This is a genomic window from Stenotrophomonas sp. 116085_Sma (genome assembly GCF_056479585.1).
Genome location: NZ_CM151057.1, coordinates 2,186,776 through 2,243,129 on the forward strand (window position 1 = coordinate 2,186,776; position 56,354 = coordinate 2,243,129).

53 protein-coding genes and 1 pseudogene (2 of these 54 only partly in view) are annotated in these 56,354 nt (G+C 66.7%); 36 read left to right on the top strand and 18 right to left on the bottom strand.

Annotation, left to right across the window (positions count from 1 at the left end):
- Nucleotides 1-243, bottom strand: partial view of a hypothetical protein gene (locus tag ACZK0Z_RS10265; protein WP_238378697.1) — the 5' portion only. It extends 351 nt beyond the left edge of the window; the window shows 243 of its 594 coding nt (coding positions 1-243); it begins with the start codon at nt 241-243; its stop codon lies beyond the left edge, outside the window.
- 156 nt (nt 244-399) lie between these two features.
- Here ACZK0Z_RS10265 and ACZK0Z_RS10270 point away from each other — a divergent pair, with 156 nt between their 5' ends.
- Together ACZK0Z_RS10270 and ACZK0Z_RS10275 are read left to right on the top strand one after the other, a co-directional pair.
- Nucleotides 400-723, top strand: a complete 324-nt coding sequence (locus ACZK0Z_RS10270; RefSeq protein ID WP_197633115.1) for a hypothetical protein — start codon at nt 400-402, stop codon at nt 721-723.
- A gap of 17 nt (nt 724-740) precedes the next feature.
- Nucleotides 741-1,058, top strand: coding sequence for a hypothetical protein (locus ACZK0Z_RS10275; RefSeq protein ID WP_100443830.1), 318 nt, complete (start codon nt 741-743; stop codon nt 1,056-1,058).
- Between the two features lie 49 nt (nt 1,059-1,107).
- Here ACZK0Z_RS10275 and ACZK0Z_RS10280 read toward each other — a convergent pair whose 3' ends face one another.
- The 5 genes from ACZK0Z_RS10280 to ACZK0Z_RS10300 all read right to left on the bottom strand — a co-directional run bounded on the left by ACZK0Z_RS10280 (nt 1,108) and on the right by ACZK0Z_RS10300 (nt 6,084).
- Nucleotides 1,108-1,455 carry an RcnB family protein gene (locus tag ACZK0Z_RS10280; protein ID WP_197633116.1) on the bottom strand — a complete coding sequence of 116 codons (348 nt, stop codon included), beginning with the start codon at nt 1,453-1,455 and terminating at the stop codon, nt 1,108-1,110.
- Between the two features lie 134 nt (nt 1,456-1,589).
- Nucleotides 1,590-3,026: an efflux transporter outer membrane subunit gene (locus ACZK0Z_RS10285; protein ID WP_197633117.1), complete on the bottom strand. Its 1,437-nt coding sequence runs from the start codon at nt 3,024-3,026 to the stop codon at nt 1,590-1,592.
- Nucleotides 3,023-3,907 carry an HlyD family secretion protein gene (locus tag ACZK0Z_RS10290; protein ID WP_197633118.1) on the bottom strand — a complete coding sequence of 295 codons (885 nt, stop codon included), beginning with the start codon at nt 3,905-3,907 and terminating at the stop codon, nt 3,023-3,025. The genes ACZK0Z_RS10285 and ACZK0Z_RS10290 overlap by 4 nt, the downstream gene beginning before the upstream one ends.
- Before the next feature lies 1 nt (nt 3,908).
- Nucleotides 3,909-4,118 carry a DUF1656 domain-containing protein gene (locus tag ACZK0Z_RS10295; RefSeq protein WP_197633119.1) on the bottom strand — a complete coding sequence of 70 codons (210 nt, stop codon included), beginning with the start codon at nt 4,116-4,118 and terminating at the stop codon, nt 3,909-3,911.
- A gap of 4 nt (nt 4,119-4,122) precedes the next feature.
- Complete coding sequence (locus tag ACZK0Z_RS10300) at nt 4,123-6,084, bottom strand: FUSC family protein (RefSeq protein WP_459018118.1); 1,962 nt, start codon at nt 6,082-6,084, stop codon at nt 4,123-4,125.
- Nucleotides 6,085-6,154: 70 nt separating this feature from the next.
- On the opposite strand from ACZK0Z_RS10300, the gene ACZK0Z_RS10305 reads away from it, so the two are divergent.
- The 3 genes and pseudogenes from ACZK0Z_RS10305 (at nt 6,155) to ACZK0Z_RS10315 (ending at nt 8,573) form a co-directional block, all read left to right on the top strand.
- Entirely contained in the window at nt 6,155-6,949 is a 795-nt protein-coding gene (locus ACZK0Z_RS10305) for a helix-turn-helix domain-containing protein (protein WP_197633120.1), read from the top strand.
- Nucleotides 6,950-6,967: 18 nt separating this feature from the next.
- A pseudogene (locus tag ACZK0Z_RS10310) lies at nt 6,968-7,957 on the top strand (RHS repeat-associated core domain-containing protein); the annotation flags it as partial.
- A 232-nt stretch (nt 7,958-8,189) separates the two neighbouring features.
- Nucleotides 8,190-8,573, top strand: coding sequence for a YbbD-related protein (locus ACZK0Z_RS10315; RefSeq protein ID WP_478449661.1), 384 nt, complete (start codon nt 8,190-8,192; stop codon nt 8,571-8,573).
- Between the two features lie 384 nt (nt 8,574-8,957).
- On the opposite strand, the gene ACZK0Z_RS10320 is transcribed toward ACZK0Z_RS10315, so the two are convergent.
- A complete protein-coding gene (locus ACZK0Z_RS10320) occupies nt 8,958-9,137 on the bottom strand; it encodes a hypothetical protein (RefSeq protein ID WP_152906546.1) in 180 nt (59 codons plus the stop codon).
- A gap of 112 nt (nt 9,138-9,249) precedes the next feature.
- On the opposite strand from ACZK0Z_RS10320, the gene ACZK0Z_RS10325 reads away from it, so the two are divergent.
- Nucleotides 9,250-10,467, top strand: a complete 1,218-nt coding sequence (locus ACZK0Z_RS10325) for a S1 family peptidase (protein ID WP_065428059.1) — start codon at nt 9,250-9,252, stop codon at nt 10,465-10,467.
- A gap of 697 nt (nt 10,468-11,164) precedes the next feature.
- A complete protein-coding gene (locus tag ACZK0Z_RS10330; protein WP_049426758.1) occupies nt 11,165-11,500 on the top strand; it encodes a DUF6984 family protein in 336 nt (111 codons plus the stop codon).
- Between the two features lie 45 nt (nt 11,501-11,545).
- Here the strand turns inward: ACZK0Z_RS10330 and ACZK0Z_RS10335 are convergent, their stop codons facing one another.
- Complete coding sequence (locus ACZK0Z_RS10335) at nt 11,546-11,920, bottom strand: hypothetical protein (RefSeq protein WP_197633121.1); 375 nt, start codon at nt 11,918-11,920, stop codon at nt 11,546-11,548.
- 564 nt (nt 11,921-12,484) lie between these two features.
- Here ACZK0Z_RS10335 and moaA point away from each other — a divergent pair.
- From moaA to ACZK0Z_RS10390, 11 genes are all read left to right on the top strand, one after another.
- Nucleotides 12,485-13,465 (top strand): GTP 3',8-cyclase MoaA, encoded by a 981-nt coding sequence (moaA, locus tag ACZK0Z_RS10340; protein ID WP_197633122.1) that lies wholly within the window; start codon nt 12,485-12,487, stop codon nt 13,463-13,465.
- 8 nt (nt 13,466-13,473) lie between these two features.
- On the top strand, nt 13,474-14,469 hold the full coding sequence (moaCB, locus tag ACZK0Z_RS10345; RefSeq protein WP_100443832.1) for a bifunctional molybdenum cofactor biosynthesis protein MoaC/MoaB: 996 nt from the start codon (nt 13,474-13,476) through the stop codon (nt 14,467-14,469).
- Nucleotides 14,469-15,722 carry a molybdopterin molybdotransferase MoeA gene (locus ACZK0Z_RS10350; RefSeq protein ID WP_197633123.1) on the top strand — a complete coding sequence of 418 codons (1,254 nt, stop codon included), beginning with the start codon at nt 14,469-14,471 and terminating at the stop codon, nt 15,720-15,722. Before moaCB ends, ACZK0Z_RS10350 begins: the two co-directional genes overlap by 1 nt.
- Nucleotides 15,722-15,982 (top strand): MoaD/ThiS family protein, encoded by a 261-nt coding sequence (locus ACZK0Z_RS10355; RefSeq protein WP_005413671.1) that lies wholly within the window; start codon nt 15,722-15,724, stop codon nt 15,980-15,982. Before ACZK0Z_RS10350 ends, ACZK0Z_RS10355 begins: the two co-directional genes overlap by 1 nt.
- Nucleotides 15,983-15,985: 3 nt before the next feature.
- Entirely contained in the window at nt 15,986-16,474 is a 489-nt protein-coding gene (locus ACZK0Z_RS10360) for a molybdenum cofactor biosynthesis protein MoaE (protein WP_478449596.1), read from the top strand.
- Between the two features lie 81 nt (nt 16,475-16,555).
- Nucleotides 16,556-17,104, top strand: a complete 549-nt coding sequence (gene mobA / locus ACZK0Z_RS10365; protein ID WP_049432823.1) for a molybdenum cofactor guanylyltransferase — start codon at nt 16,556-16,558, stop codon at nt 17,102-17,104.
- Entirely contained in the window at nt 17,101-17,466 is a 366-nt protein-coding gene (locus ACZK0Z_RS10370; RefSeq protein WP_049432820.1) for a hypothetical protein, read from the top strand. The genes mobA and ACZK0Z_RS10370 overlap by 4 nt, the downstream gene beginning before the upstream one ends.
- A gap of 66 nt (nt 17,467-17,532) precedes the next feature.
- A complete protein-coding gene (locus tag ACZK0Z_RS10375) occupies nt 17,533-18,309 on the top strand; it encodes a helix-turn-helix domain-containing protein (protein WP_197633125.1) in 777 nt (258 codons plus the stop codon).
- Between the two features lie 22 nt (nt 18,310-18,331).
- Nucleotides 18,332-19,075 (top strand): molybdate ABC transporter substrate-binding protein, encoded by a 744-nt coding sequence (gene modA, locus ACZK0Z_RS10380; protein WP_197633126.1) that lies wholly within the window; start codon nt 18,332-18,334, stop codon nt 19,073-19,075.
- A 3-nt stretch (nt 19,076-19,078) separates the two neighbouring features.
- A complete protein-coding gene (gene modB / locus ACZK0Z_RS10385) occupies nt 19,079-19,762 on the top strand; it encodes a molybdate ABC transporter permease subunit (RefSeq protein ID WP_197633127.1) in 684 nt (227 codons plus the stop codon).
- The gene (locus tag ACZK0Z_RS10390) at nt 19,752-20,420 is read left to right on the top strand and encodes a sulfate/molybdate ABC transporter ATP-binding protein (protein WP_197633128.1); all 669 of its coding nucleotides are present in this window, start codon (nt 19,752-19,754) and stop codon (nt 20,418-20,420) included. Before modB ends, ACZK0Z_RS10390 begins: the two co-directional genes overlap by 11 nt.
- A gap of 87 nt (nt 20,421-20,507) precedes the next feature.
- On the opposite strand, the gene ACZK0Z_RS10395 is transcribed toward ACZK0Z_RS10390, so the two are convergent.
- The 4 genes from ACZK0Z_RS10395 to ACZK0Z_RS10410 all read right to left on the bottom strand — a co-directional run bounded on the left by ACZK0Z_RS10395 (nt 20,508) and on the right by ACZK0Z_RS10410 (nt 23,722).
- Nucleotides 20,508-22,037, bottom strand: coding sequence for a diflavin oxidoreductase (locus ACZK0Z_RS10395; protein ID WP_197633799.1), 1,530 nt, complete (start codon nt 22,035-22,037; stop codon nt 20,508-20,510).
- Nucleotides 22,034-22,462 carry a PAS domain-containing protein gene (locus ACZK0Z_RS10400; RefSeq protein WP_005409905.1) on the bottom strand — a complete coding sequence of 143 codons (429 nt, stop codon included), beginning with the start codon at nt 22,460-22,462 and terminating at the stop codon, nt 22,034-22,036. The genes ACZK0Z_RS10395 and ACZK0Z_RS10400 overlap by 4 nt, the downstream gene beginning before the upstream one ends.
- A 217-nt stretch (nt 22,463-22,679) precedes the next feature.
- Nucleotides 22,680-22,994, bottom strand: a complete 315-nt coding sequence (locus ACZK0Z_RS10405) for an AzlD family protein (protein ID WP_197633800.1) — start codon at nt 22,992-22,994, stop codon at nt 22,680-22,682.
- Nucleotides 22,991-23,722 (bottom strand): AzlC family ABC transporter permease, encoded by a 732-nt coding sequence (locus ACZK0Z_RS10410; protein ID WP_197633801.1) that lies wholly within the window; start codon nt 23,720-23,722, stop codon nt 22,991-22,993. The genes ACZK0Z_RS10405 and ACZK0Z_RS10410 overlap by 4 nt, the downstream gene beginning before the upstream one ends.
- A 127-nt stretch (nt 23,723-23,849) precedes the next feature.
- On the opposite strand from ACZK0Z_RS10410, the gene ACZK0Z_RS10415 reads away from it, so the two are divergent.
- A complete protein-coding gene (locus tag ACZK0Z_RS10415) occupies nt 23,850-24,314 on the top strand; it encodes an Lrp/AsnC family transcriptional regulator (RefSeq protein ID WP_005409896.1) in 465 nt (154 codons plus the stop codon).
- Between the two features lie 176 nt (nt 24,315-24,490).
- On the opposite strand, the gene ACZK0Z_RS10420 is transcribed toward ACZK0Z_RS10415, so the two are convergent.
- Nucleotides 24,491-25,324 carry an IS3 family transposase gene (locus ACZK0Z_RS10420; RefSeq protein ID WP_404830271.1) on the bottom strand — a complete coding sequence of 278 codons (834 nt, stop codon included), beginning with the start codon at nt 25,322-25,324 and terminating at the stop codon, nt 24,491-24,493.
- A complete protein-coding gene (locus ACZK0Z_RS10425) occupies nt 25,321-25,614 on the bottom strand; it encodes a transposase (protein WP_019338990.1) in 294 nt (97 codons plus the stop codon). Before ACZK0Z_RS10425 ends, ACZK0Z_RS10420 begins: the two co-directional genes overlap by 4 nt.
- A 387-nt stretch (nt 25,615-26,001) precedes the next feature.
- Here ACZK0Z_RS10425 and ACZK0Z_RS10430 point away from each other — a divergent pair, with 387 nt between their 5' ends.
- The 15 genes from ACZK0Z_RS10430 (at nt 26,002) to ACZK0Z_RS10500 (ending at nt 53,117) form a co-directional block, all read left to right on the top strand.
- Nucleotides 26,002-26,682, top strand: coding sequence for a TonB C-terminal domain-containing protein (locus tag ACZK0Z_RS10430; protein ID WP_197633740.1), 681 nt, complete (start codon nt 26,002-26,004; stop codon nt 26,680-26,682).
- 16 nt (nt 26,683-26,698) lie between these two features.
- Nucleotides 26,699-27,229: an RNA polymerase sigma factor gene (locus ACZK0Z_RS10435; RefSeq protein ID WP_197633741.1), complete on the top strand. Its 531-nt coding sequence runs from the start codon at nt 26,699-26,701 to the stop codon at nt 27,227-27,229.
- 69 nt (nt 27,230-27,298) lie between these two features.
- Entirely contained in the window at nt 27,299-28,279 is a 981-nt protein-coding gene (locus tag ACZK0Z_RS10440) for a FecR family protein (protein ID WP_197633742.1), read from the top strand.
- 58 nt (nt 28,280-28,337) lie between these two features.
- Nucleotides 28,338-28,889 carry a hypothetical protein gene (locus ACZK0Z_RS10445; protein ID WP_197633743.1) on the top strand — a complete coding sequence of 184 codons (552 nt, stop codon included), beginning with the start codon at nt 28,338-28,340 and terminating at the stop codon, nt 28,887-28,889.
- 144 nt (nt 28,890-29,033) lie between these two features.
- Nucleotides 29,034-29,591 carry a hypothetical protein gene (locus tag ACZK0Z_RS10450; protein ID WP_238378699.1) on the top strand — a complete coding sequence of 186 codons (558 nt, stop codon included), beginning with the start codon at nt 29,034-29,036 and terminating at the stop codon, nt 29,589-29,591.
- Between the two features lie 57 nt (nt 29,592-29,648).
- Nucleotides 29,649-30,086, top strand: coding sequence for a type II secretion system major pseudopilin GspG (gene gspG / locus ACZK0Z_RS10455; protein WP_049431540.1), 438 nt, complete (start codon nt 29,649-29,651; stop codon nt 30,084-30,086).
- Between the two features lie 9 nt (nt 30,087-30,095).
- Complete coding sequence (gene gspK / locus ACZK0Z_RS10460) at nt 30,096-31,001, top strand: type II secretion system minor pseudopilin GspK (protein WP_197633744.1); 906 nt, start codon at nt 30,096-30,098, stop codon at nt 30,999-31,001.
- Nucleotides 30,998-32,161 (top strand): type II secretion system protein GspL, encoded by a 1,164-nt coding sequence (gene gspL, locus ACZK0Z_RS10465; RefSeq protein ID WP_197619311.1) that lies wholly within the window; start codon nt 30,998-31,000, stop codon nt 32,159-32,161. Before gspK ends, gspL begins: the two co-directional genes overlap by 4 nt.
- Complete coding sequence (gene gspM, locus ACZK0Z_RS10470; RefSeq protein WP_197619309.1) at nt 32,158-32,685, top strand: type II secretion system protein GspM; 528 nt, start codon at nt 32,158-32,160, stop codon at nt 32,683-32,685. Before gspL ends, gspM begins: the two co-directional genes overlap by 4 nt.
- A complete protein-coding gene (gspD, locus tag ACZK0Z_RS10475; protein ID WP_049431553.1) occupies nt 32,682-35,063 on the top strand; it encodes a type II secretion system secretin GspD in 2,382 nt (793 codons plus the stop codon). The genes gspM and gspD overlap by 4 nt, the downstream gene beginning before the upstream one ends.
- Nucleotides 35,060-36,493 carry a type II secretion system ATPase GspE gene (gene gspE, locus ACZK0Z_RS10480; protein WP_197619305.1) on the top strand — a complete coding sequence of 478 codons (1,434 nt, stop codon included), beginning with the start codon at nt 35,060-35,062 and terminating at the stop codon, nt 36,491-36,493. Before gspD ends, gspE begins: the two co-directional genes overlap by 4 nt.
- A gap of 7 nt (nt 36,494-36,500) precedes the next feature.
- A complete protein-coding gene (gene gspF / locus ACZK0Z_RS10485; RefSeq protein WP_414489304.1) occupies nt 36,501-37,700 on the top strand; it encodes a type II secretion system inner membrane protein GspF in 1,200 nt (399 codons plus the stop codon).
- A 446-nt stretch (nt 37,701-38,146) separates the two neighbouring features.
- On the top strand, nt 38,147-39,331 hold the full coding sequence (locus ACZK0Z_RS10490; RefSeq protein ID WP_049431563.1) for a substrate-binding domain-containing protein: 1,185 nt from the start codon (nt 38,147-38,149) through the stop codon (nt 39,329-39,331).
- 48 nt (nt 39,332-39,379) lie between these two features.
- Nucleotides 39,380-40,561: a substrate-binding domain-containing protein gene (locus ACZK0Z_RS10495; RefSeq protein ID WP_414489303.1), complete on the top strand. Its 1,182-nt coding sequence runs from the start codon at nt 39,380-39,382 to the stop codon at nt 40,559-40,561.
- Between the two features lie 247 nt (nt 40,562-40,808).
- Nucleotides 40,809-53,117: a filamentous haemagglutinin family protein gene (locus ACZK0Z_RS10500; protein ID WP_459004435.1), complete on the top strand. Its 12,309-nt coding sequence runs from the start codon at nt 40,809-40,811 to the stop codon at nt 53,115-53,117.
- A gap of 262 nt (nt 53,118-53,379) precedes the next feature.
- Here ACZK0Z_RS10500 and ACZK0Z_RS10505 read toward each other — a convergent pair whose 3' ends face one another.
- The 3 genes from ACZK0Z_RS10505 to gspH are packed head-to-tail and all read right to left on the bottom strand — an operon-like array spanning nt 53,380 to nt 54,796.
- Nucleotides 53,380-53,994, bottom strand: a complete 615-nt coding sequence (locus ACZK0Z_RS10505; RefSeq protein ID WP_049431585.1) for a PulJ/GspJ family protein — start codon at nt 53,992-53,994, stop codon at nt 53,380-53,382.
- Nucleotides 53,991-54,326, bottom strand: a complete 336-nt coding sequence (gspI, locus tag ACZK0Z_RS10510) for a type II secretion system minor pseudopilin GspI (protein WP_219632006.1) — start codon at nt 54,324-54,326, stop codon at nt 53,991-53,993. The genes ACZK0Z_RS10505 and gspI overlap by 4 nt, the downstream gene beginning before the upstream one ends.
- Before the next feature lie 23 nt (nt 54,327-54,349).
- On the bottom strand, nt 54,350-54,796 hold the full coding sequence (gene gspH, locus ACZK0Z_RS10515) for a type II secretion system minor pseudopilin GspH (RefSeq protein ID WP_049431571.1): 447 nt from the start codon (nt 54,794-54,796) through the stop codon (nt 54,350-54,352).
- Between the two features lie 116 nt (nt 54,797-54,912).
- Between gspH and ACZK0Z_RS10520 the strand changes: the two genes are divergently transcribed.
- The gene (locus ACZK0Z_RS10520) at nt 54,913-55,362 is read left to right on the top strand and encodes a general secretion pathway protein (RefSeq protein WP_197631886.1); all 450 of its coding nucleotides are present in this window, start codon (nt 54,913-54,915) and stop codon (nt 55,360-55,362) included.
- A gap of 90 nt (nt 55,363-55,452) precedes the next feature.
- Here the strand turns inward: ACZK0Z_RS10520 and ACZK0Z_RS10525 are convergent, their stop codons facing one another.
- The gene (locus ACZK0Z_RS10525; RefSeq protein WP_049431573.1) at nt 55,453-55,788 is read right to left on the bottom strand and encodes a hypothetical protein; all 336 of its coding nucleotides are present in this window, start codon (nt 55,786-55,788) and stop codon (nt 55,453-55,455) included.
- A gap of 201 nt (nt 55,789-55,989) precedes the next feature.
- On the opposite strand from ACZK0Z_RS10525, the gene ACZK0Z_RS10530 reads away from it, so the two are divergent.
- Nucleotides 55,990-56,354: the start of a ShlB/FhaC/HecB family hemolysin secretion/activation protein gene (locus ACZK0Z_RS10530; RefSeq protein WP_197631887.1), read on the top strand. The gene runs 1,258 nt beyond the window's last position; the window shows 365 of its 1,623 coding nt (coding positions 1-365); the start codon lies at nt 55,990-55,992; its stop codon lies beyond the right edge, outside the window.

Sequence of the window (56,354 nt, forward strand, 5' to 3'; positions counted from 1 at the left end):
CTTTCCCAGAGTCTTGCCTTCCTTGCTGCTGGCATAGACCTCGGCGGCCTGCAGTTGCGCGGCGTCGAGTGTCGATAGCCAGTGCTGACGGCCCTCCTGCAACTGCAGTTTCAGGCCGGGTAGAGTCTTCTGGCAGCGCACTGCGATCGCCTGCGTCTGCACGAAATCCTGCCCACGATCGCCCGGCGTTGCGGTCGCTGTTGCCGCCGCTGGGGCAACAGCGAGGGCCATGCAGGCGATCACCAGATTCCGTCCCATTCCATTGCGCATCCTGCACCTCATGGCGAGTTTGACGGCGCACGCTAGCACGGATGACGGGCGCCGCAACAGGCCGGTTTGACGTTGAGGAAGGTCTGCGAGGATGATGCGCGGGCGCGCGGCGCAGGAGGGGATCTGTCAATGAGGACACTGATGTGGGGGCTTGCCGGCCTGTTCTTGGCGTACGTGGCCGGTTGCTCGGCGATCTCGGCGTGGCATTCCCACGCGCTTGCCTCGGTCCCGGTCGGGGCGAGCAGGGCCGAGGTACTGCGGGCGCTGGGGCAACCTGACGTGGTGGAGCAGGCCGGTGTTCCCTTTGCGCGCTATGCGAGCAGTGGATGCAGTGGTCGCTGTGCGCAGCGATGGTGGTATGAGAACCGGCTGGGCCTGGATACCGAAGCCTGGTCGGTAGAGCTGGATGCTTCCGATCGCGTGCTCGCAGCGTCGCGCTGGACATCACCGTAGAAGACCGCGACGAGCGCATGCGCATCCACCGTCCTTTCATATTTATCGCAAGCCTGGCCCTGATGGCGTGGTGCACGTTGATGGGCATACTGGTGCTCATCTATGGCTTCGACGGGCAGGGCCTGCGCTGCGGCAGGCTGTGCTCACTGGAGGTCTCCATCCGCCTGCTCTTTGGTGATCGGGGATTCGAAATACTGGTGGCGATGGGGTTATTTGCCACAGCGCTGATGTGCGGGCGTACCGCACTGCGGGAGGGCATGCATGCCGGGCGGCCACGGAGGCAGGCGGGGCGCCGTGGGCGCAAACACCGCCGACCGGGGCGACCCCTGTCGTAAGGTGTCTGCACCGAGGTAAATAGCTCAGTGTGGGACGCTGCAGGTCGCTTCAGCGATGCAGCGCGTCAATGATCAACCCGGTGGCGATCTCCACCAGCAGGTACTCGCTATCGGACTGGCGCACCCAGCGCCGGTCGCGGCCCGGCTCGCGCAGGTCATAGCGCGCGTAGTCGTCCACCCAGTAGCGGCGGTCCACTTCGGCCCAAGGCAGGCGGTCCCCACGACGCCAGGCCTTCTTCTGCCAGCCCGGCGGCGGCGCATCGCGGTTGTGCGGGCCGCCTGCATGCGGCGGCGGGCCGTTGCCGCGGGCGTGGTGCGGCGGATCGGCGAAGGCGGGGGCCGCAGCCAACGCGGTAGCGGTGGTCAAGGCGATGGCAAGCAAACGTGTGGTCTTCATGGATGTGCCTCCGTCATGGCCGCAGCATGCGGCGCTGTGGTGGGAATATAGGGCGGAGAGCGTGAATGAATACGGGTGTGCGCGGCACTTTCCTGAACACACGGCGTGACGTGCAGTCGCCGCCCTTGAACGGATCAACGGGCTCCGCCCGCGGCCGAATCCGTTGCGGCCCAGCCTCCGCCCAACGACAGGAAAAGATCCATCTGCCGGTCAATGCGCTCCGCGCGGGAGGCGGCCAATGCGGACTCCGCATCTGCCAGCGCGGCCTGGGCCGAAAGCACGTCGAGAAAATCAATCCTGCCGAAACGGTAGAGTTGCTGTGCCTGCCCGGCGGCCCGCGCTGCATCCCAACGTGCCTGCGCCAGGCTGTGCTCGCGTTCAAGCTCCTGCGTGCAGGCAGAAAGCGCAGTCTCGGTCTGGCGAAGTGCCTGCAGCACTGCGCCGTCAAAGGAAGCAAGAGCCGTATCTGCATTGGCACCGGCCGCTGCGATGCGGGCCTTGACCACGCGGCGGTTGGGCCAGTGCCATGACAGCAGCGGCCCGACGCTCGCCCCGAAACTGTCGGCGGAAAGCAGCTGCCCTCGCGTGCCTGCTGTGCCCAGGGATGCGCCCAAGGTGACCCGCGGATAAAGGTCTGCGGTCTCCACGCCGATCATCGCCGTGGCCGCCGCAAGGCTACGTTCCGCAGCACGTATGTCGGGGCGCCGCTGGAGCAGCTGCCAGCCGTCACCGATCGGCAGCGCCTGCTGCAGCTCAGGGGGCTGGGGGCAGGTTTCCGCCTCCCTGGGATAGTCTGCCGGGACCCTGCCCATCAGGGCGGCCAGTTCGAACAGTGCGGCCTGGCGTTCCGCCAGCAGGTGCGGTATCCCCGCCGCGCTCCGGTTGACTGCGGCTCCGGCACGGCTGACATCGAAGTCCGTTCCGCGCCCGCCCGCAGCCAAGCGACGGGTTGCCTCCAGCGTGGCGCGCTGTATCGCCAGCACCTGCCGGGTCGCAGCGAGCGTGTGATTGCTTGTGCAGATCTGGAGATAGGCACGGGTGACGGCAGCAGCGACGACCACGCGGACCTGGTCCCGTGCCGCAGCGACGGCCTCCGCGTCCGCATTGGCGGCTTCGATGCCGCGGCGGATGCCGCCTGCTAGATCCAGCGGATAGGAGAGGTGAAGGCCCAGCGCATAGGATTGCGGTGCGGCCGACGCCTGGGTGTAACCACCGGCATGGGTGAGCGCGCCCGATGCATCCACGTCGGCCTGCACGGAACTGCGCGCGCGGTACTCGGCCACGGTTGCACTGGCGCGCCGAAGGTTGGCATCGGCGGCGCGCAGGTCGGTATTGGCCGCCAGTGCTTCGCGTACGTAGGCGTCAAGCTGGGGGTCGCCATACAGTTGCCACCATCGATCCGGTGGCGCGTCGCGGCTGAACGGTGCTTCCTGGCCCGAGACGAACGCCCGCGCCGCCTGGGGGGAGGCCGCGAACGCATTCGCAGGCAGGTGATAGTCGGGGCCGGATACGCAGGCCGTCATGGGGAGCAGCAGGGCAAGCAGCCCACCGCGTAGTGTTCGCACGCTCACTTGCAGGCTCCCGGCGCCGAGGGCGTGATGGTCACACTCGCAGTGCGACCCACGATCAGGCGGGTATCCGACGGCGCATCATCGATGCGGATGCGTACCGGGATGCGCTGTGCCAGCCTCACCCAAGTATAGGTTGGCGCCACGGCCGGCAGCAGATTGTGCGTGCTTGAGCGCTGATCGTCGGCAATGCCGGCGGCGATGGTGTCCACGTGTCCGCGGACGTCGCGGGTGTCGCCCATCAGCTGGGCCACGGCGGCATCGCCCTCGGTGATGCAGCCCAGTTTGGTTTCCTCGAAGTAGCCCTCGATGCGCAGGCTGCGGGTGTCGATCAACGCCAGCGCCTGCGCGCCCGGTTGCAGGTAGTCGCCCGCATGCAGGTCCAGGTTGGTGACGATGCCATCGGTGGTCGCGCGCACCTCGGTGCGTTGCACGTTGAGCTGGGCGACGCGCTGTTCGGCCCGTGCCTGCGCCAGGGTGGCCAGCTCGGTATCGACCTTGGCGGCATTGCGTTCGCGCGTTTCCGACGCGACCAGGTTGCCCAGTGCGTTGTCCCGCGTCGATTCGCGACGGGCCAGCGCCAGCGTGGCATGTGCGCTGCTGACCGCTGCGTCGGCCTTCTCAAGCGCGGCAGCGAAGCGTGGCTGATCCAGCACCAGCAGCAACTCTCCGGCGCTGACCCGCTGGTTGTCGTGCACCAGCACCCGGGTCACCAGTCCCCCCATGTCCGACGCAACGCGAACCACATCGGCGCGCACCCGCCCATCCCGCGTCCAAGGGCGCATTTCGTAACGATTCCAGAGGGAGAGCGCGGCAGTCGCGGCAAGCGCACACACGGCCAGTGTTGCGCTCCAGCGGCCGATGACAGCAAGCAGGTGTTTCATTTCATTTCTCGAGCAGGGGCGAGAGCCGGACCATCAGCTCCGCCAGGATCACGAACAGGGACAGGCCCACCAAGGGCCGCGCGGCGAACAACCGGTACAGGCCGAGGCTGGCGAGCAGACGTGAGGTCAGCATCGACAGCGCCAAGGCGGCAGCGGCCACGGCGAGCAGGCCGGGAATGAGCACGCCATCAATGGAAAGATCAGAAGGCATGAGGTCAGTGCCGATGGGTATGCGGGGAAACGAGCAGATCGCGGCGCAACCCACAGAGCAGGTGCGACAGATGCTCCTGCTCAACCCCGCTGCTGGCCGCCGCTGTCTCGCGCATGCGGTCCAGCAGTTCCAGAAGATGGGTGTCGACACTGCGTGCCGCGTGGGCGCGGATCCTGAAATGTGCGGCGACGTGTTCGATCAGCGCCGCATGAAACGCTTGCGTGCGTGGATCGTGCAGACGCGTGTCCAGTGCGCGGAGCTGGTTGGATGCATGTGCCGCGCGAACGTCCGCAAACAACGCCCGCAGGTCGTGTGCTGCGCTGGCACGGCCCTGCAACCTGGGAGCGAGCAGCCCGATTCGATCCAGCATCCGGCTGAGCCAGGCGCGGGTCACATCACCTTGTCCGGCGGCGTGTCGTGCGATGTCCCGGCGGATCGAGCGCTCCAGCCGTGCGCGGTTGCGGCCCGCATCGGCGGTCTGGAAAAGCTGCATGCTGCACAGTGCTACCGTCGTACCCACGAACAACGCAACGCTGTTGTTGAGCGCGCCGACGATGTTAACCGTGCTGGTCGCACCGAGGCCCGCGATGAGCGGGAAGGTCAGTACCACGCCCAGGGCGGCCATGATGAACGGTGGCCGGGCAAGGAACGATCCGCACAGCAGCAGCACCGGCGCGAGCGCGGCAATCAGGCCGGTGATATCGGACAACGCGGGGAAGATCAGCAGACCGTAGAGCAGGCCGACGGCCACGCCGATGCACGATCCCACCAGGTAGCGCATGACATGCGGTGCCGGCGCTTCGATCGTGCCGAATAGCACGCACGCCGTGCCGATGATGGACACCGCCGTGGCGCCCTCCGACCAGCCGGTAGCGATCCATAGAACGCAGCTCAGCAGGATGCCGACGAACGCGCCCAGCGCGCTACGCAGGGCAAGCCGATGATCCCGGTGAAGTACCGCACCCTGCGCATGTCGCACAAGGCGAGCAGGTACATGCCGGCGCCAGTCGGAGCGGGCAGTGCGCAGTTGTGCCTGCAGCACGCGGCAGTCGGCGTGGGCGAGGTCGAGCTCGGTCTGTTGCGCGGCGAGGCCGGCCTGCAGGAGATTGCGCCACCCGGTTGAATCCATCTGCGGTGAACGCAGCCGGTCGATGGAATCTTCCACCGCGCTGGACAGCATCAGGACGTCCAGCATCCGGTCATGCAGGGCACGCAGGATCTGCACCTGCGCCACGCCGTGGGCGCTGTCGAAGGGCAGGTGGATCGACAGCACATGCAGCTCGAGCAGGTCGGCGGCCACTTTCGAGCGGTCCGTCGCCAGCACCGTGTCCGATGCACCGGCCCGCATGTCGCGTGTCCATCGTTCCGCATCATCCAGCACAGCGGCAACCCGCGCGTGCACGCGCATCGAGACCCGGCGCGGCAGCACCAACCCGTGGACCAGCGTTGCGGCCAGGATGCCGATGGCGATTTCCTGCACCCGCGTGATGGCGATGGTGAACACGTCTCCCGGCACCATCACCGCAGGAAACCCAATCAGGCTGGTGGTATAGCCGGCCAGCAGGAACGCATACGCACGCGGCGTGCGGTCGAGCATCGCCAGGTACAGGCACAGCGCCATCCACGCCGCGAGCGCGGCGCTCAGCACCAGGGGGGCATTGGCAAATCGTGGCACCAGTGCGACGGTGGCGAAGGCCCCGCCCACGGTGCCGAGCAGACGGAACAGGCCGCGGCTGAGTGTCGCCCCGGAAAGGGGCTGCGACACCAGATAGACCGTGCCGATCACCCAGAACGGGCGATTCAGGCCGATCCTTAGAGAGACATACAGCCCCAGCGACGCGGCGAGCAGGCATTTGAACGAGAACAGCACTGCTTCCTGGTCGGTCCTGAGGGCAGGGCTTTTCAATCGGGCAAATGCCTGGAGCACGTGGGGGCGGAACGGGGTGGGGTAGGGCATGCGGCTCATGCTAGTGATCGGCCGCCATGGCGAATTTCGCTACAATGACAATCAATCGCTGAAACCGGTCAATGTGAGAATGGCTCGCATTTTGCTCCCCGGCTTTGACCTCGACCCGGACGAGACCGATCGCCCGGCGGTCGCCAGCCGCCTGCAGGTGGCCGAGCACGACGCGGAAATTCCCGTGCATGAGCACCGCAAGGGTCAACTGATTCTTGCGCTGCATGGGGCGGTGACCTGCGAAGTGGCCAATGCGTTGTGGATCGTGCCGCCCCAGTGTGGCGTCTGGATTCCGGGTGGCATGCCGCACAGCAACCGCGCCACCGCCAACGCGCGCCTGTGCTACCTGTTCGTCGAGCCCGGCATCGTCGATCTGCCCATGCAATGCGTGACGCTGGCGATCTCCCCGATGCTGCGCGAGATGATCCTGCACCTGGCCGACGCGCCGCTGGACTACCCGCATGGCAGCCACACCGACCGGCTGGCGCGCGTGTTGCTGGACGAGCTGGTACAGATGCCGGCCGAGCACCTGTCGTTGCCGGTCAGCCATCACCCGAAGGTGCGTGCATTGGCTGCGGCATTGTCGGCTGATCCGGCAGACCGCAGCACCATCAGCCAGTGGGCCGTGCGCCTGGCCCTGGGCGAGCGCACGTTGACCCGGCTCATCGAACGGGAAACGGGATTGTCCTTCGGGCGCTGGCGGCAGCAGCTGCACCTGCTCATCGCCATTCGTGAACTTGCCGCGGGTGCACCGGTACAACGCGTTTCCGAGACGCTGGGCTATGAGTCGGTGACGGCCTTCATCACGATGTTCAAGAAAGCGCTTGGCCTTTCCCCGGCGCGGTACTTTGCCGTGCGGCTGCGCGGGCAGTAGCGGGGAACAACGGGGGAAGCCGTTGCCTGGAACGTGCGCGATATCCAGGGCCGCATCAGCCAGATCGGCCTGACCCGGCCCGGCCAAGCCCGCCAGATCGTCGTGAACAACGTGACCTATGCGGCCTTCGGACCGGCGACCGGTTGGACTTATGGCAACGGCCGCCAGTTGCAGCGCCCGCTGGACCTCGACTATTGCCCGCAGGCGGTGCACGACCCGGCGGCAGGCGGCCTGTCGCTGGGCTACGGCTATGACCCGGTCGGCTCGGTCACCGAGCTGAAGAACGGCACGGGCTCGACGGTGCTGGCCAAGTACGCCTACGACACGCTGGGTCGCCTGACCCAGACTCAGGACGGCGCGACCGGCACGCCGATCGAAACCTATGCCTACGACGCCACGGGCAATCGGACCGCGCTGACCACCTCGGCAGGCACCGCCAGCTACACCTATCCCGCAACCAGCCACCGGCTGACCGCCGTGGATGGCGAAGCGCGCACCCAGGACGCGGTGGGCAACACCACCAGCATCGGCAGCAAGACGTTCATCTACAACGATGCGAACCGCATGAACGCGGTGAGGCAGGGTGATGCCGTGCTGGAAAGCTACGGTTACAACCATCGCGGCGAGCGCGTGCTGCGTACTCCAGCCGGTGGCGCAGCTCAGATCACGCTGTACGATGAGGCCGGACAGTGGCTGGGCAGTTATTCCGCCACGGGCGAGGCCCAGCAGCAGGCCATCTGGCTGGACAACTACCCGGTGGCACTGATCAATGTGCCAAGCACTGGTGTGCCGGAGCTGGCCTACGTCCAGTCGGATCACCTAGGTACGCCGCGCGTGGCGTTCGATCGGGTACGGAATGTCTCGATCTGGGAGTGGAGCAACAAGAGCGAGGTATTCGGCACCCAGATTCCGAGTGCCGATCCGGATGGCGATGGTGTGGCGTTCGAACTGGCGTTGCGCTTCCCGGGCCAGCAGGCCACGGATGCGAGCGGGTTGTTCTACAACCATAGTGGTTCGATCAAAACATCAAGGGCGACTCCAGCGCTGACTCCGCTGCGGATCAGCTGGCAAACCGCCTCGGACGATCATCTGGACAAATGAGCCGTACGCGAAGTTGCTCGCAGATGTGCGGGAGCTATCGACCCGGTGGAAACTTCCCTTACTGATGACTCGGATGCCTCAGATGTACGCTCCCCAGCTGCTCCCAATCGTGACGCTGTCAATCGCACTTTCTGGTTGCATGGAAGTTGCCAGCACCGAGTATGCAGACCGCAATCAAGCCGTCTCAAGGCAAGCAATCGGTGAATCCAAATGGTTGCCTTCATGGTTGCCAGAGGATGCAGTCAATATACGCGAGTCGCACGACATTGACACAAATGAATCGTGGCTGGTTTTCCGCCTGACCAGCGGGGCTCTTACTTTGCCCGAAGAATGTAGGCTGGTGAGCAGGCCGGAGGTGTCCGGCGCGCGAGTCATGCGGAGATTTCCACAGTTTGCTCGCAGCGCGTGGTCACGAGAATCAAGCTACTCCGGGATGTTCTATCTGTGCCCGGAGGGTGATGCTGGTCGCTGGGTCATGCGCGATGAAGAACAGGGCCTTGTTTACAGCCGAATAGCGCTATAAGTGGCCGGGCGGTCTCGCCTGGGAAGCGAAATGCGTGGCTGGCACTTGGCGATCTCCTTTCCCGGTGCCTGGTTCGCTACTTTCCGGCCGAGCGTCGAGGTCCGGCATGGGTCACATCGACCTCGTCACTGGCCATGTTCGCGAATGGGAAGGCGCTGTCTGAGCATTGCAGGTTCCGGCAGGTCCTGGGGCGCGTGGCCGTGGTGACGACTGTATGGGAGGGGTTCTGTGATATCGGCTCCATGGCCTATTGTGGCTGCAGCGCAGGCGGCGGGTGGAGGCGAATGGAAATGAAAGACAAAATGAGAGAAAGAGAGGCGCTGTCGCCAACTGGCTTCTATGACCAATACTATGCGGACAGTGGCCTGGATCAGGAAGTACAGCTCATACAACCGGAACGAAGTGGAACGGATGATTGAGCTGTTTTGCACGCAGCAGGAGCGGCTGGGTGTGTACGAAATCCTCAGGCAAGGAACCAATCGCCTGATCCATGAAGTGCTTAAACTCATCTAAAGATGCGCGAACGAACACCACCACAATACAGACACCAGGGTGCACAATCATTCCACTGAGACTTGTGAGCTAGGTCGCGGTGTCGGAGGGTAGACAGTGCTAGGCTCGCGCATCGAGGCATGTGAAAGCCTCGATGATTTGTTACAAGCTCTGGAGATGTCGCATGAAATGGAAGGTTCTAGGATGCTCCGCAGCACTTCTTGTATCCACCTGTGCTTTGGCGCAGGTGCCTGACGCTGACACGCAAGAAGGCAAGGAGATGCAGATTCAGATTCACAGCTATATGAGTGAACACCCCACGGTCTCGATAGACGAAGCAATCACGCGCCTAGCGGTACAAGGTGAGGTGATGTCGGATATTGAAGCGTTGCGTATCGAGTTCGCAGATCGTCTAACGGAGCTGTCGATAAAAGACGCGCCAGATCAACACATCTTGGTTCAACTCAAGGGGCCAGATCCAGTCGCGGATCGAACGATTACCACCGAGAGCGGGACGACCCGTGTGGTGTTCGAGGTTGGTCACAAGTACACCCAGGACGAATTTTACGCGCTCCTTGCTCAGCACAGACCTCTTCTTCACAGCGCCATACCAGGCATCACGGGGACGACTGGGTTCCCAGGCGAAGAACGGGTGCTGATTGACATAAACGGCGACAGCCGCCAAGCAGAAGAGTTGAAGGATACAATCAAGAAGCTTGAAAGAGTCACCGGTCTCAAGATTGAAGTCCGCCCCAACATGCCGAAGTCGGTCAACGCGGAGTATGTTGTTGGCGGCGCCCCCCTCCAATCCAACAATAGCTACTGCACCTCAGGATTTCCGGTTATTCATAAGGCCACTGGACGAAGGGGTATCACCACTGCGGCGCATTGCCCCGACAATCTAATCTATGGCAACTACGCAACCGGCGCAGGGAAGTACACCGTGCCGCTGACGTTCGTGGACCAGATCAATGATGCGAGCCACGACGTTCAGTGGCATACGGTGGGGTCACACACACCGCTACGGGAGGTGTATGCCACCTCCACTTCGGATTACAGTAGGCGCCGCATCATGTACATGTGGACCAACGCTACTCAAGGCCAGAGCATGTGCTTCAGAGGCGTCACCAGCCAATACACCTGCGGAACAGTCGTGAGCATCAAGCACAGGCCCGAGCTCGCATGCGGTCCAACCGGAAACCTTCCCTGCGCGGACGCGTGGATACGCATCGAAGGATCGTCGTTGGCGTGCGGATTTGGAGATAGCGGTGCCGCTATCTTCTTCGGAGACAATGGATACGGCATTGTCGCTAAAGCAAGCCTGAAAGACGGAAGTTGCAAGGGAGTCTCCGCAATGCCTTGGGGCGCAGTCAGCGCATTAGGGCTGGAGGCAGGCGGTTAGTCGCTACAACGAAACGTCCGGCTGAGGATGCTGGCTTTGCATCCTCAACCGGATATCCGCGATCGACTCTTTTTAATTGATTAAGTGAGCACGCCCGGTCCCTCTGGAGTTGAGGCGGTCAAATCGATGCTGGACGTGGTGAAGGAGAAGAATGTTAAGAAGCTGGGCGGGGTCTGATTCAAAGGTTAATCGTCCAGTGCTTCCTGGGTAGCCATCAGCCGCCAAGTGCATGCCGCGTGTCGAACTTTATTGGGGCGGCTCGTCGCTGGCGCGGTGGCGCTGTCTTGGGTTCTAGAATATCTCGATGTGCAGGGCGACGTTTGCGCGTGTCTCGTCGTGATTGCTTTAGATCCTCGGCTTTGTATGTTTCCCGCTACTGTCGCTGGAAGACGTTCTCCATCGATGCGTTGTCATGGCTGTTTCCTATCCGGCTCATGCTGCACAGGATGTCTGCTCGCGCAGAACGCTCTGCCAGTTTTACTGGGGGGAGAGCGAATTGAGTTCGCCAAGGTTGACGATAACGAGCCGAGACTCGCTGATCTTCTTGATCGTTGGAAGGCGGTCGGCTATCCGCTGTCCGGTCTGAAGTGTTTTCGTATCGAGACCAGCTCGACCGGAAGCGTCATTCTGATCTACGCCAGGACATGGCGGATCGAGCATCTGTCGATGGCGGATGCGGTGCCCTGAAGGACATTCCGTGCCCAGATTGCTCACCCCCGACGAGGTCTCCCTCATCCATAGGCTGCTGCCGGAGACGACCGAGCTGTCCGAACGGTTGTTGAAGGATCTGGCGCTCGCCCAGGTGGAGGACGTGGAGGTCGTCGGATTCGGGGGCGTGGTGTTCCTGTCCAGCACGACCCAACGCTTCGGAAGTGACATTGCCACGGCCATGCTCGCCGATGCCGACGGTGTGCCGGTGAGAGTCACCCTGTGCCTGGACAATCACGATCAGCTCTTCGAGCTGGAGCTGTGCAAAGTGGACTTCTCACCGATCATCGGGGTCGATCTGAGGAGCGCTTTCAGCGAGCACTGACACCTGCTGAAAGCGGTCCTCGCCGAAGGGCGCGGCGCATCGCGTTCACCCTTCGGGCTGCAACCGCCCCACCGCCTGCGCGCACAACGACTGGCAGGCCATGACCAACCCCTCCATCACCCGGTCGCCCACGTACTCTTCCGGTTCGCCATTCTGCCGGGTGCGTTCGGCCGCCATCAGCATTTCCAGCACTACCCGCAACCCGTTCAACTCACAATCGGCATCGGCCAGGGCCAGGCAGCGCCCGGGCAGCTGATGCCGCTCCGGCCAGGGTTGTCCGTCGGCCGCCGCACCGGAGCCGATGCGGTGGAGGTTGGCGATGAAGGTGTTCCTGTCCATGGCAGGCGCAGCCTGTGGCGAACCGTCGTCGCCGGCGGCGCTGCGGTAGGCGTGCAGATGCGGGAAGTCCGATTCGTTCATGGCGAGGCTCCGTGCAGGGCAATCGGTAGCCGCCACCCGAAAGGTGGCGGGCGGTACGTGGTTCGAATCCGGGTTGGCCTCAAGCCGGCGGGCGCGAACGCCCCCAACGCACCGCCCGCCATAGCCGGCAGACGGATTGCCAGCCGGCGCCACGCATGGTGACGCCGGCTGGCAAGCGCACTTACTCAAGGCCAACACGGGATTCGAAACCCGGCCACCCTTTTCCGGTGGCACGCCATCTGAGCCCCTGGCGCTGTGCAATGCCAATCAGAAGAGTTGCAAACATCACTCGATTGGAGACGCTTTTGACATTGTCCTACGCTGTTAAGCCCCGCCAGTGCTGGCTGGCGTAGCGATCCACCCGCAACGTGCAATCTGCGACAGGTGTCGAGGTTGTCACGGCGAACGGGACGGGCGGGGAGGGCCTATCACGACAGGCGGTGCCAATTCAGGCTGCGTGCCTCGCGGGTTGACGCTTTCAGCGCCCCAGCGCACTCTGCGGGCTGGGGTCGACAACCCGTTCAGGGGCAGGGCTGCAGGGTGGTACCAAGAGGCGGAACAGCGATGAGCCAACTCACCGACAGCTTCGGACGCAGCTTTCCGTACCTGCGCTTGTCGCTCACCGAAGCCTGCAACTTCCGGTGCAGCTACTGCCTGCCCGACGGGTACCAGGCCGATGGCCACCCGCGTTTCCTGCAGGTGGAGGAGATCGGCCGCCTGGTGCGGGCCTTTGCCGCGCTGGGCATGAGCAAGATCCGCCTGACCGGTGGCGAGCCCAGCCTGCGCAAGGATCTGGACGAGATCATCGCCACCGTGGCGGCGGTGCCGGGCATCCGCAAGGTGGCCATCACCACCAATGGCACGCTGCTGCCGCGGCGCCTGCCGGGTTGGCACCGGGCCGGCCTGACCGCGCTGAACGTGAGTATGGACAGCCTGCAACGCGAGCGTTTCCACACCATCACCGGCCACGACCGTCTGCCAGAGATCCAGCAGGGTCTTGCGCTGGCGCAGGCGCTGGGCCTTTCGGCAATCAAGCTCAACGCAGTGCTGCTGCGCGGCCTGAACGACGACGAGCTCCCGCAGTGGATGGAGTACCTGCGCGATCGCCCCTTCAGCGTGCGCTTCATCGAACTGATGCGTACCGGCGACAACGAAGCCTATTTCCAGCGCCACCACCTGCGCGCCGAAGTGGTGATCGAGCAGCTGCTGGCCGCCGGATGGCGCGAACGCCCGCGCGTGGCCGATGCGGGCCCGGCGCGCGAGTTCAGCCACCCTGACCATCGCGGCAGCATTGGCATCATCGCCCCGTACTCGCGTGACTTCTGCAAGGGCTGCAACCGTTTGCGGGTGACCGCCAAGGGTGATCTGCGGCTGTGCCTGTTCGGCGAGTTCGGCGTGCCGCTGCGCCCGCTTCTGCAACGCGACGATGACCATGACGCGCTGCTGGCACGCATCACCACCCAGCTTGGCCTGAAAGCGGCCGGGCATGGACTGCACCAGGGCCAGACCGGGCTGACCCCGCACCTGGCCTCGATCGGAGGATGAGCAACACGATGAGTGGGGAATTGAATGCGGCCTTCCACATGGCCGATGTCCGTAACAAGCGCATCAGCCGCCGCCGTGCGGTGGCGGTGGGCGAGCTGCATGCCGGTCCAGTGGCCTATCCGCTGATCGTCGAGCGCCGCCTGCCCAAGGGCGATGCGCTGGTGATGGCCGAGATTGCCGGCCTGCAGGGCGCCAAGATGGCGTCGATGCTGATGCCGCTGTGCCATCCGTTGCCGCTGGAGCTGGTGCAGGTGTTCTGTGCGCCGGTGCCGGAACGGCAGGCGATCCGCGTGTGGTGCGAGTGCGCGAGCGAGGCGCGCACCGGCGTGGAGATGGAGGCACTGGCCGGCGTCAACGCGGCGCTGCTGACCCTGTACGACCTGAGCAAGCCGGTGGAGCCGGCCCTGCGCATCGAAGGCATCCGCCTGCTGTTCAAGGAAGGCGGCAAGCGCGGGGTCTGGCTGCACCCGGACGGCATGGACGAGGCCGAGCGTGCGCGTTTCAAGCCGCGTGCACCGAAGGGGTTGGAGGGTGCGGCCTGCGCGGTGATCACACTGAGTGATCGCGCCAGCGAGGGCAGTTATGAGGATGTGTCCGGCCCGACCCTGGTGACCGGCCTGAAAAAGCTGGGGGGCGAGGTGGTGGCCGCCGAGGTACTGCCCGATGGCATCGAGCCATTGGCGGGCCGCCTGCAGGCCTTGGCCGCCGAGGGCGTGCGCCTGTGCCTGTGTACCGGAGGTACCGGGCTGGGCCCGCGTGACCTGACCCCGGAGGCGCTGCGTTCCTTGAACGCGCGGCCGGTGCATGGCCTGGCGCAGATGGTGCGGGCACTCAGTGCACAGCACACGCCGATGGCCTGGCTGAGCCGCGCCGAGGTGGTGCAGCTGGGCAACATGCTGGTGTTCGCATTGCCCGGCAGCCCGAAGGCGGCGGCGCAGTGCCTGGACATCCTGGCGCCGGTACTGGGCCACGCCCTGGCGATGGTCGAGGGTGGTGGCCACTGATGATTGCCTACAGCGAAGCCTTGCAGCACCTGCTGGACGCGGCCACGCCGCTGCCGGCCGAGCGCCTGCCGCTGCATGAGGCCGGCGGCCGTACCCTGGCCAGTGACATCCACAGCGGGCAGTCGTTGCCGCCGTTCGACAATTCGGCGATGGACGGCTTCGCGCTGCGCGCCAACGGCGCGACGTTCGAAGCTGGTACCGAGTTCGCTGTGCAGGGCTGGCAGGCAGCCGGTGATGCCGGCGCCGAAGGCGGCGAGGGTGCCTGGGAAATCATGACCGGTGCGCGCATGCCGGCCGGGCTGGATACGGTGGTACCGGTCGAGAACGTGGAGATCCTCGCCAGCGAGGATGGCCGCCCGACCCGCATTGCCCTGAAGGCATTGGTGAAGCCGGGCCAGAACGTGCGCCTGCGTGGCGAGGATGTAAGCGACGGCGAGCGCGTGCTGCAGGCCGGGCAGGTGCTGGACATCAACGCGCGCACCCTGCTGCATGCCATCGGCGTGGGCGAGGTGGCGGTGATGGCGCGGCCAAAGGCGGCGGTGATTGCTACCGGCAAGGAGCTGGTGACCGAGGCGGCGCAGACGCTGGCATCCGGGCAGATTCGTGACAGCAACCGGCCGTATCTGGTCGGCCGCCTGCAGGCCGCCGGTGCCGAGGTGGTCTGGCAGGGCACGGTGGGCGATGAGGTGGCGGCGTTCAACGCGGTGCTGGATGAAGCGCTGGACGCGGGTGCTCAGCTGTTGATCAGCACCGGCGCGGTGTCGGCCGGCCGCTACGATTTCATTCCCGACGCGCTTCGCGGCCGGGGTGCGCGCATCGTGTTCCACAAGGTGGCAATCCGCCCGGGCAAGCCGTTGCTGTTTGCGGTGCTGCCCAATGGCGCGCTGTATTTCGGCCTGCCCGGCAACCCGGTGTCGGCTGCGGTGGGCCAGCGCTTCTTCGTCGAGCCGGTGCTGCGCCGCCTGCTGGGGCTGGCACCGGAGCCGGTGCTGACGTTGCCGCTGCAGGCCGACGTGCGCACGCCGCCGGGCCTGCGCTTCCACGCGCGGGCGCGGGTGGAAGTGGACGCGCAGGGCCGCCTGAGTGCGCGCGTGCTGGCCGGGCAGGAGTCGTTCCGTTTGATGTCCATGCTGCAGGCCAACGCCTGGGTGGTGCTGGAAGGCGAGGGCGGTCTGGCCCCTGCCGGCACGCCGGTGCGTGTGCAGGGCTGGGGTCATCAGGACCCGGTGCAGCTGGCGAGCCAGGAGCCGTAATGAGACAGGTAAATCTGCAGTTGTTCGGCGCGTTCTCCGATCTGGATGCCAGCCGCGAGATTGCCGTGGAGGTGGCCGGCGGCACCGTGGCCGATCTGCGCCAGGCGCTGCGCGAGCTGCTGCCGCTGCGTTGGCCGGGTTTCCGTGCCGGGCTGCTGGATTACTCGGCGTTCGCCGACCAGCAACGCGTGCTGCGCGACCACGAGGCGTTGCCCGACGATGGCCGGGTCGCGATCCTGCCGCCGGTGAGCGGGGGCTGAGCGATGAGCGAGACGATCATCGCGAAGGTGGTGGACCGCGCGCAGGCGGCGATTGATCCGGCCGAAGGCATCGCGGCGGTCTCCGATCCGGGCTTCGGCGGCATCGATGTGTTCATCGGCAAGGTGCGCGACGTCAATGTGGGCCGGCAGGTGACCGGGATCACCTACGACCTGTTCGAGCCGTTGATGCTGAACGAGTTCAAGCGCCTGGCCGCCGAGGTCGAGGCCACGTTTGGTCCGAAGCTGAAGCTGTATGTGGCACACGCCAAGGGCCGGTTGGGCATCGGCGATGTGGCGGTGGTGGTGGCCGCCGGCAGCCCGCACCGTGACGAGGCGTTCCGCGCCTGCCGGCAGTTGATCGAGGTGGTGAAACACCAGTGCCCGATCTGGAAGCAGGAGCATTACGAGGACGGCGACAGCCAGTGGAGCGAAGGTTGCAGCCTGTGCCATGCGGACGATGAGCCTGCGCATGCGCACAGCCACAGCCCGTGACGCCAGTAGATCCACGCCATGCGTGGATAGCGCTCTCCCGGCGCACCCGGCCGACGCAGCCACGCATGGCGTGGCTCTACCATGAATGGAACCATCAACGGCATCGTGTTGGCCGGTGGCCTGTCGAGCAGGATGGGCCGCGACAAGGCAACGCTGCCGTGGCAGGGCCGCACCCTGCTGGAGCACATGCGGGGCCTGTTGACGCAGGCCGGCGCGCGCGAGGTCTGGATCAGCGGCAACTACCCGGCCTTCGGCGGCATCCCCGATCGTGTGCCCCGATGCGGGCCACTGGGCGGGCTCTACAGCGTGGCAATGCAGATGCCTGACGAGCCGGCATGGGTGGTGCCGGTGGACACGCCGCGGTTGAGCGCGGTACTGCTGCAGCGACTGTGCCTGGCAGGAGACACTCCCTGCGTGGTGTTTGCCGACGAACCATTGCCGATGCGGTTGCAGATCGATGATCATTGCCGCCGCGTGCTGCAGGAATTGATTGAAGATCCGAGGGCACGCCGTTCGCTGCGTGCCCTGCAGGAACGCCTGGGCGTGACCCGGTTGCCACTGGCGCCAGGGGATCAGGCGTTGCTGCTCAACTGCAATACCCCATCGGAATGGGAGTCCACCGCACCATGAAAGTCCAGCTGCAACAGCAATCGATGCGCCTGCGCGTGGATGAAGAGGAACTGGCGCGCCTGCTGGTCGGTGAGTCGGTGGAGAACCTGACCCGCTTTGGCGGCAGCGGTGGCTGGGGTGTGGCACTGTCGTTGCATGCCGGCGATCAGGCGGTGCTGCTCGATGGCGGTACGTTCTGCCGGCTGGTGCTGCCGCGCGAAGCCGTGGAGGCACTGGCGGCGCGCCTGCCGTGCCGTGAGGGTCTTGGCTTCGGCATCGCATTGGATGACGACAGCATGCTGCAACTCCAGTTCGACGTGGATGTGCGCGACAGCGTGCGGCAGCGCGGTGCGCAACGGCGTTCGAAGCCTGCGTCGGAGTAGGTGCATTGCGCAGGGGCGGGCGGCATGCTGTCGTATGATGGGGGCCTTCGTTCCTGCGTCGCTGCAATGCCCCTGAACCCCTCTGCTCCTTCTCTGCTGCGACCGGCCACGCCCAATCCTGCGGCGGCCGATGACGGTGATGCGCTGCATTTCTGCAGCACCTGCGCGTTCTCCGATGCCTGCACGTCGCAGGGCTATGACAAGACCGCGCTGGGCGAGCTGCATGTGCTGGTTGACCACGTGGGGCCGTTCCAGGCCGGTGACTACCTGTTCCGTGCCGGTGATCCGTTCGATTCGATCGCCGCCGTGCGTGCCGGCATGGTCAAGACCTTTGTCGATGACAGCCAGGGCAACGAGCAGGTGCTGGGCTTCAACCTGCCCGGTGAAGTGATCGGGCTCAATGCCATCCACGGTGCGCGCTTTCCCTGCAATGCCGTGGCGCTGGACACGGTCTATCTGTGTCGCATCTCCTTCCCGCGATTGAGCCTGCTGGCCACCCGCATGCCGGGGTTGCAGGCACGGCTGTTCAGCCTGCTCAGTGCCGAGATCGGCAAGGTCGCTACGTTGGCCGCCAACCATCGCACCGAGGAGCGCATGGCGGCGTTTCTGCTGGATCTTTCCGAGCGCTATGCCCGGCGCGGATTCTCGGCTACCCGCTTCAACCTGAGCATGGCCCGTACCGAGATTGCCAACTACCTGCGGATGGCGCCGGAGACGGTGAGCCGGGTGCTGCGCCGGTTGAGCGACGAGGGTGTGATTGCGGTGAACCAACGTGAGATGCTGTTGCTGCAACCCGAGCGGCTGGCGGAACTGGCCGTGACCCGGGAACCCGGACTGGACTGATCAGACAACCAAGGGGCCGACCATGAAGCGAGTGGGGCTGTTGTTGCTCGGAATGCTGGCTGCAGTTCCGGCCTGGGCGGCCGACCTGACGGTGTCGGCGGCGTCGAGCCTGACCGAGAGCTTCCGTGAACTGGGCGCGGCCTACGAGAAGGCGCACCCGGGCACCAAGGTCGACTTCAACTTTGCCGCGTCTGGCGTACTGCTGCAGCAGATCAGCCGCGGTGCACCGGTGGATGTATTCGCCTCGGCCGACGAAACCACGATGGACCAGGCGCAGCAGCAGGATCTGCTGGCCGCCGGTAGCCGCGAGGTGTTCGCGGTGAATGCGCTGTGGGTGGTGGTGCCACCGCAGGCCAAGGTGGCGCCGCGTACCTTGAAGGACCTGGCCGGTGCTGGTGTGCAGCGCATCGCGCTGGGCAACCCGGACAGCGTGCCGGTAGGCCGCTATGCCAAGGGAGCACTGGAAGCGGCGGGCCTGTGGCCGTCGGTGCAGGGCAAGGCCATCACCACGCAGAACGTGCGCCAGTCGTTGGACTACGTGGCACGCGGTGAAGTGGATGCCGGCTTTGTCTATGCCACCGATGCGCAGGCGATGCCCGACCGGGTGCGCCGCGCCTTTGCGGTGCCGGTGGCCGGTCGCATCGCGTATCCGCTGGCAGTGATCAAGGCCAGTGCACAGCCGGCGGAGGCCAAGCGCTTCACCGCCTTCGTGCGCTCGGCTCAGGGCCAGGCGATCCTGGCTAAACACGGGTTCGGCAAGCCCTGAGGCATGGATCTGGACTGGAGCGCGCTGGGGTTGTCGCTGAAGGTGGCCGGTTGGGCCACCGCGATCAACCTGGTGCTGGGCGTAGCACTGGGCGCCCTGCTGGCGCGTCGGCGCTTTCCCGGCCGCGAGCTGCTGGATTCGCTGCTGACCCTGCCGATGGTGCTGCCACCGACGGTGCTGGGTTACTACCTGTTGGTACTGATCGGTCGCAACGGCCCTATCGGGGCGTGGCTGCAATCGTGGTTCGGCATCAACCTGGTGTTCACCTGGCAGGCGGCGGTGATCGCTGCGGCGGTGGCCTCGCTGCCGTTGGTGTTCAAGCCGGCACGCGCGGCGTTCGAGGAAGTGGACGGGCAGCTGGAGCAGGCCGCACGCACGCTGGGTGTGTCCGAAGTGGCGGTGTTTTTCCGCATCACGCTGCCACTGGCGTGGCGCGGCATCCTCGCCGGCCTGCTGCTGGCGTTTGCGCGCGCGATGGGCGAGTTCGGTGCGACGCTGATGGTGGCCGGCAGCATTCCGGGCCGGACGCAGACGTTGTCGATCGCCATCTACGAGGCGGTACAGGCCGGCCAGGACGGCAAGGCCAATGCGCTTGTGATCCTGACCTCGGTGGTCTGCATCGTGATCCTGTTGCTGGCCGCGCGGCTGGTGGGCGGGCGTCGCCGGGAGCCGCGCGATGTGGCTTGAACTGCAGGTACAGCGCCGCCTGCAGGCGGCCGCCCAGGATTTCGTGTTGGACGTATCGCTGCAGTGCACGCAGCAGCAGGTGGTGTTGTCTGGTCCGTCCGGTTCCGGAAAGAGCCTGACCCTGAAAGCGGTGGCCGGGTTGCTGCGGCCACGCCAGGGCCATGTGCGCCTGCAGGGACAGACCCTGTTCGATGCGGCCACCGGCGTGGATCTACCGCCGCAGCGCCGCCGGATAGGCTATGTGTTCCAGGACTACGCATTGTTCCCGCACCTGAGCGTGCGCCAGAACGTGGCATTCGGTCTGGAGAAGGGGTGGTTGAATCCGCGGATCGGCCGGCGCATCGATGCGGTGGAGCAATGGCTGCAGGCGTTCCGTATCGACACGGTGGGTGATCTGCTGCCCTCGCAGGTGTCCGGTGGCCAGCGCCAGCGCACGGCGTTGGCACGTGCGCTGGTGACGCAGCCGCAGGCGCTGTTGCTGGATGAGCCGTTCTCCGCGTTGGATCATGACCTGCGCCAGCATCTGCGCCAGGAGCTGGAGACCGTGCTGGACCGGACCGGAATCCCGTTGCTGTTGATCAGCCACGACCCGCAGGATGTGGCGATGTTCGGCCAGCAGGTGGCGCGCGTGGTGGACGGCCGTATCGTCGGGGGGTGACCCGGCACCTGTAGAGCCGAGCCCATGCTCGGCTGCTCTACCGCCAACAGCAGCCGAGCATGGGCTCGGCTCTACAGGATCAACGGATCAATACAGTTCACAGTGCGTGCGGCCTTCGCTCCGCAGCGCGTCCCAATGCCCTTCGCCACCGATGGCATCGATGGCCTCGCGCACCGCGCTTTCCAGGTGGCTCTTGTTGCCGCACAGGTACAGATGCCCACCGCGGGCCAGGACGCCGCGCACTTCGCTGGCACGCTGCTGCAGCACATGCTGCACATAGACCTTGTCGGCACCATCGCGCGAGAACGCGGTATGCAGGCCGGCCAGCACGCCACGCGCGTGCCAGTCCTGCAACTGGTCGCGATACAGGTAATCGTGCTGGCGGTGCTTCTCGCCGAACACCAGGTGCACTTCACGTTCGCAGGCGTTGGCCTGCAGTTCCTGCATCAGGCCCATCAAGGGCGCGATGCCGGTGCCGGTGCCGACCAGCAGCAGCGGTACCTGGCCGGTGTCGGGCAGGTGGAAGCCAGGGTTGGAGCGGCAGTACACATGGGCATGGTCGCCGCCATGCAGCAGGCTGCCGGTGGCAGTGCCGAAGCGCGCGCGGCCGCGCAGGGTGTAGCGCACTTCGCGCACGCACAGGCTCAGCTGGTCCTCGCGCGGGTGCGAGGCAATGGAATAGGCGCGCGGCAGCCGCGGCGACAGCAGTTCACGCAGTCGGGCCAGCGGCACGCTGTCCGGAGTAGCGTGGTCCTGCAGCACGTCCAGCAGGTCCAGGCCGTGCAGGTAGGCGTCCAGCTCGCGCTTCTGGCTGACCCTCAACAGGCCCTTCAGTACATCGCTGCCACCCAGCTTGGCCAGTTCGCGCAGCACACCCTTGCTCAGCAGGCGCAGCTCGCGGTCATGCAGCAGGACCATGGTTTCATCGTCGCCGTACCAGCAGGCCAGCGCCTGCAGCAGCATCGGATCGTTCTCCGGCACCACGTGCAGGGTGTCGCCCGCGCGGTAGGCCATGCCACTGCCGGCAATGTCCAGCTGCAGGTGCCACGCCGCCGGGTCGCTGCTGTTCAAACGGCGACGTTCGAGAATGGGGGCGGCAAACGCATTGTCCTCGCCATAGGCGGTGACCTGCAGGCGCAAGTCCTGGCCGGCGCTGAGGTCGCCGTCCAGCACCTGGCCGAGCACCGGCTGCCATTGCTGGAAGAACTGCTCGTAGCCCAGGTCAGCGTCCACGCGGTGCAGCAGCGGCTGCGCCTGGCGCTCACTCAGCGCAGCATCCAGCGCCTTGGTGAAGCCACAGAAGCTGGGGTAGCCGGTGTCACCAAGGCCAAACACCGCATAGCGCAGGCCGCTCAGCGTCGGGGTCTGGCGCAGTGTTTCGAAGAACTGCTCGCCGTTGGCCGGCGGCTCGCCATCGCCGAACGAGCTGGAGATCGCCAGCAGCACATCGCCGTGGCCGAGACTGGCCACGTCGATGTCGTTGAACGGGAGCACCTGCGGCGCGTGCGGCTGCAGGTCCGCGCCCAGGCGCTGGGCCAGAGCGCGGGCATTGCCCGACTCGGACGCGAAACCCACCAGCAGGCGGCTGAAGGGCGCACTGGTCGGGAGGGCGTTCACGCGGCCTCGTAGAAGTCGTCGAACTTTTCCTTGCTGAACTCGACCAGGTCGTAGTTCTGCATCAGGTCGTTCACCACGCGGCGGATGCTGATATAGGAGGTGATGTTGCCGTCGGCGTCGAACAGCGGCTGCACCGTGGTGTCGACCACGTAGAGCACGCCGCCCTTGCCGAGGTTGGGCACGATGCCGGTCCAGGTCTTGCCGGCCTTGATGGTGTCCCACATGTCCTTGTAGACCGCCTTGGGCACATCCGGGTGGCGCACGATGCTGTGCGGCTGGCCGATCAGCTCCTCGCGGGCGAAGCCGGTGAGCGTGCAGAACAGGTCGTTGGCGTAGGTGATGTTGCCCTGCAGGTCGGTGGTGGAGATCACCATGACGTTCTGCATGGCGTTCAGCAGCTGGGCGTTGTCGGGGGTGTAGCTCATCGCAGGGTCCTTATGGATGCCGGTAGCGCCGGCGTGTTCGGGTCCTGCATAGAGATACGCCCGCACGGCGGCGGGCGGTTTGACATTGGTCAAGCGGGGGGCGCGAAGGGCTGCGACGGGGTGTCGCAGGGAGGTTCTCTGTAGAGCCGAGCCCATGCTCGGCTGCGGTGACCGTTACAGCCGAGCGTGGGCTCGGCTCTACAGAAAGGGCAAGGTGTCAGCCCATCAGATAGCGCAGCACACCCGCCGAGACCACGCCGATCAGCACCGTCGGCAGCATCGACAGCCGCGTGGCGGCCAGCAGGGTGATCGCCAGTGCGGCCAGGTCGGCGGGCTTGTCAGCGACGAAGTCCGGGGCGATCACCGAGATCAGCACGCAGCCCGGCGCGGCTTCCATCACCGTCACGGCGCGTTTGCTCAATGTGCGGTTGCGCAGCGCGAGGAAACCGACAATGCGGGTCAGGTAGGTGGCGGTGGCCATCAGCACGATGGTCAGCACCGAGGTCCAGTGGATCAGTCCGTTGAAGATCATGCCGCGTCCTCCGCCAGCAGCCAGGCGGCCGCCAGGCCGGCCAATGCGCCGCTGGCTACGTACCAGGCGCCCGGAATCAGCAGATAGGTGGCAGCGGCCACCACCAGGCTCACCAGCCACGGCCGCGCGGCCTTCACGCCCTGCCACATGCCGCGCAGTAGCACCAGGAACACGGCGGGGAAGGCCATGTCGAAGCCATAGGCGTGGATGTCGCCCAGCATCGGTCCGACGATCGCGCCCAGCGCGGTACAGGCTACCCACACCGTATACAGGCCTGCCGATACGCCCAGGTAGTAGGCCAGGCTGAAGCCAAGTGCGCGGCGTCGCGCATCGGCCACGCCCATCGCCCAGCTTTCATCGCACATGAAGAACAGGGCCGGCAGCACGCGGCGTCGTGGCAGGTGCTGCAGCAGCGGGGCCAGGCTGGCGCCCATCAGCAGGTGGCGGCTGTTGACCAGTGCGGTGATGGCCACGATCAGTGCAATGTGCGGTGGCGAGGTCCACAGTTCGACGGCGGCGAACTCTGAGCCGCCAGCGAAGTTGAGGCCGGTCATCAGCGGCACTTCCAGTGCGCTCAGGCCTTTCTGGGCGGCCTGGGCGCCAAGTACCAGGGCGAAGGGAATGAAGCCGATCATCACCGGCACGGCGGCGCGCAGGCCGCGCAGGAATTCGGCACGCGGCGGGGTATCGCAGGTGTCGGGCAGGGGGAGGGTGGTACGGGCGTCCATGGAACGGCACAACGAGGTGGGGGTGGCCCATGCTAGCGGTCCAATCGCGAAATCGGGTTGCGTTGATGCCACTTGATTCTTGATGATTGATATTTCGTGCGGCCATATGTCAAAGGGGTGAAATCCCATGCAGTACCAGCTCGACAATCTGGATCGTCGCATCCTCGACGCCCTGCAGCGCGACGGCCGCCTGCAGAACCTGGAACTGGCCCGCCAGGTCGGGCTGTCGCCGTCGGCCTGCCTGCGCCGGGTGCGGTTGCTGGAGGAGGGCGGCTACATCGACCGCTATGTGGCTTTGTTGAACGAGGCCAAGGTGGGCCGCGGCTTCACCGTGTTCGTGCGGGTGTGGCTGCGCGGGCAGGACGAGGACACCACCAATCACTTCATCAACAGCATCAAGTCTTTCCCGGAAGTGCTTGAATGCCATCTGATGGCTGGTGACTGCGATTTCCTGCTGCGGGTGGCGGTGGCCGACCTTGATGCCTACCGGCAGTTCCAGATGCAGCACCTGAACCGGATTGCCGGGGTGCAGAACACCAAGACCGAGATTCCGATGCAGCGGATCAAGCAGACGACCCAGCTGCCGCTTTGAGAGGTACGGCCGGGTTGCACCCGGCACCCGCGGTAGTGCCGGCCGCTGGCCGGCAACCTCAGGAGCAACAGCCGAAGCAACAGCCGGCTTGGCGCGGGATGGCGTGGTGGGTCCGGCTGCAGGGGACGCCGTAAACCTGTGGTGGTCCAGTATTTTTGGACACTCCCAAAGGGAGTTCAGGCCACCTGCTCTTCACAAAGCGCAGGTGGCACAAGGCCGTTGGCACTGTGTAGCCGACGGTGGTTGTACCAGTCCACGAACTGCTCGATGTCTGCTGCCGCCTCCTGTCGAGTGGGGTATTTGGAGTAAAGCCATTCCCCTTTGAGGGTGGCGAAAACCCGTTCCACCACCGCGTTGTCCCAGCAGTTGCCCTTCCGGCTCATGCTCTGGGTGATGCCGTTGTCACGCAGGATTTCGGCCATGGCATGGCTGGTGTACTGCCGACCTTGATCCGAGTGGAAAAGTAGTCGCCCGTTGGGACGACGCTGTTTCAGCGCCCCGCGCAGGGCTCTGACGGCCAGCCAGGCATCCCCTTCGTGAGAGTGAGCCCAGCCCACGATCCGGCGGGCAAACAGATCCACCACGATGGCCAGATAGAGCCAGCCTTGCTGGGTCGGGATGTAGGTGATATCCCCTGCCCAGACCTGGTTGGGGGCCGCCGGGTTGAATTGGCGTTCCAACACGTTGGGCGCCGTCAGTGCCTGCGGCCCAAGGCTGTGGTACTTGTGCCGCCGGTGCTGTCGCGCCCTGACACCGGCTCGGCGCATCAGCGTCCGGGCGCGGTAGCGCCCCATGGGTAGGCCGCAGTTGGTCAGCTCCCTGGCCATCTTGCGAGAGCCACAGCTCCCCCGATGGGACTGATGAATGCGACGAACCAGATCAACCTGGGCCAGCAGCGCCCGGTCAATCCGGGGCTCCCGGTGCAGCCAGGCGTAGTAGCTGCTACGGGGATAGTCCATCAACTGACACACCAACCGGATCGGAGCGACCTTCCCCAATTCCTGGATCACCTGTTCCGGTGATCGCTGTCCCGAATGAAGAAGGCGATGGATTTTTTTAGCAGGTCGCGCTCCTCCTTGAGCCTGCGATTCTGGGCCTCCAGCTCGGCGATTCTGACCTGGGCATCCACCGGCGGTGCCTCGGCCTGAGGGTCATGCTTTCGCCGCCATTGCTCGATCCAGCGCCTCAGCGCCGTCGGGCCGACATCCATCAGCTGGCAGACGTCCCTGACTGTCTGCCCCTCCACAACGACAAGGCGAACCGCCTCATCCCTCATGCCCTGAGTGATCTGTTTTGCCATGGGTCTACCTCGATGCTCGAAATTGATCCTATCGAGTGTCCAAGTTGATTAGACCACCACAACCCGTCCATGGGGGCTTGGCCGCGGCATCCATGCCGCGGACACCCCTGCAACCGGCCCCACCCCGCCTTCGACAGATTTCCGCGATCTGCCGGAACGGCATGGGGCGACACGCTCTGATCGGCACGGGGTCGGATCCCGTTGCTGCGCAACGGGCTCTGACCCCACGCCCGAATGACGTGGTCTGTTCGATCCATTGATTCCTGATTCGTGACCGGCTCCAGCGAACCTGACCCGTCCGTTGGCAGTGCGCGGCAGTCATCGCAATGACATGTGCTCCCGGTACGGTTTGATCCGCTTGCAGCTGCTGTCGCTGCCGAGGGTCATGTGTTCGACGTCAGGGGGCTGAATGGACACCATGCGATCAGAACGTGGAGGCTGGCCATCGCCGGATGGCTGCTGCTGGCCTTTGCCGCGGCAGCCCAGGACGGTGTCCATGCCTACGACATCCCCGCGCAGCCGCTGGAACAGGCGGTCGAGCGCTTCAGCGTCATCAGCGGCTGGTCGGTGATGTACCCGGGCGAGCTTGCCGCGGGCCGCAACAGTCACGCGCTTCGCGAAAGCCTTGCGCCGCTGCCGGCCTTGCAGGTTCTGTTGCAAGATTCCGGCATCAAGGCCGAGGTGATCGGCGAACAGCGGGTGGTGCTGCGTCGGAGCACGTCCTCGACGGCCGAACCCGGCGTTGGCGCGGAACTTCCCGATACCGAGCGGCGCCGTCGCTACGCTGGCCTGCAGCAACGCCTGCGCGCTGCGTTCTGTGACGATCCCGACCTGGCTCCAGGTCGCTATGCCGCGACCCTGCGTTTCAGCGTTGCCAGTGACGGCCAGGTGCATTCCCCTGAACTGCTTTCCGGCAGTGGCAATGCCGGTCGCGATGCGCGCCTGCTGCAGGCGCTGCAGGCACTGACGGTGGCAGCCGATGCCGCCGCGCTGCCGCAGCCGGTGACGCTGCAGATCCGCCCTTCCGGCACCGAGCACGACTGTGGCCGGCGCTCGCCCCTTCCATGATTTCAAGGATTCGAACATGAGCAACGGTACGGCTGGGGCAGTTGACCTGATGGACCACCTTCTGGGCGCCTATGACGAGCTGAAGCGCAGGCTGGTGCGCAAGCTGGGTTCGGAGGAGCTGGCCGGCGATGCGCTGCAGGACACCTGGATGCGCCTGAGTGCGCGCCGTGACCGCCTGGATGCGGTGCAGAATCCGGCGGCCTACCTGCTGCGCATGGCGATGAACACCGTGATTGATCGCCAACGTGCTGACCACCGGTTGCTCAGCCTGGAAGAAGTGGACACGCTGATAGACATGGCCGATCCGTCACCGGGCCCAGCACAGGCGGCCGAGCTGGACTTCGCGCTGGAAGACATGGTCGGGCTGCTGCAGCGCATGCCCGAGCGCCGTCGCCGCATCCTGCTGGCAATCCGCGTCGACGGCCTGCAACAGCGCGACGTGGCCGATCACCTCGGTGTATCGCTGCGGCTGGTGCAGCGCGAGCTGAAGGCGGCCCAGGACTACCTTGCCGAGCGCAGTGGGCAGGGGCGCCAGGTGCGGTTCTGAGCGGCGGCATCCGTCTACACTTTGACGCCGAGCAGAACCCCGCAGCGTGCGGGTCCGGCATGAGTCCCCATGGATCCTGACGATCGCCCGCAACGCCCGCTGGATGCCGTCGAGCGGCAGGCCCACGCGTGGGTGGTGCGGTTGACCTCGGGCGAGGCCACCGCCGCCGATGGGGACAGGTTCCGCGCGTGGTGTGAGGCCGACCCGCGCCATCGTGAGGCGTTCGGCCGTGCGCGCCGACAATGGGAGCAGGTACGCCTGGCGGGCGAGCAGTTGCCTGCAGAGGCACGGCAGCCTGTCGCGCCGACGCCGACCCAGCGCTGGAGCCGCCGTGCCTTCCTCGGTGCTGCCATCGCGGCGCCGGCCAGCCTGGTGGTGGTGGCGGCGATCCGCCCGCCGCTGGGGTTGTGGCCATCGGTGACGGCGATGGCGGCCGATTTCCATACCGGAACCGGTGAACGGCTGCAGATCGCGCCTTCGCCGCAGCTGAAGATCGAACTGGATACGCAGAGCAGCCTGCGCCGGCGGGCGGATGCAAAGGGCGCAGGCTTCGAGCTGGTGCAGGGCCAGGCCGCGATCGAAACCGGGTCTGGCCTGCGCCTGGCGCTGTTCGCCGGGGCGGGCTGCGTGATTGCCGATGAAGGTGCGGTGCGCCTGGACGTACGCAACACCCTGGGCCAGGTGCGGGTGACCTGCCTGCACGGTAGTGCGCGCATCGAGCACCCGCAGGGCCGGCTGCAGCTGCAGGCTGGCCAGCAGACCCGGTACGACGAGCGCCTCAGTGGCGTGGTGGCCGAGGCCGTGGCCTCGGACGTGAGTGCCTGGACCGAAGGCATGCTGGTGTTCCGCCGCGCACCGCTGCGCGAGGTGGTCGACGAGATCAATCGTTACCGCCGCGGAAAAGTGTTGCTGGGCGAATCGGCGCTGGCACGTGCCCCGGTGAGCGGCCGCTTCCGCATCGATGATCCGGATGCGGCGCTGGAGCAGCTGCGACTGACGATGTCGCTGGATCTGCGTCGCTTTCCGGGTGGCATCGCCGTCCTTGGGTAGATGAAGACGCTGGCCGTGCGCACCGCGCAGGGCTGTTGCAAGCAAGGAGAGGCCAAGGATGCGCAACGAGACCATCGGCGTGCTGGATCTGCGCCGCAATCTGTCGGCGCTGCTGGAAACCACGCAGCGACGCCCCTTGATGGTGCATCGCTATGGCTCGCCGTGGGTGTGCGTGGTGTCCGACGCGCAGTGGCAGCAACAGGCTGTGCTGCTGGACTTCGATCCGCAATCGCATCCGTTGGCGATGCTGCTGCGGCTGCAGCAGCAGCTGTTGCCGTTGTCTGAAAGCGGGGCACTGCCACGTGCGGCGCTTGCGCGCGCGTTGCTGCTGATGGACATGCATGGCGTTGACGATCTCGTGCAGCTGCACGAGCAGGTGCTGCACCACCGGCTGTGGCACTGGTTCGTGGCAGGCAGCCACGGTGTGATGGAGGGCTGGCAGCTGCCGGCGCTGCGCGTCGCGGTGGCGTCATGGTGCGATGACGTGGACATGACCGATGCATGGGTTGCATTCGCCGCGCGCAGCGACGTGGCGATGTTGGCCCGCCGCTGCGGCGGTGACGCGCCACGCCTGCAGCGTGAAGCCTGCAAGCGGATGGCGCTGCGATGACGTTGCCGATGAAGCACTAACCAGCGCACAGAGTCACGTTCCCGGTGTCGCTTCACCTGCCTTGCTGACGTCTTCTCCAGAGTACGACGCACTACGCGTCGCGGAGCATGGGCGACGCAGATGGCAGAAAGTCGCAGGATCAGCATGCTGGAGCTGGATCGCCACCTGAGCCAGTCGCTGGAGCAGGCGCGGCACGCCCCCCTGAACGTGCAGCGCTATGGACGTTCATGGGTCTGGGTGCTGTCCAGTGATGCGTGGGCGGACGCGGCGCGCTGGGCTGCGCTGGACAGCAGTGCGCACCCGCTGCTGGCGCTGCGCAGGGCGCTCGACCTGCAGTTGCGGCCGTGGCCCGAAGCGGCCATGGGCGCGCTGCCGCTTGACGCGGGCGATGCGCGGCTGCTGCAACGTGCGGCCCTGCTGGTGGTCGTGCGTGATCTCAGCGGCGCGCAGCGCGTGTACGACGACCTGCGCTATCACCAGGCATACAGGATGTTCATTGGCCTCGACCACGGTACCGCGTGGTCGCCGATGCAGTGCGTGCGCCTGCTGCAGGCGTGCGTGCATCCGCTGCTGCGGGCGTGCATCGACGAAACGCTGGCCAGTGTGCCGCCGCAACTGATCGAGGCGGCACGGGTGCGGGCTGCACGTGCGTCTCCTCTGGCGCCCGCGCAGCGAATTGCAGGCGGATGTTTATCGTACTGACACATGCACCGCTGACCATGGCGCAGCGGTCTCTTCCAGGATGACGAGGGCGGAACAATGGCAAGGCAGGTTCGCGGTCGCAGGGCTCGGCAGCAGGGCTTCAGCCTGATCGAGATCATGGTGGTGGTGGTGATCATCGGCATCCTCGCCGCGTTGATCGTACCGCGGTTGATGGATCGCCCTGACCAGGCACGCGTGGTCGCGGCGCGACAGGACATCGCGGCGCTGATGCAGGCGTTGAAGTTGTTCAAGCTCGACAATGGGCGCTATCCCAGCGCCGAGCAAGGGCTGCAGGCACTGGTGAAGCCCCCGCAGGGCAGTGGTGCGATGCCGGTCACGCCCTATCTGGACCGCCTCCCGAATGATCCGTGGGGCCATCCTTACCAATACCAGATTCCCGGCACCCACGGCGACATCGATGTGTTCTCGCTGGGTGCGGACGGCAAGCCCGGGGGCGACGCCGGGAACGCGGACATCGGCTCCTGGCAGTTGTGAGGCAGGCCGATGTCAGCCCGGATGCGTTCTGTTTCAAGTGTCCGTCAACGTGGCATGGCGGTGATCGTCGCCCTGCTGGTGGTGGCGCTGGTGGCGGTAATTGCCACGGCACTGCTGACCCGGCAGTCGGCCCAACTGCGCGCGCTGCGGGGCGACCAGCTGCGCGCGCAGGTGCGCATGGCGGTGGACGCAACGCTGGAGCGTGCGGCGCAGCAGCTGCGTGAGGATGTAAAGGAACAGCTGACCACGGTGCGCAGCGGGCGCTGGGCGCGTCCCTTGCAGCTTCAGGCACCGCTGCCGGTGCAGCTGCAACTGGTCGATGCCCAGTCGATGTTCAACCTGCGCAATCTGCTGGCCCATGGCCAGCCGGATCCCGAGGCGCGGCGCGCGTTCATCGCGTTGTGCGCCGGGCAGGGGTTGGGACAGGGTGCCTGTGCCTCGGCGGCGGACCATATCCAGGCACGCCTGCGCGATGGCGACATCCAGGCGCAGGCGCCGCTGCCGCGTGAATCACTGATCGAACAGGCGCTGCCGGGTGCCGATCCGGTGGCGTTGCAGGCGCTGGCGCGTCGCACCGTGGTGTTGCCGGCGCAGACCCTGGTCAACGCCAACACCAGCGACCTGCGCGTTCTGCAGGCGGTGACGCCTGCGGTCGATCCGGCGCGGCTGCAGGCGCTGCTCGGTGAGCGCGACGCTGGCCATTGGCTGCTCAATCGCGGCGACATCGCCAACCGACTTCAACTGAGCAACGAACAGATGGTCGTGCTTCCCCTGGGTATCCATAGCGAGTGGTTCCTGGCCATCGGTCAGGTGCAGGCTGACGGCAGCGCGGTTGATTTTCGCGCGCTGCTCTGGCGCGAGTACCGCGACGATGGCGTGCGTGTGCAACGCGTGTGGACGAGGATCGGCGCATGACCGTGCAGATTCGGGTGCGCCTGCCGGCGCTTGAGCGTCTGCGCGCCGACAGCGCGGTGGACTGGGCGCAGCTGCACAAGGGCGAGGTGCTGGCGCACGGGCGCGACACGCTGGCGGCGCTGGGCCTGCGGCATCCGCAGGCCGCGGTGCATGCCTGCCTCGATCCGAATGACCTGATCCTGCTGGAACTGCAGCTGCCACCGTTGTCCGGGCGCCGCCTGCAGTCGGCGCTGCAGGGTGAGGTGGAGGCGATGCTGCTGGATGACCTGCAGGAGGTGGCGCTGGCCCACGGTGCGCAGGCGGCGGACGGCACGGTTCCTGTGGCCTGGCTGGGCCAGCAGGCGGTCCTGCAGGCCCAGCAGCTGCTGGCTTCGTGTGCACTGCGGTTGCAGGCGCTGTATCCGACGCCGCTGCTGCTGCCCTGGCAGGACGGCCATGCCACGCTGCAGGTCAGCGGCGAGCACCTGCTGGTACGCAGCGGGCGCGATCGGGGTTTCGTTCAATGGTATGGCGGACGGGATGCCTGTGCGGTGATGCAGGCGCTGGCCGTGCGCCTGCAACAGGCCGGCATGCAGGCCGTGCAGTGGATTGATGGTGTGCCGCCGACGTGGCCGGAACGTCTGCCCGCCACTGCCATCCCCCATGAACGGCAGGCCTCTGGCCCCTTGCCAGGCTGGTCATTGCCTCTGCCCGGGGCGGGCCAGAAAGCGCCGCGGCTTGCGATCGGGCTGGCATTGGCGGCGATGTTGCTGGCCGCGCTCGGTCTGCAACTGCAGGTCTCGCGGTGGCGAAGTGAGGGCGAGGCCCTGCAACAGGACATGGCACGCCAGTTCAGCGCACGCTTCCCGGAGATCACCGACGTGGTGGACCCGGTGCTGCAGGCAAGGCGAGCACTGGCCGTGCCACTGCCGGCGCCGCCGTTGCCGCCGCTGCAGCGTCAGGTAGCCGGCATGCTGCAGGTGGTTCCCGAGCTGGCCGGGCAGGTGCGGAGCCTGCATTACCAGCCCGGGCAGCTGGACATGGAGCTGGATGCCGACGCCCAGGCATTGGCCGACGATCCGCAGCGGCTTGAGCATTGGCAGCAAGCGGTCCAGGCGCAGGGCCTGCAGTTGGCGCGCGAAGCCGGTGGACGCCTGCGGGTGAGCGGAGCTGGACAGTGACGACCCGGACCCTGCGGCTGGTCGCGGGAATGACGGGCCTGCAGCAGCGCTGGCAACGCCTGCCACCGCGCGACCGGCTGATGCTGTGGGTGATGGTGGTGGCGCTGCTGGCGGCGGGTCTGTGGATGTTGTGGCTGGAGCCGCTGCTGAAGCAGCGCACGCACTGGCAGGCCGAGCTGCCGCGGCTGCAGGCGCAGGCGCGTGTCCTGGCGCCACTGCTGCAGGCACGCGAGCGCCAGCAGCAGATGCAGGGGCAGCGCCCGACGATGGCCAGGTTGCGTGACGAAATCAAGTCGGCCGGACTCGCCGACGGACTGCATATCGAAGCGCGCGACGGGCATTGGCACCTGCAGGTTCAGGCGGTGCCCGCTGACGCGCTGTGGAACTGGCTGCTGCCCGTGCTGGCCGATCCGGCCATCGAACTGCAGCAGCTGCAACTGACACGCACAGGGGATGCGAACATGCCGGCGGCACGGATTTCCGGAAACATCGTGATGGCGCTCAACGTGGGTGCCCATCCATGAGGGTGATGCCCAGCCTTGCCTGCAGTACCGCACTGGCCCTGATCGTGTGCATGGCCCACGCACCGGCGCCGGTGCTGGCGCAGGACGCCCGCGATGAGCCGGTGCAGTTGAACCTGGTGGATACCGATATCGGTGGCGTGTTGCGCATGGCGGCACGCTTCACCGGACGCCAGTTCCTGGTCGACCCACGGGTGACCGGCAAGATGACAGTGGTTTCCGACGGCCCGGTCAGCCGTACCCAGGCCTACCAGTTGCTGCTGGGCGCACTGCGCATGCGTGGCTTTGCGGTGGTCGAGAACAGCGGGGTCAGCCGGGTGGTGCCGCAGGCCGACGCCAAGCTGCTCGGTGGCCGCGTGGGCAGCGGCGGTGCAGGGGGCGAGATCGCCACGCGCACCTTTGCGCTGCGCTACGAGAACGCGGCTGCGCTGGTGGCAGTGCTGCGGCCGATGATCAGCCCGGACAATCCGATCACTGCCAACCCGGGCAACAACACCCTGGTGATCACCGACTATGCCGACAACCTGGAGCGCATCGCACGGGTGATCGCCAGCGTCGACACGCCGACCGGCATGGACACCGATGTGGTGAAGCTGCAGCAGGGCATTGCCGTTGACGTGGCGGCGATGGTCGCGCCGCTGCTGGATGCGCAGGGCGCCGAGCCTACCCAGAAGGTGGTGGTGATGGCTGACCCGCGCAGCAACAGCGTGCTGCTGCGTTCCAGCAGTCCCGGTCGCACCCGCCTGGCGCGGCAGCTGGTGGAGAAGCTGGACCGCGCGCAGGACGAGTCCGGCAACCTGCATGTGGTCTACCTGCGCAATGCCCAGGCCAACCAGCTGGCCGGTGTGCTGCGGGGCGTGGTGGCCGGGCAGAGCGATGCACCGGCAATGGGCAGCAATGAAGGCATCACACCACTGCCGGGTGACGCCAACCGTTCCACGCCTGCGCAGCCGTCGCAGCCGCAGCAGGCCAAGACTGGAGGCAATGCGCTGGAATCGCAGCGGCTGGACCCTAGCCGGCGCGATCCGATAGATGCGGGGAGCACCGGCTTCAGCCAGAACGGGGTCTCGGTGCAGGCGGACGTGGCCACCAATACGCTACTGATTTCGGCGCCGGAGCCGGTGTACCGCAACCTGCGCCGGGTGATCGACCAGCTCGACCAGCGCCGGGCACAGGTGCTGGTCGAGAGCCTGATCGTGGAGGTCAACCAGACCGATGCGGCCGAGCTGGGCGTGCAGTGGATGCTGGGCAATGGCCGCACCTTTGGCGGCACCCACTTCGGTGGTGCCACCGGCGGCAGCGGGCTGAGCACCACCGCGCGCACCACGCTGGACGTGCTGCCCAAGGATGGCCTGAAGATCGGCGTGATCGACGGCACCATCAACCTTCCTGGTGTCGGCCAGATCCTCAACATGAAAGCGCTGGCCAACGCGCTGCAGAGCAAGGGCGGCGCCAACATCCTGTCCACGCCGAACCTGATGACGCTGGACAACGAGGCGGCCAGCATCATGGTCGGTCAGACCGTGCCGTTCGTCAGCGGCCGCTACGTGACCGACGGCGGTGGCGGCAGCAACAACCCGTTCCAGACCATCGTGCGCGAGGACATCGGCCTGAAGCTGCGGGTGCGCCCGCAGATTTCCGAGGGCGGCACGGTGAAGCTGGACATCTACCAGGAAGTCAGCAGCATCGACGCGCAGAGCGCGAACAGCACGGCCGGTATCATCACCAACAAGCGCGCCCTGGATACCAGCGTGTTGCTGGACGATGGCCAGATCATGGTGCTGGGTGGCCTGCTGGAAGACAGCGTCAGCCATGGCCGTGATGCGGTGCCGGGGCTGGGCAAGCTCCCGGTGCTGGGCGCCTTGTTCCGCAGCGACACGCGCAAGCGCGCCAAGACCAACCTGATGGTGTTCCTGCGCCCGCACGTGGTGCGCGACCCCGCCGCCGGCCAGCGCCTGACCCGCGACCGCTACGACTACATGCGCAACGCGCAGGCCGGCGCGCAGCCGGTTCAGAGTTGGGCGTTGCCAGCGCTGTCCGCACCACAGCTGCCGCCGCAGGACCTGTCTGTCCTCGGCCAGGGCAATGCGCGCGATGGGCAGGGTCAGCCGCTGCAGAACACCAGCCTGGCGGCGTTGTATCCGGCCGGTAACGGCGATGCCCAGCTGGTGCAGTTCGCGCAGGGGCTGGACCCGGCGCGTGCCAGCCAGGTCGTGGCACAGGTGCGGGCACTGGGCCTGCAGGCCTATGCCGAAGCGACGCCCGGCGAGAGCGGGCAACGCCTGCGCGTGCGATTGCCGCGCGATCCGTCAACGCTGGACCCGGCACTGCAGCAGCTGCGCGGGCTGGGCTACACGCCGGAACTGGTGATCGGGCCGTGAGCGCCACCGCGCCGCTGCCGTACGCCTGGGTGCGCAGCCATGGCGTGATGCTGTCCGAGGCGGGCGGCGAGCCTGTGTTGCTGGGCACCGCCGACACCGCGGCGTGGGCCGTAGCCGAACTGCGCCGCCGGCATGGCCCGCTGCCCTTCCAAGCGCTGGACGCCGCGACCTGGCAGCAGCGGTTGGGTGAGCAATACCGTGACGGCGGCGATGCCGCTGCCGTGGTCGGTGCCGCCGAAAGCGAAGTCGATCTGGACCGGCTGATGCAGGACATGCCGGAGGTCACCGATCTGCTGGATGCGCAGGACGATGCGCCGGTGATCCGCATGATCAACGCATTGTTGGCACAGGCTGCGCGCGATGGCGCCAGCGATCTGCACATCGAGCCGTTCGAGACCCATTCGGTGGTGCGCTACCGCGTGGACGGCACCCTGCGCGACATGGTGCAGCCACGCCGCGCCCTGCACGCAGCGCTGGTGTCGCGTATCAAGATCATGGCCCATCTGGACATTGCCGAGAAGCGCCTCCCGCAGGACGGGCGCATCGCGATCCGCGTGGGTGGGCGTCCGTTGGACATTCGTGTCTCCACGGTGCCGACCGGGCATGGCGAGCGCGCCGTGCTGCGACTGCTGGAGAAGGATGCCGGCCGTCTGCAGCTGCAGCGCCTGGGCATGGCTGATGACACCCTGGCCACGTTCACCGGATTGATCCGGCAGCCGCACGGCATCGTGCTGGTGACCGGCCCGACCGGCAGCGGCAAGACCACCTCGCTCTACGCCGCGTTGGGCCAGCTCGACAGCAGCACCAGCAACATCCTCACCGTGGAGGACCCGGTGGAGTACGACTTCGCTGGCATCGGCCAGATCCAGGTCAATGCGCGCATCGGCATGAGCTTCGGCACCGCGCTGCGCGCGATCCTGCGCCAGGATCCGGACACCATCATGATCGGCGAGATCCGCGACCTGGAAACTGCGCAGATTGCCGTGCAGTCGTCGCTGACCGGCCACGGCGTGCTGGCCTCGCTGCATACCAACGATGCGATCTCGGCGGTGACCCGCCTGGCCGACATGGGCGTGGAGCCGTTCCTGCTGGCCTCGTCGTTGCGCGGCGTACTGGCGCAGCGGCTGGTGCGGCGGCTGTGCATGCAGTGCCGGCGTGCCGAGGTGGACGGCGATGGCAGAACCGTGTGGCGCGCGGTGGGCTGCGCGGCCTGCGCCAACAGCGGCTATCGGGGGCGAACCGGCATCCACGAGCTGTTCGTGGTGGACGATCGCGTGCGTGCGCTGATCCATGAAGGGCAGGGTGAGCCCGCGCTTCGCGAGGCGGCGCGGCGTGCCGGCATGCGTACCCTGCGGCAGGACGGCCAGCGCTGGGTCGACTGCGGGGTAACCACGCTGGAAGAGATCCTGCGCGTCACCGGCGACGATTGAGGCCTGCATGGCACTGTTCGACTACCAGGCTGCCAACGCGCAGGGCCGCATCGAGAAAGGGCAGCTGGATGCCGACAGCCCACGCGGTGCTCGGCAGGTGCTGCGTGGGCGCGGGCTGACTCCTGTTCAGGTGAGTGCGGCGCGCAGTGCCGGCAGTGGCTGGGGCGCTCGCAGGCTGTCCGCGAGCGAGCTGGCCTGGTCCACGCGCCAGTTGGCCAGCCTGCTGGCCGCCAGCCTGCCGTTGGAAGGTGCATTGAGTGCGGTGATCGAGCAGGCCGAGCGCCCGCATGTTGCGCAGTCGCTTACCGCAGTGCGCGCCGATGTGCGCGGCGGCCAGCGCCTGACCGTGGCGCTGGCCGCGCGACCACGTGATTTCCCGCCGATCTATCGGGCATTGGTGGGTGCAGGTGAAGACTCCGGCGACCTGGCGCGGGTGATGGAGCGCCTGGCCGACTACATCGAAGAACGCAACGCGCTGCAGGCCAAGGTGCTGACCGCCTTCATCTACCCGGCTGCGATCAGCCTGGTATCGGTGGCGATCGTGATCTTCCTGCTCAGCTACGTGGTGCCACAGGTGGTGACGGCGTTCGTGCAGGCGCGGCAGACGCTGCCGATGCTGACCCAGGTGATGCTGGCGGCCAGCGCATTCGTGCGCAGCTGGGGCGTGTGGGTGGGGCTGGGCGTCGCTGCGCTGGTGGTGGCCTGGCGCTTGGCTCTGCGCAGGCCCGAGTTGCGCCTGCGCTGGGACGCGGTGCTGCTGCGGGTGCCGATGGTCGGGCGTTTCGTGCTGGGCGTGAACAGTGCGCGCTTCGCCTCGACACTGGCGATCCTGCTGGATGCCGGCGTGCCACTGCTGCGTGCACTGGAGGCGGCGCGACAGACCCTCGGCAACGCGCTGCTGGCGCGCTGCGCCGATGACGTGTCCGCACGCGTGCGCGAAGGGGCTGCGTTGGGTGCGGCATTGAAGGTACAGAAGGTGTATCCGCCGATCCTGGTGCACCTGGTGGCCAGTGGCGAGAAAACCGGTTCGCTGGCACCGCTGCTGGATCGCGCCGCGCAGACGATCTCGCGTGAGATCGAACGTCGTGCGATGGCGCTGACCGCACTGCTGGAGCCGACCATGATCCTGGTGATGGGCGGCGTTGTGCTGACCATCGTGCTGGCCGTGCTGATGCCGATCATGGAAATGAATCAGTTGGTGCAGTAGATCCACGCCATGCGTGGATACGTCGTACGGCCCGCGTGGTGGGTGATCCATCCACGCATGGCGTGGATCTACTGACATCCTCAACCCCTTGGTGCAATGATGCGCAAAGCGCATCACGGGTAGAGTCGACTGTTAGTCGACTAGCGCGCAGAGCGCGTGCTTCGTACTGCTACTGCGGGTGAAGGGTAGTCGACTAACAGTCGACTCTACCCAGTCGGCTCTAGCCGGCCGATTCCATCAGTCGATTCCATCCAGCCGATTCTCCACACAATCCTCCACACCTTTTTTCGATCTTCCACAGGTTTCTTAAGCGGCCTGTCATCGGCGGCGACCAGCATAGCCACGTCGCCGCAGAGTGGGCTGGGAGGCCCTCGGCGGCAGCAGGCGTGTAGTGACCGTTCCTCCCTCGGTGTTTCCCTTCGCAGTAAACCCTTCAGGAGAAGATCATGAACAAGTACAAGACCCTGGCCGCGCTGGTTGCCACCGCGCTGCTCGCCACCGCCGGTGCCGCTTCGGCCCAGCAGTCCCTCGTCAACGGCGGCGGCGCTTCGCTGCCGGCCGATCTGTACAAGGGCCAGGCCGACAGCATCCTGCCGTCGACCTTCAGCTACGCCGTGACCGGTTCGGGCACCGGCAAGAAGGCGTTCCTGGAAAACAAGATCGCGCTGTTCATCCCGACCGGCACCGGCAACGTCCACTTCGCCGGCAGCGACTCGGTGCTGAGCCAGGCCGAAATCGACACCTACAACACCACCTACAACTCCGCGACCTCGACCACCAAGTTCGGCCCGCTGCTGCAGATGCCGTCGGTCGCCACCTCGGTCACCATTCCGTTCAACAAGGCTGGCTCGGCCGTTGACCTGACCGTGGCCCAGGCTTGCGGCATCTTCTCGGGCAAGATCACCGATTGGTCCGGCACCGGCACCGGCCGCACTGGCCCGATCCAGGTTGTCTACCGTGGCGAGAGCAGCGGCACCAGCGAGCTGCTGACCCGCTTCCTGGCCAGCGCCTGCCAGCCGGGCGACGTTGCCGGCACCAACCTGAAGCTGACCAACGGTGCGCCGGCCTTCTCGGTGCAGTCGACCTTCGCCAACCTGTTCACCACCGTGCCGTCGAACTTCGTCGCTGCGCCGGCCACCGGTGGCACCGCGCTGTACAACGCCGTGTACGCCGCTGACGGTCGCATCGGCTATGTGGGCCCGGACGTGATCCCGAACCTGCAGGACGCGACCAAGGTTGCCAAGCTGAAGGGCTATTCGCCGGATGAAGTGAGCGTTGCTGCCACCCTGAACACCATCGCTCCGCCGTCCTCGGCTGCCGACATCGCCAACCCGGCCAAGTGGGTGCCGGTGTTCACCAACCCGTCGGCGGGCTATCCGATCGCTGGCTACACCAACCTGGTGTTCGGCCAGTGCTACCGCGTCGCCCTGGCTCGCAATGCGATCCGCGACTTCCTGCAGAACCACTACAACGTGGGCGCGACCGGCAACAACGATGCCGCGGTGCGTGCGCACGGTTTCATCCCGCTGACCCAGGACTGGCGTGAAGCGGTTGCTGCCAACCTGGTTTCCTCCTCGGCTGCTACCGGCCTGAGCAACCCCAGCACCTGCACCACCGGCGTCGGCCGCTGATCCAGCGGTACTGCTGAAAAGGGCGCCGGCCGCGAGGTCGGCGCCTTCTTGCGTGTCGGCCCGGGCCGGCAAGGACGTGGGTACCCAAGGGAGAGGAAGATGAAACGTACATTGGTTGTGGCAGCGCTGTGCATCGGTGCCTCGCTGTGTGGAACCGCAGCTGCGCAGGTCAAGGTCCTGCCCATCAAGGGCGCGGGATCGGGTGTGCCCGCCAAGCTCTATGCGGAATCGGCGGACAGGATCCTGCCGGCCAACGTGACCTATCGCGCTGTGGGTGATGAACCTGCGCGGCGGGCGTTCCTTGAGAATGTGCCCGAGTCTGCCGGTGAGACCCGGCCGCCCCATTTCATCGCAACCGAATCGGTGCTGACCAGCGCCGAGATCAACGCATACAACACCGTTCATGCAAAGCAGTTTGGTGCGCTCGTCCAGGTGCCCGTAGCCGGCCTGGCGATTGCGTTGCCGTTCAACGCGCCCGGCGGCACCCTGGATCTGAGCGTGCCGCAGCTGTGCCGCCTGTTTTCGGGCAAGGTCGAGTACTGGAATGACCTCGATCCTGGCCGTGCCGGCGTGGTCACGGTGGTCTACCGCGCCGAGAAAGGCGGAACCACTGAACTGCTGACCCGCTTCCTGTCCACGGCGTGCTCACGGATGGATACCGAGGGTTCCAGGCTGGTGGGAGGCACGTTCAGGACCACCCGCGATTTTGCTTCGCTGTTCTCTGCATTGCCCACCAACTTCGTGGCTGCAGCCAGCGAGCAGGCACAGTACGACCGGATACTGGCCACCGCCGGTGCCATTGGATACAGCGGTCCGGACATCGCCGCACCGCTGTCCGATCCAACCCGCGTTGCCAAGGTGCGCGGCTACTCGCCCGATGACGCCAGCGTGCGCGCGACCTTGAACTCGATCGCGCCTCCGACCGGCTCTGCGGCAGAGCGACCGGAAAACTGGGTGCCGACGTACAGCTACCCGCCCGTGGGCTATCCCATCGTCGGCACCACCAACCTGATCTTCAGCCAGTGCTATGCCGAGGTCTGGGAAGCGATGTCGCTGCGGGTGTTTCTGATTCCGCATTACGCCAGGCGGAATGATGCGGCCGTCACCGCGCATCGGTTCATTCCGCTGCCCTCCGCCTGGGCCGAAGCCATCCGCAGCCGGTTCGCCGTGGCGGGCGTGCCGACGGGCTTGAACAACCCGAGCACCTGCGCGGGCATCGGTCGTCCGTGACGAGGCGGTGTTGGCGCGATGCCATGAACAGGCGCCGGCGCGATTGCCGGCGCCTTTTTCATTGTGGCGAATGCTTTCTTGATGTCGGCTTCACGCCCCCGGCCTCGTCTAACAGGGGCAGGGCACCCATCGCCCCATCCATCAGACAGTGATGCGGCTGCGGCCGCCCAATCAGGTTGACGAGGTCCAGATGTCGCATCCGCTCACGACCGTTTCCCGTCCGTCCATGCTGCGCCGCAGTCACCCCATGGCGTGGGCCGTCGCAGTCGCGCTGGGTACGGTGGTCGCTCCCGCCAGCCAGGCCCAGCAGGCGTTCAGTCCTGGCTGGTTCGCTGATCGCGGTGCGGCCCAGGGCGCGGCAGCGCAGAGCGGACGGATGCCCAACGGGGTACCGATCCAGTTCCAGCTGCCGGCGCAGCAGCAGGACGCCGCACGCCAGAAGCTGCAGCAATCCATCGACAACCTCGGCACCGCCGCACAGGCCATTGCATTGCAGCAGCGGCTGCAGGAGCAGGCCCGGCAGGCGCGTCGGGAGGCTGGCTTCATCGTGGCCGACGGGCTGGGCAAGGACGGCCTGAAGGTCGATGAAAACCCGCTCACCCGTGGCTGGTTGAATGCGCGCGAGGCGATCCAGTCACAGGGCAGCGATGGCCGGGTCCAGGTGAGCGTGGAGCAGACGGCGGACAAGGCAATCCTGAACTGGGAAACCTTCAACATCGGCGGCAACACCACGCTGACCTTCCAGCAGAATGCGGACTGGGCGGTGTTGAACCGGGTCAACGACCCCACTGCCCGGCCCAGCCAGATCCTCGGCCAGCTGAAGGCCAATGGCACGGTGTTCGTGGCCAACCGCAATGGCGTGGTGTTCGGCAACAACAGCCAGGTCAACGTCCGCAACCTGGTTGCCGCTGCCGCACGGATCAGTGATGGGCAGTTCCGCGACAACGGCCTGTTCAGTGCCGACGGCACCACTGCCGCGCTGACCGAGGCCTTCGGCAAGGTGATGGTGGAGCAGGGCGCGCGCATCGCCACCCACGATCCTTCAAGCGCCACCCGTGGCGGCGGCTACGTGCTGCTGGCCGGAAGCAGCGTGGAGAACGCCGGCCAGATCGAGACGCGCAAGGGCCAGGCGCAGCTGGCGGCGGGTGACAGTTTCGTGATCCGTCGCGGCGTCGGCACCGCGCAGAACACCGCGTCGACCACGGCCGGCAACGAGATCGCGCCGCGCTTCGTGCAGGGCAGCAGTGCCGGCGACGTGCGCAACAGTGGCCTGATCCAGGCGCGCGAGGGCGACATCACCCTGGCCGGGCGCAGGGTCGAGCAGGCCGGCGTTGCCGTCGCCACGACCACGCTGGGCCAGCGCGGCACCATCCATCTGCTCAACGCGATCAGCGACCGCCAGGGCCAGGTGACCCTGCAATCCGGTGCAACCACCGCAGTGCTGATCGAAGACGACGGCAAGAGCGCGGTGCTGGACAGCCAGCGCGATGCGTTGATCAAGGCCTCGGCGGAGCAGGATGTGCTGCGTGCGGCAAGCAGCGCTGGCACGTTCGACAACCTCTCGCGGCTGCAGGACCGTCGTGACCAGTCGCGCGTGGAGATCGTCTCCGGTGGCGACATCAATTTCAAGGATGGCTCGTTGACCGTTGCGACCGGCGGCCAGGTGGTCGGCGATGCGGCACGCCGCAGCTACGTGGGCAACGCGGCGCAGGTCGATGTCTCCGGCGCAGTCGGTGTGCGCGTGGCGATGGAGAGCAACAACGTGCAGGTGAAGGTGCAGGGCAACGAACTGCGCGATTCGCCGGACAACCGCGACAATGGCACGTTGATCAGCAGCGAAGTCTGGATCGATCGTCGTGAACTGCAGCGCGTCGCAGCCGGTACCGGCGGTTATGCCGCCGAGCGCTGGTATGCCGGTGGCGGGCTGCTGGAAGTGGGCGGCTATCTGGACAACCAGCGCCACTCGATCGGCGAATGGGCGGCCCAGGGCGGCACCGTGCAGTTGAACGGCAGCGAGGTGGTGACCCATGGCGGGTCGAAGATCAACCTGGCCGGTGGCAGCCTGGATGTGCAGTCCGGCGTGATCAAGCAGAGCTGGTTGCGCGGCACCGATGGGCGGTTGTACCGCTTGGACGATGCGCCGGCGGAGATGCAGTACGCCGGCCTGTACAAGGGGTTCGAGGTTGATCACCAGCGCTGGGGCGTCAATGAGGCCTTCCGCAATCCGTTGGTGGCGCCGGGCGAGCGGGTCGACAACGGCCATACCGTGGGGCGCGATGCCGGCCGGTTGGTGATCTCCGCGCCGACCGCGGTGCTGCAGGGTGACATCAACACCCAGGTGTTCCAGGGCGCTCAGCAGGCCAAAGCACCGGACCAGGGCAAGGACGGCTACGCGCAGGCACAGACCGCGGTGGCCCGCAACGCCCAGCTGTGGCTGGGGCGCTATGACAACGCAGGGCGCAATGCGGTCTTCGACACCCAGGTGCGGATCGCTGATGGCGCGGTGCCCGTGGCTGACTGGACGCTGCAGGCGCCGATCCCGGTACCGCAGCGCAACACCCTGTGGCTGGATGCGGGCCGCCTGAGCGAGCAGCAATGGGGACGCCTGGACCTGGCCACTGCCGGCAGCATCGGCATCGAGGGGAAACTGCGCCTGCAGGATGGCGGGCAGCTGGTACTGACCGCCAGTGACATCCGCCTCGGCGGTGATATCGGTATTGCAGGCGGTCAGCTGCAGGCCGGCAATCTGCTGGCGGTAACCGGCAGCCCGGTGGTTCCGCTGCTGCAGGCCGGGCGTGGACGGGTGGAGATCGCCGATGGCGCGCGCATCGACCTTGCCGGCCGCTGGAGCAATCTGCTGCTGGACCCCGGCGCGGCGCAGGGCCAGGCGTGGAGCGATGGCGGTCGCCTGCAGCTGGAGAACAGCCAGGATGTGGTGGTCGGGCGTGGCAGCGAGCTTAGCGTAGACGCCGGCGGCCGTGTCGACAGCGCCGGCAAGGCGCGCATCGGCAAGGGCGGCAGCGTCGGCCTGCAGGCCAACACGCTGGACACCGGCAGAGGGGTTGTCGGCCTGCTGTCGTTGGCCGACGATGCGCGCATCAGCGCGCTGGGCCAGGGCAGTGGCAGCCTGTCGCTGACCGATGGCGGGCATGTCCGCATCGGTGGCGAAGGCCAGGCCGCCGGCGTGCTGACGCTGCGCAGCGCACTGTTCGGCACTGGCTTCAGCCAGTACGACATCAACGCGCACCAGGGTCTTGAAGTGGCCGATGGTGCGCAGGTGGAAGTGGTCATGCCGGGCCTGCGCCTGGCCAGCGATGCGCTTAAGGCGGTCACCCGCGAGGACGCCGTGCAGGCGTGGCTGGCCCCGCTTTACAGCGCCGATCCGTTGAGCGGCCGCATCAGCCAGCGGGCCGGTGCGGGCCTGTTGCTGCGCTCGCAGTTCGGTAACCGCGGCGGTGATCTGCGCATCAGCAAGGGTGCCAGCGTGCAGGTTGATCCGGCACAGTCCATTGAACTGCGGGGCGCGGGCAACATCGCCGTGGAAGGGCGCCTGCACGCGGCCGGTGGCCGGATCCGGCTGGATGACGTGCGCACGGCCATTGATCTGTTTGACGGGCAACCCAACAGCCGCACCTACCGCATCGCGGACGGGGCGGAACTGGATGTCAGTGGCGATGCCTTCAGCGTGAAGGATTCAGCCCAGCGGCTGCGCGGGGGGGGGCGCAAGGGCGGCAGCATCGAGATTGGCGGTGCCCTGGATTGGGAAGGCGCCGGCGACGTCACTGATCGCCCGGTGGATGCGTTCATCGTGGTCGAGCGGGGTGCGCGGCTGCGTGCCGATGGCAGTTCAACGGCGTTGCATATCGACGGCCAGGGCACCCAGCAGGTGGACAGCGATGGCGGCGAGATCGTGCTGCGCTCGGCCAATGCACTCTACCTGCAGGGCGATCTGCACGCCGCGGCCGGAGGTGCCGGTGCGCGCGGCGGTACCCTGGGCATCGCCTTCGCCGGGGGTGTCTACGCACCCAGCGCAAGTGAGGGCGTGCGTGCCCCCCGATTCCTCGCCCTCAGCCAGAAGCGGGAGGAAGCGTCGACGCCGGCGGCACCCACATATGGCCACGCGACGCTGTCGGTGGAACAGATCCGCGACGGCGGGTTCGACAACCTGTCGTTGTTCACCGCGGTCCGCAGCCAAGGCGACATCGATCTGCGGATGGGGCAGAGCCTGCGCCTGGCAGGTTCCGTCGGCGTGTTGCCGGGCGCTGCGGCGGCCCGATCCATCACGCTGCAGGCGCCCTATCTGAAGCTGTCCGGCCCGAGCTGGGCCGTGATTCCCGGCGAGACCACCGTGGTCAGCGCGGACGTGCCGCTGGCATCCGGGCAGCAGCACCGGCTGCAGGCCGATGCGCAACTGATCGATGTGCGCGACACGGTGCGGCTGGATGGTTTTGACGATGTCGCCCTGCGCAGCAGCGGTGACGTGCGGCTGCTGAAGGGCAATCCGCGCGCAGGTGCGCTCGATACCGAGCTGCTTGCAGCGCGACGCCTGGAGATTACCGCCGCTCAGGTGTATCCGGTGGCCGGCGCGTCCGGTCGGCTTGGCACCGGGCTGGATCCTGTCGCCGTTTCAGCGGATCCGCGATGGAAGGATGCGGCCGGCCTGCTGCGCATCAATGGGCTGGGGGGCGTCGCACCGGCAACGCCATTGTCGGCACTGGGCAGCCTTATGCTCACCGCGGCGACCGTCGAGCAGGCGGGCGTGGTGCGCGCACCCATGGGCAGCATCGTGCTGGGCGGGACCGACAGCAACAGTGTGCTGGCCTCACGTGTCTCATTGCTGCCGGGGAGCCTGACCTCGACCAGCGGCGCAGGGCTCAGCCTGCCCTATGGTGGCACGCTGGATGGCATCCAATGGCGCCTGGATGGTGCAGTCGTTGAGCCGAGGAATGTGGGCGGTGGCGCGCTGCCGATCGGCGTCCGTCTGGTCAGCAGCGAGACCGACGTGGCACCGGGCGCGGTGCTGGACATGTCGGGTGGCGGTGAGCTGACCGGCGCGGCCTTTGTCAGTGGCCGTGGCGGTTCGGTGGACATCCTGCGCCATGCATTGGCTGATGCGAATCCACGCTATGGCTTCAGCCAGCCGGGCAATGAGGTCTACGCCATCGTGCCGGGCTATGCAGGCAGCGCCGCCCCGCTGGGCCTGTCCGATGGCTCGGCCGATCCGGCCGTGGGCCAGCAGGTCGTGGTGCCGGCAGGCGTGCCGGGCCTGGCAGCGGGCACCTACACGTTGCTGCCGGCCAGCTTTGCGCTGCAACCAGGGGCGTACCGGGTCGAGCTCGGCGCCAGTGGCGCGACCGGCGCCACGACCGCGTTGGCCACCGGGACCGGCTCATGGCGGGTGGCCGGCCATCGGGCCGACGCACTGGGCGGTGCGGTATCACCGTTGCTGACGGACCTGCTGCTGACCCCGGCGGCGACCGTGCGACGGCACTCCGGATACAACGAGACCAGTTACAACGCCTTCGTGACTGCCAGCGCGCAGCGACTGGGCCTGCCACGTGGGTGGCAGACGGTCGATGCGGGCACGCTGCGGCTTGAGCTGGGCGCAGGTGCCGGCCGCCAGGGGGCCTCTGCATTGCGCTTCCAGGGTGAGGCACGCTTCCAGCCCACCGCTGGCAGTGGCGGGATCGGCGGCAGCGTGGAGGTTGCACGGGTCAGCTCGGTGGGCTCGCTGGAGATCATCGCGGCGGGTGGCAACACTGGCACAGACCCGCAGGGGGCGACCATCGAAGCCGATGCGCTCAATGCGCTGCAGCCTTCGCGGTTGGTCATCAATGCACGCCTGCGCTCGGTCGCACCATCCGTCATCGATGTCATGGGCATTGGCCAGGACGTGGTGGTGCGCAGTGGCGCCGTGCTGCGCGCGCCGGAAGTCCTGATTGGTGCGGTTGAAGGTGGGCGCGGCATCGTGGTCGAGGCCGGGGCAGGAATCGACACGATTGGGCTGGGCGCCGCCGGGCTGCCGTCAAGCCTGGGCTATGTCTACCAGGTGGGTGGTGGGCTGCTGGCCGTTTCCAATGACCACCCCGAAGTGCTGGCTGCGGCCACAGGAACGGCCGGAACACGCGTCGACATCGACATTGGCGCCTGTGATCCGGGCGCTACCTGCGCCGGCCAGGCCCGCCTGGTATCGGAGGGCAGCATCAATGTTGCATCCAGTGGGCAGCTGCAGCTGCGCGAGGGCGCCGTGTACGGCACGCGCGAGCTGGCGCTGGGCATGGGCAATATCAACCTGGGCACGGCCGAAGCCATCGCGCGGGCGGCGGGTGCCTCGGCGCTGCCACCGGGCCTGATGCTGAACCAGCAGGTCCTGCGCGATCTCCTGCGTGGTAATACGGCTGTCGGCGCGCCTGCACTGGAGACCCTGCGCCTGAACGCTGCCGAGGCGATCAACGTGTTCGGCAGCGTGGATCTGGACACGCGGGATGCCGCAACGGGCAAGCCGAGCCTGCGCAGCCTGGTGCTGGGCGCGCCGGCGATCCATGGCTACGGCGACAGCAACGACCGCGCACGCATCTTCGCTGCGGAACTGACCTGGTCGGGCCAGCAGGGCGCCACGTCGGTACTGGGGGATGCGAAGACGCAGCCGGTGGGGCCAGCAATCGCCAGCCGGTTGGGAAGCGGGCAGCTGGACATCATCACCCACACGCTGCGGTTGGCACCGTCGACGCGCTCGCGCCCCTCATCGGAAGCCAATGCCGGGCGCCAGGTGCTGGGCTTTGCCGGAGTGAACCTGCAGGCCGCGCGCCAGCTGGTGTTTGCCGGCAGCGGTGACCTGACGGTCTACCAGCGCCAAGGCGATTACGTGGCGGGCAAGGGCTGGGTGTTCAGTGGGGGCAACCTGGATATCGAGGCGCCGCTGATCACCGGCGAGGCCGGGGCCAAGCTGGCGGTGAAGACAGGTGGCACATTGTCTGCGCGCAGTACCACGACCGGTGGCAGCGCAGACGCCCTCGGCGCCGAGCTCGATCTTCGCGCCGGCGACATCGTGCTCGATACACGGTTCGCGCTCGCCTCTGGCAGGTTGTCGGCCAACGCCGACCATTCACTGCGCCTGGGCAGCCGGGCCGATCTGGATCTCTCCGGGCGCAAGGTCAGCCTGTTCGACGTCGACAATTACAGTTGGGGCGGCGACGCGGAACTCACCGCGGGCGACGGCAGCGTGCAGACCGACGCGGCCTCGCGCATCGATCTGTCTGCCCGCAACAATCGTGCCGGCCGCCTGACCGTGACCGCACTCGGTGCCAGTGATGGGCGTGTCGACCTTGCTGGCCGGATCCTTGGCCAGGCGTCGGGCCGTCAGGACGTGGGCGGCAGCGTGGTGCCCTACGACAGTGGCGAACTGCTGGTCCGTGCGCAGCAGTTGCACGATTTCAGCGGTCTGAACCAGCGCCTGACCGGCGATGGCGTGACCGGAGCACGCAGCTTCCAGCTCAAGCAGGGCGACCTGCTGATCGGCGACGAGGTGAAGGCGCGCAAGGTCGATATCAGTGTTGATGGTGGCGCGCTGCAGGTTCGCGGTCGGATCGACGCCAGTGGCGAGCAGGTGGGCAGCATCCGCCTGGCCGCGCGGGACGGCCTGCAGGTGGATGGCACTCTGGATGCACATGGCACCGCGCTGCGCGTGGACAGCTACGGCGGCATCATCGACAGCCCCAACCGCGCCATCGTCGAGCTGGAGAGCCGATCGGGCACGCTGGTACTCGGCCCTGCTGCCAGGGTCGACCTGCGCAGCGGCACCGGGGTCGCGGTGGGCACGGCGCCTGGCCAGAACGATGGCCGGGCGCGCGGTACGCTCGCGTTGAACGTGCCGCGCAGTGGTGGCTCGGATGCAGCGATCCGTAGTGACGCAGGGCTGCAGGTGATGGGCGCACGCGATGTGTTCGTCACCGCGGTACGTCGCTATGAGGATGCGCCGCTGGCGACCACGCCGGATGTGAACGGCCATCGCTCGCAGATGGTCACCCAGGCCTGGCTGGACACCGTGGTGGATCCGGCCAGCACGGCCTGGATGAACGCGGCGCTGGGCAACGCCGATCTGTCGGCGCGCCTGGCGGCGCTGGGCAGCGTGCGCCTGCGGCCGGGCGTGGACATCATTGGTGTTGCGTCGGCCGCCAATCCCGAGGGCGACCTGACCGTCAGTGGTGACCTTGACCTGTCCGGCTATCGCTATGGCCCGCAATCCGACCGCCAGGATCCAGCACGCCGCGGTTTCGGTGAATCCGGTGCGATGCGCCTGCGTGCCGCCGGCGACCTGAATGTCTACGGCAGCATCAACGATGGTTTTGCGCCGCCCCCGGCCAGTCCGGACGACGCGGGCTGGCAACTGGTCGAGGGCGCCGTGTTCGGCCTCGGTGTCACCCCGTTCGGTGCAGACCTGGTGGTTCCCGGCGATGGCGTCGTGCTGGACATCGGCACGCGGTTCCCGGCCAGCGCGGTGCTGAACTACGCCATCCAGGTGCAGGCCGTGAAACTTCCGGCGGGCACGACGCTGCCGGTCGACATGACCCTGACCGGGCCTTTGGTATTGCCCGCAGGCACGGTGCTGGCGGCGGCGGTCAAGCTCGCTGACGGCCAGGTGCATCCGGCGGGCAGCGTACTGGCGCAGCCATTGTCGGTGCCGGCCGGAGCGAAGCTCTCTGCAGGCTTCCAGCTTCGTGGCGAGGCCAACGTGGCCGGCCACACCTGGCCGGCCGGCGTACCGCTGCCGATCGAACTGCGCCTGGCGGCGCGCACGCCGTTGGCGCGCGGTGCACTCATCCCCTCGATGGCCACGGTCAAACTACCGGGTGGCACGCCGATCAAGCTGCGGCCGACCGGCAGTGATGGACGCCAGGGACGCAACTGGGCGTTGGCGCAGATGCTGCCTGAAGGCTCCACTTCCTGGGACGTGTCACTCGTTGCCGGCGCCGACATCGACGCTGCGGACCCGCGTACGCGCCGCTTCGGTGCAAGCGGTGACCTGACCTTGTCCGATACGCACTACGGTGCGATCCGCGATGCCAGCAAGCAGATGAAGTTCATCCGCGACCGGTTGTTGACCGCAGACGGCGCGCAACGGCTGGGGGTTGACGGCTCCTGGGTGGGCCGGACGATCAAGGACCTGGCCGTGCACCTGGGCCGGGAGGAAGATGCACTGTGCAGCGTGGCCGCGAGCTGCATCACCTCGCCGTATATCTTCACCGAGCTGGGCGCGGAGGAACTCGCGGGCGATCCGTCCCTTGCGGGAACCAGCGTCAGGGAATTCGGCGAGATGATCGGCATGACCGAGGAGGCCATCTGTGGGCAGCTCAGCGATGGCTTCTGCCTGATGCCGGGCGAGACGCGCGAGGTCACCACGATGGACCCGCCGCGGCACGGCACACCGATGTGGAGTGTGCTGCGTACGGGCACCGGCGATCTGCAGCTGCTGGCGGCGCGCGATGTGCAGATGCGTTCGGTGTTCGGCGTGTATACGGCGGGCACCCCTGCATCGCTGGGCAACGGCCACGACGAACGCTTCCAGTCCGAGCGCAGTCCCTTGAACGGGCGCAGCACGTTGTTGGGCCTGCAGCAGGCCACCGGTGACTATGATGCGGCCCTGGCTGCCTATCGCGCGTGGTATCCCGACCACGGTGGCAATCTGAGCGTGATTGCCGGCCGGGACGTAACCGGGGCCACCTGGGCGACCTTGTCGTCCGCAGGTACCGATCGTGACAAGGCCGACAGCGCCAGCAGTTCGGTCGGCGGCTGGTTGTGGCGGCAAGGCACGGGCAGTACGCCCGGTGTGGAACCGGTGCCGACCAGCTGGTGGGTCAACTTCGGTACCTATGCGATCACCGGAGTGACGGCCACGTCGACGCCACGCATGGTCGGGTTCACTGGAATCGGCACGCTGGGTGGCGGCAATGTGGATATCGAGGCGGGCCGCAACGCGGGCGTCACGGCGGCCAAGGGCGATGCCCAGGGCGTGCTCGGCGGTGGACGCTATTCCACGGCGATCAACGCGGCGGTGGCGTCGACCGGTCGTGTCGACGATGGCCGCCTGGTGCAGACCGGTGGCGGCGATCTGCGGTTGCGCAGTGCCGGTGCGTTGAATCCGCTGCTGGCGGCTACCTCCTACTCGCAGGCCGAAAACCAGCAGAATCTGGAGCTCAACGGTACGCTGGTGAACCTGCGTGGCCATCTCAGCGTCGAGGCTGCACGGATCGGTGGCAGTGCCGTGGGGCCGAACAACTATCAGGCCATCGCCAGCGGCCTGCGCATGATGGACCCTTATCGATCGACCACCAGTGCGGCCATGGGTGGGCCGGTTCTGGTGCTGGGAGATTCGGTTGCGGATCTGACGGCCCGGGGCGACGTGGTCCTTTCCTCTGCGGCCGATGCCGGCCGGGTGAGGTTGTTCAACGCGAACCGGGTGACCGCAGATGACGGCACGCGACTGCTGGGCGCTGGCGGATTCTCGCTCTGGACACCGTCGACGGCGATCAACCTGTTCTCCGCCGGTGGCGACGTGGTGCCGGTCGCGCAGCGGACCATTGAACGCATCGAGGACGGCCGTGCGGAAGTGACTGCCGGCGGGGCGGCCTACTGGATCTATCCTTCGCGCCTGCAGGCCGTGGCTGCCAGCGGTGACATCAAGCTGTCGCGCGCCGATCCTTCGACCGTGCTGCTGACTGCACCTGGTGCCAACGGCAGCCTGCAACTGCTTGCAGGCGGCTCGATCCTGGCCGCCAGCGATGCACCCGCGATCAGCAGTTCCGGGGCCGACACCCGCTTGCCATCGCCGTTTGATCCGGCCTTCAGTGCCTTCTCTGCCAGCGGTACACTGCGGCTGACCAATCTGTCCCCGGATGGCACTGTGGTGCCTTCCCTGGCGGGTAGTGCGGACCCCACCCCGTTGTTCGCCTTCGGTCCGAATCGACCGATGCTGGCGACGCCGCGCGCTGCTGGGGGGCAGCCAAACCGCTTCTATGCCGGTAGTGGCGACATCATCGGGCTGCGTACCGGCGGTGAGTGGACGCCGGCCTCCCCAGACACGCCGCGCACGGTCGGCACCTGGTACGACGTGGCCGCACCGGTCCAGCTGCGCGCGGGCACGGACATCCTCGGCAGCACGGTGATGGCGCTGAACAACAGTGGCACCGATCTGACCGTGGTAGAGGCTGGCCGTGACATCGTGCACGCCAACGTGACCGTATTCGGTCCAGGCAATGTCGACGTCAGTGCAGGCCGCCAGCTGCGCCAGGAGGATAGCGGCAGCATCGTCAGCCGTGGCGGTCTGATCCAGGGCGACACTCGTCCAGGCGCCAGCATTGCAGTGACCGCCGGCAACCAGAACATCGCGTTCGATGCCGTGCGCGCGCGCTACCTGGATCCGTCCAACCTCGCCGACCCGGCGCAATCACTGGCGTCGCAACCCGGCAAGGCGGCGAAGATCTACGACAAGGAGCTGAAGCAGTGGCTGCAGCAGCGCTTCGGCCTGGCGGTCGATGGCGCGGAGGCCCTGGCGGCGTTCGATCGCTTGCCGAAGGAGCAGCAGCGCATCTTCCTGCGCCAGGTCTACTACGCCGAGCTGCGCGAGGGCGGCCGCGAGTTCAACGATCGGGATGGGCCGCGCTTCGGCTCCTACCTGCGCGGTCGCGAAGCCATCGCCACGCTGATGCCGGACAAGGATGCAACGGGAGCGACGATCCCGCGCACCGGCGATATCGTGATGTACGGTGGCTCGGGCGTGCGCACCGAGGCGGGCGGCAACATCGAGCTGATGGCGCCGGGTGGGCAGATCGTGCTGGGCGTTGCGGGTGAGGTGCCGCCGGCCAGCTCCGGCCTGATCACGCAGGGCCAGGGCGACATCCGCCTGTTCAGCCAGGACAGCGTGCTGTTGGGCCTGTCGCGTGTCATGACGGCCTTCGGTGGCGACATCCTGGCCTGGACCGAGCAGGGCGACATCAACGCCGGCCGCGGCTCGCGTACCACGCTGCTTTACACGCCGCCGCGCCGGATCTACGACAACTGGGGCAATGTGCTGCTGTCGCCGCAGGCGCCGGCCACCGGTGCCGGCTTCGCCACGCTGGCGCCGATTCCCGAAGTGCCGCCGGGCGACGTCGACCTGATCGCGCCGCTGGGCACCATCGACGCGGGCGAAGCGGGTATCCGTGTCTCGGGCAACATCAACCTGGCCGCGCTGCAGGTACTCAACGCGGCCAACATCCAGGTGCAGGGCGAGAGCAAGGGCCTGCCGGTGCTGGCCACGGTGAACGTCAATGCGCTGGCTTCGGCCAGTGCGGCAGCGAACAGCGCCAGCCAGGCGGCACAGGATGTGATGCGCAAGAGCCAGGACGATGCACGACGCAACCAGCCGTCGGTGATCAGCGTGCAGATCCTCGGATTTGGCAGTGGCACCAGCGCCATCAATCCGCCGGCGCGTGGCAACACTGCCAACAGCGGTTATGACGCCAACAGTGCCTTCCAGTTCCCGCAGGCGAGCCGCGACGAGGGCACGCAGCGACGCTAGGCATCTTGCAACCGTGCCGACCAACGGTCGGCACCCACCGTGCATCCACGCCATGCGTGGATGCAGCTGGACCGCAGGAATGGACAGCATCGGGCCAGCCGCCACGGAAGGGTGGCGGCCCCAGCCAGGACGGCACGGAGGGCAGGGAGCGGCCATCAGCGGTGAGGACCACCGACACGGCGCCGCCGGGTGCAGGAGAGCGCCCGGCGGCAGGCTCGGCAGTAGATCCACGCCCTGCGTGGATGCGTAGCGGGGATGCGCCCTAAAGCTCCAGCACCCGCCGGTAGCTCAACGGCCCACGTGCATCGCGCAGGCCCAATCGCAGCTCCAGTCCAGTAGCCGGCAGCACCTCGCCGTCGCTGGGCAACATCGCCCACCCGGCGCCCGGCTGCCACGCTCGCACCTCGAACCGCTGCACATCGTGCGCCACCGCGATTCCCTTTGACGGATCCGGTGCGGGCAAAGGGTAGCGATCCGTTGCAGCGCCGCTGGCCCGCCACAGTGTGTTTCCCTGTCGCCACCAGCGAACACGTTGCCAGCGCAACCCGTCGCTGCCCAAACTGCGGGTGATCTCCAACGCGAAGCTTCCATCCGGATGTCGTTCGCTCACCAATGAAGGGGGTAGCAGGCGCTGCGGACGATCTGCCGGACGTACTGCGCCATTCATCAGCGCATCGTCGGCCCGCATCTCGATATCACGCTGGAACTGTTGCAGCACGCGCAGCGCCGTCGTGGTCTCGGCATCGGCCCGGCGCAGGCGCTGGTCCGTGCTGGCGACACTGTCCAAGGCACGCCAGCAGATCACCGCCAGCACGCCCATGATGGTGATCGCGATCATCACTTCGATCAGGGTGAAGCCACGCACTGTGCGTTTCATGGCGACGCCGTCCATGGTAGCTGCAGACGCGCCAGCGATTGCCTCGGTGCATCTTCAGCTACTACGCTCAGCTCCAGCTGCGGTTGCCCGTCGGCGCCGCTGCCCAGGTGCTGCTGCACCAGGAAACGGGTGCGTCCCTGCAGACACAGCAGGCGAGCATCGCTGGGTGGCAGCGCGGCCAAGCGCAGCTCCTGCCAGCGGTCCTGTGCGCACAGCAGGGCCAGCCGACGGTCACGCAGGCGCGACTGGTCATCGGTCGCCACCGCCACCGAGCGCATCACCGCCGCCAATGCGATGGCCACGATGGCCAACGCGATCAGCACCTCGATCATCGTGAATCCGTGTTGCGTCCGCTTCACTGCATGACCTGCAATTGTCCACTGCCATCATCACGAAGACGCAGTCGACGGCCATCCAACGACAACGCCAGCTCCCACGGCACGCCGATCCATTCGGGGCTCAACTCAATGGCGTTCGTCGGTTGCACTTCAATCCCGCGGGTCTGCCACTGCTGGGGGCGCAACAGGTCATCGCGCTGCAGCTCGACCCAACCTTCGCTGTCGCGACGGCTGAAGCGATAGCCTTCTGCGTTGGCCTGCCAGCGGATTGGCCGACCATCGATGCGTGCTTCATCGCGCGCAACCTGCAGGCGCTGCGCCAACCGCTCCGATTCCTGGCGCAGCTGCCGCGCAGGGTCGAGCAGGCTGCCCAGGCCCAGGCCGATGCCCGCCGTGCAGATGCCGATGATCACCAGCACCACCATCAGTTCCAGCAGGGTGAAACCGCGTGGCCTGCGTTGCATCGGGCATCGCCTCCTGTCCTTGCCGATACCTGCCAGCGTAGGCGCGGATGATGAAACAAAAGCGTCAGCAGCAGGTGCTAGCGTGGCCGTAAAGGACCATGGCGAAGGTGCGGAACATGGACGGCAGACATTGGGATCGCAATCGCATGTTGACCCTGCTGGCGGGGACCCTGCTGCTGGCGGTGGTGGCCTATTGGAGCGTCACCCTGTCTGCGGTGGCGCCCATCGCGGCTGCCAGCGAAGCACATGCAGAGCCGCCGGTACGTCCGATGTTCGACGCGATGGCCAGCCTGCCGCTGGTACGGCTGCTGTCCCCTGGGGCAGTGCAGACGGAGGTGGTGGTGCTCGGCGTGATGGCCGGTGAACACGCGCCGCTGGCGTTGCTGTCGGTGGATGGCCGACCCGCGGAGGCGTACGCACCAGGCCAACGCCTCGGACCCTGCACGGTACTGGCCAGCATCAGTGCCAGCGCAGTGGAACTGAACCAGGCCGGTCAATCGCGCAGCTTGCCGGTGCCTGAGTTGCCGCCGGTGCCGACCGAGGGCATCGTACCGGCTGACTTGTAGAGCCGAGCCTACGCTCGGCTGCTCCTGCGCGGCATCGCCGATGAATGCAAAGACAGCCGAGCATGGGCTCGGCTCTACAAAGGCGCTGGCTCAGCGCGCCGGGCGCTGTGGCACCAGGGAACGACCAAAGGCATCGCCCATGCGCTGTCGCGTGCCTTCCAGGTTGTACTGCATCAGCTGGTTGCCGGGCTGTTGCATCAGGCGTTCGGCCTCCGGAAGCGCCGGTGATTTCGCCGCTTTCGATGCCGGCGCAAGTTTGCGCTGCAGGCAGTCCCACGCCGGAATGCGCTCGCCATTGACCTGTACTTCGATGCAGGGCGCGGCGTCTTCCTGCTTCTTCGTCTCGTCAGCGCGCACCGGGGGCAACACCAGCAACAGCGCAAGGGTGAGGGCAGCGCGCAGGCCCGCCATCAACGATTCACGCATCTCGAATCTCCCGCAGCAATCGACGTTCTGCAATGAAGACGTGTGGCGAAGGCAGGGTCCGCCTGCGTGCGTTGCGGCGCTGTCAAAAGATGACAGTGCTGTCACAAAACTGTTGGCGGTTTTGACGCGACGTACACGTCCTGTTGGTAGACCCACGCGCCGCTCCATGGCCATTCCCTTCGATACGACGCGATGCCTTCGATGACTCCTGTTCCGTGCCGAGCCGTCCGCCTTCCCCTGCGCTTGCATCCCCTGGTGCTGGCCCTGGCCGCGATGCCGCTGCCGTTGTTCGCGCAGGAGGCAGCGCCTGCGCCCAGCGTGAACATCAATGAATACATCGTACGCGGCAATACCGTGCTCGATCCGCGCCAGATCGAGCGCGCGGTCGAGCCCTTCCTCGGCCCGGGAAAGACCCTGGCCGATGTCGAGAAGGCACGCGATGCCGTCAGTGCGCTATACCAGCAGGCGGGCTACCAGTCGGTCTACGTGGAGCTGCCCGAGCAGCAGGTCAGTGGTGGCGTGGTGCTGCTGAAGGTACAGCAGACACCGATCGGCCAACTGCGGGT

Coding starts and splice junctions, on each gene's coding strand:
- ACZK0Z_RS10290 (WP_197633118.1), bottom strand. CDS start 3,907: ATGAAACACCTGCTTGCTGTCATCGGCCGCTGGAGCGCAACACTGGCC.
- ACZK0Z_RS10300 (WP_459018118.1), bottom strand. CDS start 6,084: ATGAGCCGCATGCCCTACCCCACCCCGTTCCGCCCCCACGTGCTCCAG.
- ACZK0Z_RS10425 (WP_019338990.1), bottom strand. CDS start 25,614: ATGGCAAAACAGATCACTCAGGGCATGAGGGATGAGGCGGTTCGCCTT.
- ACZK0Z_RS10270 (WP_197633115.1), top strand. CDS start 400: ATGAGGACACTGATGTGGGGGCTTGCCGGCCTGTTCTTGGCGTACGTG.
- ACZK0Z_RS10275 (WP_100443830.1), top strand. CDS start 741: ATGCGCATCCACCGTCCTTTCATATTTATCGCAAGCCTGGCCCTGATG.
- ACZK0Z_RS10315 (WP_478449661.1), top strand. CDS start 8,190: ATGGAAGTTGCCAGCACCGAGTATGCAGACCGCAATCAAGCCGTCTCA.
- gspH (WP_049431571.1), bottom strand. CDS start 54,796: ATGCAACGCAGGCCACGCGGTTTCACCCTGCTGGAACTGATGGTGGTG.
- gspI (WP_219632006.1), bottom strand. CDS start 54,326: ATGATCGAGGTGCTGATCGCGTTGGCCATCGTGGCCATCGCATTGGCG.
- ACZK0Z_RS10445 (WP_197633743.1), top strand. CDS start 28,338: ATGCGCAACGAGACCATCGGCGTGCTGGATCTGCGCCGCAATCTGTCG.
- ACZK0Z_RS10325 (WP_065428059.1), top strand. CDS start 9,250: ATGAAATGGAAGGTTCTAGGATGCTCCGCAGCACTTCTTGTATCCACC.
- moaA (WP_197633122.1), top strand. CDS start 12,485: ATGAGCCAACTCACCGACAGCTTCGGACGCAGCTTTCCGTACCTGCGC.
- gspD (WP_049431553.1), top strand. CDS start 32,682: ATGAGGGTGATGCCCAGCCTTGCCTGCAGTACCGCACTGGCCCTGATC.
- ACZK0Z_RS10410 (WP_197633801.1), bottom strand. CDS start 23,722: ATGGACGCCCGTACCACCCTCCCCCTGCCCGACACCTGCGATACCCCG.
- ACZK0Z_RS10305 (WP_197633120.1), top strand. CDS start 6,155: ATGGCTCGCATTTTGCTCCCCGGCTTTGACCTCGACCCGGACGAGACC.
- ACZK0Z_RS10400 (WP_005409905.1), bottom strand. CDS start 22,462: ATGAGCTACACCCCCGACAACGCCCAGCTGCTGAACGCCATGCAGAAC.
- ACZK0Z_RS10375 (WP_197633125.1), top strand. CDS start 17,533: ATGCCCCTGAACCCCTCTGCTCCTTCTCTGCTGCGACCGGCCACGCCC.
- ACZK0Z_RS10280 (WP_197633116.1), bottom strand. CDS start 1,455: ATGAAGACCACACGTTTGCTTGCCATCGCCTTGACCACCGCTACCGCG.
- ACZK0Z_RS10500 (WP_459004435.1), top strand. CDS start 40,809: ATGGCGTGGGCCGTCGCAGTCGCGCTGGGTACGGTGGTCGCTCCCGCC.
- ACZK0Z_RS10390 (WP_197633128.1), top strand. CDS start 19,752: ATGTGGCTTGAACTGCAGGTACAGCGCCGCCTGCAGGCGGCCGCCCAG.
- ACZK0Z_RS10440 (WP_197633742.1), top strand. CDS start 27,299: ATGGATCCTGACGATCGCCCGCAACGCCCGCTGGATGCCGTCGAGCGG.
- ACZK0Z_RS10405 (WP_197633800.1), bottom strand. CDS start 22,994: ATGATCTTCAACGGACTGATCCACTGGACCTCGGTGCTGACCATCGTG.
- ACZK0Z_RS10350 (WP_197633123.1), top strand. CDS start 14,469: ATGATTGCCTACAGCGAAGCCTTGCAGCACCTGCTGGACGCGGCCACG.
- ACZK0Z_RS10295 (WP_197633119.1), bottom strand. CDS start 4,118: ATGCCTTCTGATCTTTCCATTGATGGCGTGCTCATTCCCGGCCTGCTC.
- gspF (WP_414489304.1), top strand. CDS start 36,501: ATGGCACTGTTCGACTACCAGGCTGCCAACGCGCAGGGCCGCATCGAG.
- gspL (WP_197619311.1), top strand. CDS start 30,998: ATGACCGTGCAGATTCGGGTGCGCCTGCCGGCGCTTGAGCGTCTGCGC.
- ACZK0Z_RS10490 (WP_049431563.1), top strand. CDS start 38,147: ATGAACAAGTACAAGACCCTGGCCGCGCTGGTTGCCACCGCGCTGCTC.
- ACZK0Z_RS10360 (WP_478449596.1), top strand. CDS start 15,986: ATGAGCGAGACGATCATCGCGAAGGTGGTGGACCGCGCGCAGGCGGCG.
- ACZK0Z_RS10355 (WP_005413671.1), top strand. CDS start 15,722: ATGAGACAGGTAAATCTGCAGTTGTTCGGCGCGTTCTCCGATCTGGAT.
- ACZK0Z_RS10370 (WP_049432820.1), top strand. CDS start 17,101: ATGAAAGTCCAGCTGCAACAGCAATCGATGCGCCTGCGCGTGGATGAA.
- ACZK0Z_RS10450 (WP_238378699.1), top strand. CDS start 29,034: ATGCTGGAGCTGGATCGCCACCTGAGCCAGTCGCTGGAGCAGGCGCGG.
- modB (WP_197633127.1), top strand. CDS start 19,079: ATGGATCTGGACTGGAGCGCGCTGGGGTTGTCGCTGAAGGTGGCCGGT.
- gspK (WP_197633744.1), top strand. CDS start 30,096: ATGTCAGCCCGGATGCGTTCTGTTTCAAGTGTCCGTCAACGTGGCATG.
- moaCB (WP_100443832.1), top strand. CDS start 13,474: ATGAGTGGGGAATTGAATGCGGCCTTCCACATGGCCGATGTCCGTAAC.
- ACZK0Z_RS10505 (WP_049431585.1), bottom strand. CDS start 53,994: ATGAAACGCACAGTGCGTGGCTTCACCCTGATCGAAGTGATGATCGCG.
- ACZK0Z_RS10435 (WP_197633741.1), top strand. CDS start 26,699: ATGAGCAACGGTACGGCTGGGGCAGTTGACCTGATGGACCACCTTCTG.
- ACZK0Z_RS10320 (WP_152906546.1), bottom strand. CDS start 9,137: ATGATTGTGCACCCTGGTGTCTGTATTGTGGTGGTGTTCGTTCGCGCA.
- ACZK0Z_RS10520 (WP_197631886.1), top strand. CDS start 54,913: ATGGACGGCAGACATTGGGATCGCAATCGCATGTTGACCCTGCTGGCG.
- mobA (WP_049432823.1), top strand. CDS start 16,556: ATGAATGGAACCATCAACGGCATCGTGTTGGCCGGTGGCCTGTCGAGC.
- modA (WP_197633126.1), top strand. CDS start 18,332: ATGAAGCGAGTGGGGCTGTTGTTGCTCGGAATGCTGGCTGCAGTTCCG.
- gspG (WP_049431540.1), top strand. CDS start 29,649: ATGGCAAGGCAGGTTCGCGGTCGCAGGGCTCGGCAGCAGGGCTTCAGC.
- ACZK0Z_RS10525 (WP_049431573.1), bottom strand. CDS start 55,788: ATGCGTGAATCGTTGATGGCGGGCCTGCGCGCTGCCCTCACCCTTGCG.
- ACZK0Z_RS10335 (WP_197633121.1), bottom strand. CDS start 11,920: ATGAACGAATCGGACTTCCCGCATCTGCACGCCTACCGCAGCGCCGCC.
- ACZK0Z_RS10415 (WP_005409896.1), top strand. CDS start 23,850: ATGCAGTACCAGCTCGACAATCTGGATCGTCGCATCCTCGACGCCCTG.